At 39.0% G+C, this 57,671-nt stretch carries 57 protein-coding genes, 1 pseudogene and 2 other annotated features (1 of these 60 running past the window's edge); of the genes and pseudogenes, 9 read left to right on the forward strand and 49 right to left on the reverse strand.

Features of this window, described 5'->3' with window-relative positions:
- Positions 1-796 (forward strand): IS630 family transposase gene (locus ADH90_RS10840; RefSeq protein WP_152904481.1). Its coding sequence is split into 2 segments (ribosomal slippage), with 797 coding nucleotides annotated over them: positions 1-267 and positions 267-796; the frame shifts between segments, so codons are not numbered across the junction. This gene is flagged as partial in the annotation.
- 80 nt (positions 797-876) lie between these two features.
- Here the strand turns inward: ADH90_RS10840 and ADH90_RS06230 are convergent.
- The 4 genes from ADH90_RS06230 to mutY form a co-directional block, all read right to left on the reverse strand.
- A complete protein-coding gene (locus ADH90_RS06230; protein WP_049530430.1) occupies positions 877-1,686 on the reverse strand; it encodes an MBL fold metallo-hydrolase in 810 nt (269 codons plus the stop codon).
- 1 nt (position 1,687) lies between these two features.
- A complete protein-coding gene (vicK, locus tag ADH90_RS06235; RefSeq protein ID WP_049530432.1) occupies positions 1,688-3,037 on the reverse strand; it encodes a cell wall metabolism sensor histidine kinase VicK in 1,350 nt (449 codons plus the stop codon).
- Positions 3,030-3,734 carry a response regulator YycF gene (gene yycF / locus ADH90_RS06240; protein WP_049530433.1) on the reverse strand — a complete coding sequence of 235 codons (705 nt, stop codon included), beginning with the start codon at positions 3,732-3,734 and terminating at the stop codon, positions 3,030-3,032. Before yycF ends, vicK begins: the two co-directional genes overlap by 8 nt.
- A gap of 64 nt (positions 3,735-3,798) precedes the next feature.
- Positions 3,799-4,962 carry an A/G-specific adenine glycosylase gene (gene mutY / locus ADH90_RS06245; RefSeq protein WP_049530434.1) on the reverse strand — a complete coding sequence of 388 codons (1,164 nt, stop codon included), beginning with the start codon at positions 4,960-4,962 and terminating at the stop codon, positions 3,799-3,801.
- Positions 4,963-5,139: 177 nt separating this feature from the next.
- Here mutY and ADH90_RS06250 point away from each other — a divergent pair, with 177 nt between their 5' ends.
- Positions 5,140-7,419, forward strand: coding sequence for a Xaa-Pro dipeptidyl-peptidase (locus ADH90_RS06250; RefSeq protein WP_049530436.1), 2,280 nt, complete (start codon positions 5,140-5,142; stop codon positions 7,417-7,419).
- A 45-nt stretch (positions 7,420-7,464) separates the two neighbouring features.
- Here ADH90_RS06250 and ADH90_RS11400 read toward each other — a convergent pair whose 3' ends face one another.
- The 31 genes from ADH90_RS11400 to ybeY all read right to left on the reverse strand — a co-directional run bounded on the left by ADH90_RS11400 (position 7,465) and on the right by ybeY (position 38,019).
- Entirely contained in the window at positions 7,465-7,629 is a 165-nt protein-coding gene (locus tag ADH90_RS11400; protein WP_049502767.1) for a hypothetical protein, read from the reverse strand.
- 9 nt (positions 7,630-7,638) lie between these two features.
- On the reverse strand, positions 7,639-8,949 hold the full coding sequence (gene obgE, locus ADH90_RS06260; RefSeq protein ID WP_049530437.1) for a GTPase ObgE: 1,311 nt from the start codon (positions 8,947-8,949) through the stop codon (positions 7,639-7,641).
- Positions 8,950-9,021: 72 nt separating this feature from the next.
- Positions 9,022-9,156, reverse strand: a complete 135-nt coding sequence (locus ADH90_RS06265) for a DUF4044 domain-containing protein (RefSeq protein ID WP_000863850.1) — start codon at positions 9,154-9,156, stop codon at positions 9,022-9,024.
- 29 nt (positions 9,157-9,185) lie between these two features.
- Positions 9,186-9,377 (reverse strand): PspC domain-containing protein, encoded by a 192-nt coding sequence (locus tag ADH90_RS06270; RefSeq protein ID WP_052689745.1) that lies wholly within the window; start codon positions 9,375-9,377, stop codon positions 9,186-9,188.
- Positions 9,378-9,403: 26 nt separating this feature from the next.
- On the reverse strand, positions 9,404-10,720 hold the full coding sequence (locus ADH90_RS06275) for a glycosyltransferase family 4 protein (protein WP_049530438.1): 1,317 nt from the start codon (positions 10,718-10,720) through the stop codon (positions 9,404-9,406).
- A gap of 8 nt (positions 10,721-10,728) precedes the next feature.
- Positions 10,729-11,781, reverse strand: a complete 1,053-nt coding sequence (locus ADH90_RS06280; RefSeq protein WP_080982634.1) for a glycosyltransferase family 4 protein — start codon at positions 11,779-11,781, stop codon at positions 10,729-10,731.
- 100 nt (positions 11,782-11,881) lie between these two features.
- Positions 11,882-12,211 (reverse strand): metal-sulfur cluster assembly factor, encoded by a 330-nt coding sequence (locus ADH90_RS06285; protein ID WP_000331926.1) that lies wholly within the window; start codon positions 12,209-12,211, stop codon positions 11,882-11,884.
- 17 nt (positions 12,212-12,228) lie between these two features.
- On the reverse strand, positions 12,229-13,338 hold the full coding sequence (gene rpoD, locus ADH90_RS06290; protein ID WP_000201894.1) for an RNA polymerase sigma factor RpoD: 1,110 nt from the start codon (positions 13,336-13,338) through the stop codon (positions 12,229-12,231).
- 2 nt (positions 13,339-13,340) lie between these two features.
- Positions 13,341-15,101, reverse strand: coding sequence for a DNA primase (gene dnaG, locus ADH90_RS06295; protein ID WP_049530439.1), 1,761 nt, complete (start codon positions 15,099-15,101; stop codon positions 13,341-13,343).
- 180 nt (positions 15,102-15,281) lie between these two features.
- Positions 15,282-15,713 (reverse strand): hypothetical protein, encoded by a 432-nt coding sequence (locus ADH90_RS06300; RefSeq protein ID WP_049530441.1) that lies wholly within the window; start codon positions 15,711-15,713, stop codon positions 15,282-15,284.
- A gap of 164 nt (positions 15,714-15,877) precedes the next feature.
- Positions 15,878-16,636, reverse strand: coding sequence for an ABC transporter ATP-binding protein (locus ADH90_RS06305; RefSeq protein WP_049530442.1), 759 nt, complete (start codon positions 16,634-16,636; stop codon positions 15,878-15,880).
- The gene (locus ADH90_RS06310; RefSeq protein ID WP_049530444.1) at positions 16,633-17,499 is read right to left on the reverse strand and encodes an ABC transporter permease; all 867 of its coding nucleotides are present in this window, start codon (positions 17,497-17,499) and stop codon (positions 16,633-16,635) included. The genes ADH90_RS06305 and ADH90_RS06310 overlap by 4 nt, the downstream gene beginning before the upstream one ends.
- A gap of 61 nt (positions 17,500-17,560) precedes the next feature.
- Positions 17,561-18,562, reverse strand: a complete 1,002-nt coding sequence (trpX, locus tag ADH90_RS06315; protein WP_049530445.1) for a tryptophan ABC transporter substrate-binding protein — start codon at positions 18,560-18,562, stop codon at positions 17,561-17,563.
- A gap of 123 nt (positions 18,563-18,685) precedes the next feature.
- Positions 18,686-18,903 (reverse strand) — a binding site (T-box leader).
- 92 nt (positions 18,904-18,995) lie between these two features.
- Positions 18,996-21,821, reverse strand: a complete 2,826-nt coding sequence (gene ppc, locus ADH90_RS06320) for a phosphoenolpyruvate carboxylase (RefSeq protein WP_049530446.1) — start codon at positions 21,819-21,821, stop codon at positions 18,996-18,998.
- Positions 21,822-21,845: 24 nt separating this feature from the next.
- Positions 21,846-23,057, reverse strand: a complete 1,212-nt coding sequence (ftsW, locus tag ADH90_RS06325; protein WP_049530447.1) for a cell division peptidoglycan polymerase FtsW — start codon at positions 23,055-23,057, stop codon at positions 21,846-21,848.
- A 272-nt stretch (positions 23,058-23,329) separates the two neighbouring features.
- Complete coding sequence (gene prsA, locus ADH90_RS06330) at positions 23,330-24,271, reverse strand: peptidylprolyl isomerase PrsA (protein ID WP_049530448.1); 942 nt, start codon at positions 24,269-24,271, stop codon at positions 23,330-23,332.
- A gap of 66 nt (positions 24,272-24,337) precedes the next feature.
- The gene (locus ADH90_RS06335; protein WP_080982635.1) at positions 24,338-25,051 is read right to left on the reverse strand and encodes an O-methyltransferase; all 714 of its coding nucleotides are present in this window, start codon (positions 25,049-25,051) and stop codon (positions 24,338-24,340) included.
- Between the two features lie 5 nt (positions 25,052-25,056).
- Positions 25,057-26,859, reverse strand: a complete 1,803-nt coding sequence (gene pepF / locus ADH90_RS06340; protein ID WP_049530450.1) for an oligoendopeptidase F — start codon at positions 26,857-26,859, stop codon at positions 25,057-25,059.
- A gap of 18 nt (positions 26,860-26,877) precedes the next feature.
- Positions 26,878-27,834 (reverse strand): competence protein CoiA, encoded by a 957-nt coding sequence (locus ADH90_RS06345; protein ID WP_049530451.1) that lies wholly within the window; start codon positions 27,832-27,834, stop codon positions 26,878-26,880.
- Between the two features lie 95 nt (positions 27,835-27,929).
- Entirely contained in the window at positions 27,930-29,078 is a 1,149-nt protein-coding gene (locus ADH90_RS06350; RefSeq protein WP_049530453.1) for a DUF1887 family protein, read from the reverse strand.
- A gap of 201 nt (positions 29,079-29,279) precedes the next feature.
- Complete coding sequence (tehB, locus tag ADH90_RS06355; protein WP_049530455.1) at positions 29,280-30,140, reverse strand: SAM-dependent methyltransferase TehB; 861 nt, start codon at positions 30,138-30,140, stop codon at positions 29,280-29,282.
- A 14-nt stretch (positions 30,141-30,154) separates the two neighbouring features.
- Positions 30,155-30,622, reverse strand: coding sequence for an SsrA-binding protein SmpB (smpB, locus tag ADH90_RS06360; RefSeq protein WP_001051741.1), 468 nt, complete (start codon positions 30,620-30,622; stop codon positions 30,155-30,157).
- Positions 30,585-32,927, reverse strand: a complete 2,343-nt coding sequence (gene rnr, locus ADH90_RS06365) for a ribonuclease R (RefSeq protein ID WP_049530457.1) — start codon at positions 32,925-32,927, stop codon at positions 30,585-30,587. Before rnr ends, smpB begins: the two co-directional genes overlap by 38 nt.
- Positions 32,928-33,143: 216 nt before the next feature.
- A complete protein-coding gene (gene secG, locus ADH90_RS06370) occupies positions 33,144-33,377 on the reverse strand; it encodes a preprotein translocase subunit SecG (protein ID WP_000282514.1) in 234 nt (77 codons plus the stop codon).
- A 39-nt stretch (positions 33,378-33,416) separates the two neighbouring features.
- A complete protein-coding gene (gene rpmG / locus ADH90_RS06375) occupies positions 33,417-33,566 on the reverse strand; it encodes a 50S ribosomal protein L33 (protein ID WP_001809104.1) in 150 nt (49 codons plus the stop codon).
- A complete protein-coding gene (locus ADH90_RS06380; protein ID WP_049530459.1) occupies positions 33,566-34,765 on the reverse strand; it encodes a multidrug efflux MFS transporter in 1,200 nt (399 codons plus the stop codon). Before ADH90_RS06380 ends, rpmG begins: the two co-directional genes overlap by 1 nt.
- Positions 34,752-35,357, reverse strand: a complete 606-nt coding sequence (gene coaE / locus ADH90_RS06385) for a dephospho-CoA kinase (protein WP_049530461.1) — start codon at positions 35,355-35,357, stop codon at positions 34,752-34,754. Before coaE ends, ADH90_RS06380 begins: the two co-directional genes overlap by 14 nt.
- Positions 35,357-36,181, reverse strand: coding sequence for a DNA-formamidopyrimidine glycosylase (gene mutM, locus ADH90_RS06390; protein WP_049530463.1), 825 nt, complete (start codon positions 36,179-36,181; stop codon positions 35,357-35,359). Before mutM ends, coaE begins: the two co-directional genes overlap by 1 nt.
- A gap of 48 nt (positions 36,182-36,229) precedes the next feature.
- On the reverse strand, positions 36,230-37,129 hold the full coding sequence (gene era / locus ADH90_RS06395; RefSeq protein ID WP_049530465.1) for a GTPase Era: 900 nt from the start codon (positions 37,127-37,129) through the stop codon (positions 36,230-36,232).
- 16 nt (positions 37,130-37,145) lie between these two features.
- Complete coding sequence (locus ADH90_RS06400) at positions 37,146-37,541, reverse strand: diacylglycerol kinase family protein (protein WP_000378151.1); 396 nt, start codon at positions 37,539-37,541, stop codon at positions 37,146-37,148.
- A complete protein-coding gene (ybeY, locus tag ADH90_RS06405) occupies positions 37,522-38,019 on the reverse strand; it encodes an rRNA maturation RNase YbeY (protein WP_000275150.1) in 498 nt (165 codons plus the stop codon). Before ybeY ends, ADH90_RS06400 begins: the two co-directional genes overlap by 20 nt.
- A gap of 104 nt (positions 38,020-38,123) precedes the next feature.
- On the opposite strand from ybeY, the gene ADH90_RS06410 reads away from it, so the two are divergent.
- Both ADH90_RS06410 and ADH90_RS06415 read left to right on the forward strand, forming a co-directional pair.
- Positions 38,124-39,779, forward strand: a complete 1,656-nt coding sequence (locus ADH90_RS06410) for an Rqc2 family fibronectin-binding protein (RefSeq protein WP_049530466.1) — start codon at positions 38,124-38,126, stop codon at positions 39,777-39,779.
- Between the two features lie 168 nt (positions 39,780-39,947).
- Complete coding sequence (locus tag ADH90_RS06415) at positions 39,948-40,805, forward strand: YitT family protein (RefSeq protein WP_049530468.1); 858 nt, start codon at positions 39,948-39,950, stop codon at positions 40,803-40,805.
- A gap of 92 nt (positions 40,806-40,897) precedes the next feature.
- On the opposite strand, the gene nox is transcribed toward ADH90_RS06415, so the two are convergent.
- On the reverse strand, positions 40,898-42,277 hold the full coding sequence (gene nox, locus ADH90_RS06420; protein WP_049530470.1) for a H2O-forming NADH oxidase: 1,380 nt from the start codon (positions 42,275-42,277) through the stop codon (positions 40,898-40,900).
- Positions 42,278-42,594: 317 nt separating this feature from the next.
- On the opposite strand from nox, the gene ADH90_RS06425 reads away from it, so the two are divergent.
- Genes ADH90_RS06425 through ADH90_RS06435 form a run of 3 tightly spaced genes read left to right on the forward strand, consistent with a single transcriptional unit; the run spans position 42,595 to position 45,408 of the window.
- Positions 42,595-43,515, forward strand: coding sequence for an FAD:protein FMN transferase (locus ADH90_RS06425; RefSeq protein WP_049530471.1), 921 nt, complete (start codon positions 42,595-42,597; stop codon positions 43,513-43,515).
- 34 nt (positions 43,516-43,549) lie between these two features.
- Positions 43,550-44,155, forward strand: coding sequence for an NADPH-dependent FMN reductase (locus ADH90_RS06430; RefSeq protein ID WP_000915942.1), 606 nt, complete (start codon positions 43,550-43,552; stop codon positions 44,153-44,155).
- Positions 44,156-44,172: 17 nt separating this feature from the next.
- Positions 44,173-45,408, forward strand: coding sequence for an NAD(P)H-dependent oxidoreductase (locus ADH90_RS06435; protein ID WP_049530472.1), 1,236 nt, complete (start codon positions 44,173-44,175; stop codon positions 45,406-45,408).
- An 88-nt stretch (positions 45,409-45,496) separates the two neighbouring features.
- Here ADH90_RS06435 and ADH90_RS06440 read toward each other — a convergent pair whose 3' ends face one another.
- The 5 genes from ADH90_RS06440 to rplJ form a co-directional block, all read right to left on the reverse strand.
- Positions 45,497-45,754, reverse strand: a complete 258-nt coding sequence (locus tag ADH90_RS06440) for a DUF896 family protein (protein WP_000187071.1) — start codon at positions 45,752-45,754, stop codon at positions 45,497-45,499.
- 29 nt (positions 45,755-45,783) lie between these two features.
- The gene (glyS, locus tag ADH90_RS06445) at positions 45,784-47,820 is read right to left on the reverse strand and encodes a glycine--tRNA ligase subunit beta (RefSeq protein ID WP_049530474.1); all 2,037 of its coding nucleotides are present in this window, start codon (positions 47,818-47,820) and stop codon (positions 45,784-45,786) included.
- 273 nt (positions 47,821-48,093) lie between these two features.
- Positions 48,094-49,008: a glycine--tRNA ligase subunit alpha gene (gene glyQ / locus ADH90_RS06450; protein ID WP_000038761.1), complete on the reverse strand. Its 915-nt coding sequence runs from the start codon at positions 49,006-49,008 to the stop codon at positions 48,094-48,096.
- 415 nt (positions 49,009-49,423) lie between these two features.
- Positions 49,424-49,789, reverse strand: a complete 366-nt coding sequence (rplL, locus tag ADH90_RS06455) for a 50S ribosomal protein L7/L12 (RefSeq protein ID WP_001196970.1) — start codon at positions 49,787-49,789, stop codon at positions 49,424-49,426.
- A gap of 73 nt (positions 49,790-49,862) precedes the next feature.
- Complete coding sequence (gene rplJ, locus ADH90_RS06460; RefSeq protein WP_049530475.1) at positions 49,863-50,363, reverse strand: 50S ribosomal protein L10; 501 nt, start codon at positions 50,361-50,363, stop codon at positions 49,863-49,865.
- Positions 50,364-50,401: 38 nt separating this feature from the next.
- Positions 50,402-50,537: a sequence feature (ribosomal protein L10 leader region), on the reverse strand.
- 175 nt (positions 50,538-50,712) lie between these two features.
- Between rplJ and ADH90_RS06465 the strand changes: the two genes are divergently transcribed.
- On the forward strand, positions 50,713-51,240 hold the full coding sequence (locus ADH90_RS06465; RefSeq protein WP_049530477.1) for an ECF transporter S component: 528 nt from the start codon (positions 50,713-50,715) through the stop codon (positions 51,238-51,240).
- Between the two features lie 18 nt (positions 51,241-51,258).
- Complete coding sequence (locus ADH90_RS06470; RefSeq protein ID WP_049530478.1) at positions 51,259-51,774, forward strand: transcription repressor NadR; 516 nt, start codon at positions 51,259-51,261, stop codon at positions 51,772-51,774.
- Here ADH90_RS06470 and ADH90_RS06475 read toward each other — a convergent pair.
- The 8 genes and pseudogenes from ADH90_RS06475 to ADH90_RS06510 all read right to left on the reverse strand — a co-directional run.
- Positions 51,771-52,238, reverse strand: a complete 468-nt coding sequence (locus ADH90_RS06475; RefSeq protein ID WP_049530480.1) for an 8-oxo-dGTP diphosphatase — start codon at positions 52,236-52,238, stop codon at positions 51,771-51,773. The genes ADH90_RS06470 and ADH90_RS06475 overlap by 4 nt on opposite strands.
- Positions 52,239-52,257: 19 nt before the next feature.
- Positions 52,258-52,692 (reverse strand): hypothetical protein, encoded by a 435-nt coding sequence (locus ADH90_RS11595; RefSeq protein ID WP_000589796.1) that lies wholly within the window; start codon positions 52,690-52,692, stop codon positions 52,258-52,260.
- Between the two features lie 2 nt (positions 52,693-52,694).
- Complete coding sequence (locus ADH90_RS11600) at positions 52,695-53,204, reverse strand: hypothetical protein (RefSeq protein ID WP_239681989.1); 510 nt, start codon at positions 53,202-53,204, stop codon at positions 52,695-52,697.
- On the reverse strand, positions 53,182-53,640 hold the full coding sequence (locus ADH90_RS11175) for a hypothetical protein (RefSeq protein WP_134806216.1): 459 nt from the start codon (positions 53,638-53,640) through the stop codon (positions 53,182-53,184). Before ADH90_RS11175 ends, ADH90_RS11600 begins: the two co-directional genes overlap by 23 nt.
- 76 nt (positions 53,641-53,716) lie before the next feature.
- The gene (locus ADH90_RS06495) at positions 53,717-54,355 is read right to left on the reverse strand and encodes an NAD(P)H-dependent oxidoreductase (RefSeq protein ID WP_049530483.1); all 639 of its coding nucleotides are present in this window, start codon (positions 54,353-54,355) and stop codon (positions 53,717-53,719) included.
- Positions 54,356-54,449: 94 nt separating this feature from the next.
- Positions 54,450-54,946: pseudogene (locus ADH90_RS06500) on the reverse strand (GNAT family N-acetyltransferase).
- Between the two features lie 14 nt (positions 54,947-54,960).
- A complete protein-coding gene (uvrB, locus tag ADH90_RS06505) occupies positions 54,961-56,949 on the reverse strand; it encodes an excinuclease ABC subunit UvrB (protein ID WP_049530486.1) in 1,989 nt (662 codons plus the stop codon).
- Between the two features lie 291 nt (positions 56,950-57,240).
- A protein-coding gene (locus ADH90_RS06510) for a hypothetical protein (RefSeq protein ID WP_049530488.1) crosses the window boundary here: on the reverse strand, positions 57,241-57,671 show its 3' portion. Its footprint extends 259 nt past the window's final position; 431 of the gene's 690 nt are visible here — the last part of the coding sequence; its start codon lies beyond the right edge, outside the window; its stop codon occupies positions 57,241-57,243.

Below are 57,671 nucleotides of genomic sequence, written 5' to 3' on the forward strand. Positions count from 1 at the left end.
CAGGTAGTATAACAGATGCATCACACGTTTTCCAAATCTCACGTAATACCATTTATGGCTGGTTAAAACTAAAAGAGAAAACAGGAGATCTAAACCATCAAGTAAAAGGAACAAAACCAAGAAAAGTTGATAGAGATAGGCTTAAAACCTATCTTGCTGACAATCCAGATGCTTATTTGACTGAAATAGCTTCTGGATTTGACTGTCATCCAACTACCATTCACTATGCTCTTAAAGCTATGAGGTTCACTCGAAAAAAAAGAACCACACCTACTATGAACAAGACCCAGAAAAAGTAGCTTTATTTCTTAAACATTTTAATAGTTTAAAGAACCTAGCACCTGTTTATATTGATGAAACAGGATTCGATACTTATTTTTATCGAGAATATGGTCGCTCATTTAAAGATCAGTTAATAAGAGGTAAAGTATCTGGAAGAAGATATCAGAGGATTTCTTTGGTTGTTGGGCTAACAAATGGTGAGTTAATAGCTCCAATGACTTACGAAGAGATGATGACAAGCGAATTTTGGGAAGCTTGGTTTCAGAAGTTTCTCTTACCAACATTAAACAAACCATCGGTTATTAGTATGGATAATGCAAGATTCCATAGAATGGGTAAGATAGAGCTCTTATGTGAAGAGTTTGGGCATAAACTTTTACCACTTCCTCCCTACTCACCTGAGTACAATCCTATTGAGAAGAAATGGGCTCATATCAAAAAGCACCTCAAAAAGGTATTACCAAGTTGCAATACTTTTTACGAGTCTCTGTCGTCTTATTCTTGTTTCAATTGACTATATTTTTGAAAAGAGAAAAAGACAAACGCTAAAAATGACGTTTGTCTTCGTTCTGAAGAAGGCTTTTGCCTTCTTTTTTATATATCAGTTAAAGGTGTCGCAGTATCTGGCGAAGTATCATAAACTTGGAAGTCTACTCCTACTCCCAGATCTGCCTGGGTCAGCTGATTGACCATAGTCATATGAGCGAGTTCTTTGATATTATTTTCCTTAGACAAATGGCCTAGGTAAATCTTCTTGGTACGATTACCTAGTGTACGAATCATGGCGTCTGCACCATCCTCGTTTGAGAGGTGACCAAGGTCAGATAGGATGCGTTGTTTGAGTCGCCATGCGTAAGATCCTGCTCGCAGAATTTCCACATCATGATTTGACTCGATCAGATAGCCATCTGCATTCTCGACAATGCCAGCCATACGGTCACTAACATAGCCCGTATCTGTCAGCATGACAAAGCTCTTGTCATCCTTCATAAAACGATAAAACTGTGGCGCGACTGCATCATGACTCACACCAAAGCTCTCGATATCGATGTCACCAAAGGTTTTTGTTTTACCCATCTCGAAAATATGCTTTTGCGACGAGTCAACCTTACCGAGATACTTACTATTTTCCATAGCCTGCCAGGTTTTCTCATTTGCATAAAGATCCATGCCGTACTTGCGAGCCAGAACGCCCACGCCGTGGATATGATCTGAATGTTCATGCGTAATCAAGATAGCGTCTAAATCCTCTGGTTTACGATTGATTTCACTCAAAAGACTTGTAATTTTTTTGCCAGAGAGTCCCGCATCTACTAAAATTTTCTTTTTGGGTGTTTCCAAGTAGAAAGAATTTCCACTGGAACCCGATGCTAAAATACTGTATTTAAAACCGATATCACTCATTCTAGTCTTCTAATTCATCCTCCCAAATCTCTTCTTTCACGGCATCTTTATCGTATGGAAGTACGATGGTAAAAGTAGAGCCCTTGCCATATTCACTCTTGGCCCAGATAAAACCCTTATGTTGTTTGATGATTTCCTTGGCGATAGCCAATCCTAGTCCGGTTCCCCCTTGGGCACGACTTCTTGCTCGGTCTACTCGATAGAAACGGTCAAAAATTTTCGGCAAATCTTGCTTTGGAATCCCTAGACCTTGGTCGGAGACGGACAAAATCATCTGATCATCCGTAGTCTTCATGCTTACAGTGATTTTTCCACCATCTGGTGAATATTTGATGGCATTATTCAGGATATTGTCAATCACCTGGGTCATCTTGTCTGTATCAATCTCAATCCAAACAGAAGTAATCGGATAATCTCTCACCAACTCGTACTTCTTCTCCTCATCTTGACTTTTCATTTTATCAAAACGATTAAGGATAAAAGTGATAAAGGCCGTAAAGTTTATCAACTCAACATCTAAGTGACTAGTCGCGTTGTCAATCCGTGATAGATGCAAGAGATCTGTTACCATCCGCATCATACGGTTGGTTTCATCAAGAGAAACCTTGATAAAATCTGGAGCAACTGGTTCTGTTAGGGCTCCTTCGTTCAAAGCCTCAAGATAGGATTTTACACTTGTCAAAGGTGTACGCAACTCATGACTAACGTTCGAAACGAAAAGCCTTCTCTCACGTTCTTCCTTCTCTTGTTCAGTCGTATCATGTAGGACTGCTACTATACCAGAGATAAAACCAGACTCTCTACGAATCAAGGCAAAACGCACGCGCAAGCTGATATACTCGCCATTCACATTTTGGGAATAAATCATCAATTCAGGACTTTGGGTAATGAGATCTCTCAGCTCATACTCTTCTTCAATTTTGAGTAACTCCAAGATATTTTGATTAAGAGCATCATCCCTTTCAACTCCAAGTTGTCTCTTAGCCATGTCATTAATCATGATAATCTGACCACGACGATTGGTCGCAAGTACCCCGTCTGTCATGTAGGACAAGATACTATGCAACCTTTTACTCTCTTGTTCCAGATTTTCCTGAGTCAAACGGATTACTTCTGACAAATCATTAAGATTGTTGGTGATATTTGTAATCTCTGAACTTCCCTGCATATCCAAAACCTGAGAATAATCACCAGCAATCAAATCCTTAACCTTCTGGTTTAATTGTCTAAGGCGAATATTATCGCGACGGCTCTCAATAAGAAGAAAAGTCACCAGCATAATAAAGCCAATTAGGATGAGGATAAAGATAAAGTCACTCGTCAAGATTGTTTGTTTAATTACTTCAATCATTATTTCTCATGTAATATCCCACTCCACGACGAGTTAGGATGTATTCAGGTCTACTTGGTGTATCTTCAATCTTCTCACGCAAGCGTCTAATGGTTACGTCTACTGTACGGACATCCCCAAAGTAGTCATAACCCCAAACAGTTTCAAGGAGGTGCTCACGGGTGATCACTTGACCAATATGTGACGCTAAATGATGTAAGAGTTCGAATTCGCGGTGGGTTAGATCTAACTCTTCACCATATTTCTTAGCCACGTAGGCATCTGGTAAAATCTCCAAATCGCCAATCTGCAGACTTTGTAATTTCGTTTCAGGTTCTTGGTTATCGACTGAAACAAGATCTGTACGACGGAGAAGAGCTTTAACACGGGCCTGTAGTTCACGATTTGAAAATGGCTTGGTTACATAGTCATCCGCCCCAAGCTCAAGCCCGATAACCTTATCAAATTCACTATCCTTTGCTGAAAGCATGATAATGGGAACACTACTTGTCTTACGAATAGTTTTTGCGACCTCAAGTCCATCAATCTCTGGAAGCATCAAATCCAAGATAATAATATCTGGTTGCTCAGCTTCAAATTGTTCAAGAGCTTCACGACCATTAAAAGCAGTTACAACTTCATAACCTTCCTTGGTCATATTAAATTTTATAATATCTGAGATGGGTTTTTCATCATCTACAATTAGTATTTTTTTCATTTAGTCACCTTTTTCCTTATCTCATTATACCAAAAAAATGTAAAGAAGACACGAAAGACCGATACTAGCAGCTTCTTTTCAAGTAGGCTTGCCAGATCTTTTGCTGAGGTTTGGCTATGGGATAATTGCTAAATTCTTCTGGACTTAACCAAAGGACTTCTCTATCAACATATTCCTGTGTCTTAGTAACTTGTCCTGCAATTATCTGGATATGCCATTTACGATGGCTAAAAACATGCTTGACCTCTTCAAAACGTAGATCTTGCCAATCAACTTCAAGGTCATAGTCCTGTTCAAAACTCTCCTGTGGAGATGGTCCCAGTTCTAGAATTGGCTCCGCTACTTGACTAAAAAGGTCCAGGTCCTGAGTCTGGTCTGAGAATTCATCAACTTCAATCAAGGGAAAATGCCAAAATCCAGCCAAGAGTTTTTCACTCTCATTCTTCTCTAATAGAAACTGACCCTGACTATTTTGCACTACAAGAGCCTTTAGAAAAATAGGGATTGGCTTTTTCTTTGGAGCCTTAATGGGATAGCGATCCATGGTCCCATGTTGGTAAGCAGCACTGAACTCCTTAACAGGACTCTCCTCCGGTCTTGGATTAACAGGAGCCTCAATATCTGAACCTAAATCCATCAAAGCCTGATTGAAATCACCTGGACGATCAGGATCTATCAGAACTTCCATCATCGCTTGAAATATTTTTCGATTGCTAGGATTTCCAATATCATGATTGACTTCAAATAAACGTGCCAAAACGCGCATGATATTGCCGTCTACTGCAGGCTGCGGAAGGTTAAAGGCAATACTAGAAATTGCACCAGCTGTATAAGGACCAATCCCTTTTAAGCTTGAAATACCTTCATAAGTTGACGGAAACTTGCCTTCAAACTCACTCATAATCTGTTGAGCGGCTGTTTGCATATTGCGGACACGAGAATAATAGCCAAGTCCTTCCCAAGCTTTTAATAAGCGTTCCTCAGCTGCATTTGCTAAGCTTTCAACAGTTGGAAACCAGTCCAAAAAACGTTCATAATAGGGAATGACGGTATCAACTCGAGTCTGCTGCAACATAATTTCAGATACCCAGATATGATAAGGATTCTTGCTTCGTCTCCAGGGTAAATCACGCTTGTTTTCGTCATACCAGGCTAATAATTTTTGACGGAAAGAGAAAATCTTGTCCTCTTCCCACATGGTCACACTATATTTCTCCAAATCTAACATATTTCTAGTATAGCATAAGCTTTAATGATACTCAAAAATTCAAGATAGGGCTTGTTAAATCACTCTCTTATGCTCTGTTAGAATAATAGCAATTTAATCTTTCCAAACCAGCTGATTCTATCATTTTCCCTTCTTTTTTGATATAATAAATTTAATGATTCTTCAAAGGAGGCATCTATGCGTTTTAATCAATTCAGTTACTATCCTGTAAGCCAGCAAGAAGCTTTACAGGAATTATCCAACCTTGGGTTCAAGCTTGATCAATCAAATTCTGATAAAGAACAGTTTGAAGCTTTTGTTAGAACTTATTTTTTCAATTATAAAAATACGGATTATCCCCTCTCAACTTTAGCGGTTGACAAAGAAACTGATCTACTCACTTTCTTCAATTCTGATCGTGAATTAACTTCAGAAATTTTCTATACTGTTGCCTTTCAGTTGCTTGGTTTCAACTACTTAATAGACTTTGAAGATGGTCTAGCTTTTCATAAAGAAACGGCATTCCCTATTGTATACGGAGATTTGATTGACAATCTCTATCAAGTCCTTAACACGCGCACTAAAAAAGGAAATACCTTGATTGATCAGCTAGTTAGTGATGGTCTTATCCCTGAGGACAATGATTACCACTACTTCAATGGAAAGAGTTTGGCTACTTTCTCAACTAACAATGTTATTCGTGAAGTTGTTTATGTGGAAACTCGTATTGATTCTGATAATGATGGTCTACCTGATTTGGTCAAGGTTAGCATCATCCGTCCGACTGACAATGGCAAAATTCCAGCAGTCATGACTGCAAGTCCTTACCATCAAGGAACCAATGACAAAGCAAGCGATAAGGCTCTCTATAAGATGGAAGTCGAACTAGAAGTCAAGGAACCACATGAAATTACGTTAGAAAATCCAAACCTGGACTTGGTTGAACCTGTTGGGGATGCTGAACTTGTTTCTGAAGCTGAAGAAAAACTCACTCATATCAATAGCAGCTACACACTTAACGACTACTTCCTTCCAAGAGGATTTGCCAATATCTACGTATCTGGTCTTGGTACAAAGGATTCTCAAGGTCAGATGACTAATGGTGACTACCGACAAGTTGAAGCCTATAAAAATGTCATTGATTGGCTCAATGGCCGTTGTCGTGCCTTTACAGACCATAGTCGTGAACGTCAAATCAAGGCTGACTGGTCCAACGGTAAGGTAGCAACTACTGGTCTTTCTTATCTAGGAACAATGTCAAATGGTCTTGCTACTACAGGAGTTGATGGTTTAGAGGTCATCATTGCTGAAGCCGGTATTTCTTCTTGGTACAACTATTACCGAGAAAATGGTCTGGTAACAAGCCCTGGTGGCTATCCAGGGGAAGACTTCGATTCATTAGATGAATTAACTTATTCTCGTAATCTCTTAGCCGGTGACTATATCCGAGGAAACGAGGCTCATAAAGATTCTTTAGAAGAACTGAAGAAAAATCTAGACCGTAAAACTGGGGATTATAACCAATTCTGGCATGATAGAAACTACCTTCTTAATGCTGAAAAAGTTAAGGCTGAAGTTGTCTTTACCCACGGTTCACAAGACTGGAATGTAAAACCACTTCACGTCTATCAAATGTTCAATGCTCTTCCAAGTCATATTAATAAACACCTCTTTTACCATAACGGCGCCCATGTTTATATGAACAACTGGCAGTCTATTGATTTCCGTGAATCTATGAATGCCCTTTTGACACAGAAATTATTGGGTCAAAACTCTGACTACCAACTTCCAAGAGTCGTTTGGCAAGACAATACTGCTCCTCAAACCTGGCTGTCACTTGAAGATTTTGGAAGTCAAACTGACCATAAAACTTTCTCTTTAGGTACTGAGGAAGCTGTCATTGAAAATCATTACCAAGATTCTGACTTCGAACGATTTGGAAAGACTTACCAAACCTTTAACAATGAACTTTATCAAGGTAAGGTGAATCAGATTACCATTGATCTGCCAGTGACTGAAGATCTTCATATCAATGGTCGTGTTAAACTAAACCTTCGTCTCAAGTCAAGTACAAATAAAGGCTTACTATCTGCCCAACTTCTCGAACTTGGTCAAAAGAAATACCTACAACTGTATCCAGGAGTCTTGTCTGCTCGTACGATTGATAATGGTCGTTACCACATGCTGGAAAATCTTTGCGAGCTACCATTTAGTCCAAATGCTCAGCGCGTCATCACCAAAGGCTATCTCAACCTTCAGAACCGTCATGATTTGCTGAAAATCGAAGAGATCAATCCAGATGAATGGATGGAGTTCCAATTTGAACTGCAACCAACTATTTACAAACTAAAAGAAGGCGATACAGTACGTCTCGTTCTTTACACAACAGACTTTGAGATTACTGTACGTGACAATACAGACTATCACTTGACTGTAGACCTTGCACAGTCTAGTCTTGAAATTCCATTCCAAAAGTAGTTAGTAAACCAGAAAACCCGTGATGCCTATCATCACGGGTTTATTTTATGATTTGTTATTTTCAGCTTGCTTTTTAGTTCTTGCTAGTCTCAAAGCACGATTTGGATTGAGGCGATTAAATAATTCTTCTAACTTCTTCTCATTCCAGACGTCTGCTGCAGAAACAAAATTTCCATCAGCATCTCGGAAAGATATCGGTTTATCTCCCATCGCTATCTCCTAGTCCACAAATTCAAACTCAAACTTACCGATACGAACCAAATCTCCATCCTTGGCACCACGAGCACGAAGAGCTTCATCAACTCCCATACCACGCAACTGACGAGCAAATTTCATAACAGACTCATCGCGGTCAAAGTTAGTCATGTTAAAGAGTTTGATGAGTTTTTCACCTGAAAGTACCCAAGTTGCATCATCATCACGACTAATTTCAAATGGTTTTTCTTCTTCATCAAAGCCATAATAAACTTCTTCTTCCATTTCTGACTCATCATAAAGAAGAAATTCTGGTGTCTTATCAAGAAGTTCAGCCGTTGCGTCCAATAAAGGTGCTAAACCTTGTTTTGTCAAACCTGATATTGGGAAGATGGCTGGTAATTCCTCGAACTCATCAAAGTTAGCCGCCAATTTTTTCTTGAATTCTTCAAGGTTTTCTTTGCTTTCTGGCATATCCATCTTATTAGCAACAATAATTTGTGGACGCTCCATCAGACGAAGGTTGTAAGATTCTAACTCTTTGTTAATAGCTAGATAATCTTCGTAAGGATCACGTCCTTCACTAGCTGACATATCGATGATGTGAAGGATAACGCGAGTACGCTCAATATGGCGAAGGAATTGAGTTCCCAAGCCCACACCTTGACTTGCTCCTTCAATCAAACCAGGAAGGTCTGCCACTGCAAAGGACTCACCTGATTGGGTACGGACCATACCAAGATTTGGAACGATTGTTGTAAAGTGGTAGGCACCAATTTTAGGTTTTGCAGAGGTAATTACGCTAAGCAGAGTTGATTTACCAACTGAAGGGAAGCCAACCAAACCAACATCCGCAAGGATTTTAAGTTCTAACTGTAATTCGCGCTCCTGACCAGGTTCTCCATTCTCAGAGATCTCTGGAGCAGGATTTTTTGGTGTCGCAAAACGGATATTCCCACGACCACCTCGACCACCGTGAGCAACGATAAACTCTTGGCCGTGCTCGATCAAGTCAGTGATAACTTTTCCAGTTTCTGCATCACGCACAGTTGTACCTTGAGGTACTCGAACAATCAAGTCTTCCGCACCACGTCCGTGCATTCCTTTGGTCATCCCTTTTTCACCCGATTGGGCTTTGAAATGACGATTGTAACGGAAGTCCATCAAGGTACGTAAACCTTCATCTACAACAAAGACAACGTTACCACCACGACCTCCATCACCTCCCCATGGACCGCCATTAGGGACGTATTTTTCACGGCGAAAGGCAACCATCCCATCGCCACCGTTTCCAGCCTTGACCTTGATCTTGGCTGTATCTAAAAACATACTCATATTCTTTTCTCACTCTAAAAAGGGCTGGGAAATCCCAGTCACCAACTATTACTTGCTAGAAAATCTAGCATTTTAAAATCTGCTAAATACACCGATAGCTGTAGCAAAGATACCTGCTAAGGTTACAAATAACATGATTAATACGACAAACATCGTTAGTTTTTCAAAGAAAGTTTTTTTACGTTTCCCATTATCACCAAATGCCATTTTTTCTCCTTTACTATAATACTCTAATCTTAATATTCATCAGATACAGGAGCGATTGCCCACAAAATCAAGTAAGCAATAAGTCCAGCACCATAACAGAAAGCTAGAACTCCCCAAATCACACGTACGATTGTAGGGTCAATATCAAAATAATTAGCTAAACCAGCGCATACACCACCGATTTTTTGATCTCTACCACTTCTCATAAATTTCTTTTTCATTTTTTTATTTCCTTTCTTTGATTCGATTAATCGTTCAAATATTTTCTTAAATGACTCAACTGTTTTCTAGAAGCTTTCAACATACGTCTTGAACCCTTGACCGGCATAGACACTGCTTGTTGTGGTATATAAAATACTGTCTTTAAAATGCGTTTCGTAACAGGTTCATCTGCAGTCAATTTCTTTTCAAAATTATTTGAAATAATAACATCTAGATAGAATTCATGTACTCTCTTAGCAAAATTCTCAGCTGAAATTTCATACAATTTTTCAGCCAAAAGTTTTTCATCCATCTTTGGAGTTGCAATTAAAGCTTCTAAAATAGCCCCTGCTAGATCTCTCTCTTCATAATAAAGAGTTCCAAACATTTTATGATTGATGAGGTTATCAAGATAGGGATTTCCGTGAGCTATTACTGGAGTCTTACTTGCAAGACTTTCAAGATAGGTCAAGCCTTGCGTCTCACTAGTTGAAGCTGAAATGAAGAAGTCAGCAGCCTTATAGTAAAGTGCGGTTTCACTTGGGGCAATCATCCCTGTAAAAATAACAGAATCTTGAATCTGTAAATCTGATGCTTGTTCCTTGAGATTTTCCAGATAAGGACCATCTCCAGCTACGACTAATTTAACATTTTGCTCTTCTTTTAGAACATCTGGAAGTGCTGCCAGAACAGCTTGAATGTTCTTCTCGTAAGAAACACGTGAAAGGCTAAGAAGCATCTTTTCATCTTTCTTAATGCCTAATTTATCACGTAAGTCTACGATATGTTCTGGTCCAATCTCAGGTCGTTCAAACTTGGCTAGCTCAATCCCTGTAGGAATAACTCGTTTTTCTACTTTGACCTTATAATCTGATAGAAGGTCTCGCACAATTTCACTTGGACAAATCACTCCATCAACATCATGAAGGAAGCCTCTCACAAGGTACTTTACCATACCTGGACGAATCAACATCCCTTTAGCGATATAGTGAACATAATCCTCGTACTGGGTATGATAGGTATGAATGACTGGAATTTTCAATTCACGCGCTATCCAAATCCCTAATAAACCAAGAGAAAACTCAGTCTGCGTATGAATAATATCCAGCTTGTATTGCTTAGCAATCTCAAGAGCTTTTGTAAATCCACGATAGGCGAAACGTCGATCCTTAAAGGCAAAGAAAGGAACACTAGGGATACGGATAATCTGCCAGTCTTCATAACGATTAACATCCTTATCTGTTGTTGTAAAGATAAAGACGGCATGTCCTTGCTTTTCAAGTTCTGTTTTTAAGGTTCGAATACTGGTCGCAACACCCGAGACCTGCGGGAAATAAGTATCTGTAAATAAACCAATTCGCATATACTACCTCATTTTTTTCCTAAAGCTGCTTGCTCCCGATAGAATTTTAGCCAGATTTCAAGAAGATGCCCTTCTGAATATTCTCTTGAAATGGCCTTAGCCTTTTCTTTCAACGCTTTCAACGCTTCTGGATGCTCTCGATATTCCAAGATAGCTTCTTTCATCTCTTCTACATCACTTGTTGGTCTGTAATTTCCTTCAAGAATGACCTTGTAAAGATCTAGATCACGAAGCATAATGGGTGCTTCACAACTCGCAGCTTCTAGAATCGTCATTGGAAAGAGCTCGTTATAACTTGGAAGCAAGAAAAGATCAGCCAAGGTATAGAGTTCTCTCATCCGTTCTGGCTCAACAATTCCAGGGAAAATTAGATTTTTAGGAGGATTATCCATAATCTTTTTATAGCGTTCATAACCATCGGTTATTCCCCCAAAAGAGAAGCCACCAGCCCAAATAAAAGTGATATCAGGTAATTCCTCAGCTAGAGTGATAAAGTCATCTATTCCTTTACGCTTCTGAACCTGACCTGCACCAACGACTACAAACTGATTCTCATCAATTCCCATATCTTTACGAAGTTGTTCAACTTGCTCTATAGGAAGCGGATGCCATTTTTCTTTGTTGACAAAGTTAGGAATATAGGTCACTTTTTCACGTGGAATTCCAGCAGCCACCAAATCCTCAATGAAGGTAGGATTGACCACAACCAGATGCTCCATACGGTCATAAAAAGAAAATACATAGCGTTTGACAATCCCCTTTAAGAAGAATGGAATCTTCAAACTACCTTCCAAGGTATCAGGTAAGAAGTGAACATAGCCAATCTTACGTCCAGAACGTTTTTTATGAAAGGTCGAGAGATAATAAGGAAAATCAATCGTATGAAAATGAGTAACATCCGCTTCGATTGGAAGATTTTCTGTTACGATCAGTTGGTCTTTCGCATCTCGTTTTAAAAGCTGTACCAGTTCACGGTAAGCACCAGACACACCTTGGCCCGCCACTTTTTCACTTGAACTTAGCATATTGATGCGTAATTTCTCTTTTTCCATAGTAACCATTATACCATTTTCTTCAAATAAAATCAGCAAATAAAAAGAGAGATAGCATAAAAGCTGGGAATTTCCTGGCGTCTACACTATTTCTCTTTTTATAATTTACTTACTTGATGCCTAAAGCGATACGAGCGTAACGGCTCATTTTCTCAACTGTCCAAGCTGGATACCAAACTAATTTGACTTCAACGTTAGTAACCTCTGGAACATCCGTCATAGCATCATAGATTTGGTCGGTTAAAAGATCTGCCAAGGGACAACCCATGGTTGTCAAGGTCATATCAATTTCAGTCTCACCTGTATCGCCATCAAAACGAATCTCGTAGATCAAGCCTAGATTGACAATATCAATCCCTAATTCAGGGTCAATCACTTCTTCTAGTGCTGTCAAAATACGTGTTTTGATATTTTCAATCTGTTCTTCTGTGTAAGCCATCTTCACTCTCCCTTAACTTAATCTTCAATGAAATCACGAAGTGGTTTGCTTCGACTTGGCTGGCGAAGTTTTCTCAAAGCTTTGGCCTCAATCTGACGGATACGTTCACGCGTTACGTTAAAGACTTTACCAACATCCTCCAAGGTACGCATTTTCCCATCATCAAGACCAAAGCGGAGACGCAAGACATTCTCTTCACGGTCAGTCAATGTATCTAACACTTCATCCAACTGCTCACGTAAAACGATACGAGTTGTATAGTCCACTGGATTTTCAATCACTTCATCCTCGATAAAATCACCAAGATGGCTGTCATCCTCTTCACCAATTGGCGTTTCAAGAGAAACCGGCTCTTGGGCAATCTTGAGGATTTCACGAACCTTGTCAGGTGTCATATCCATGCGTTCAGCGATTTGTTCAGGAGTTGGATCTTGTCCCAACTCTTGAAGAAGATTACGTTGTTCACGAACAAGCTTGTTAATGGTTTCCACCATGTGAACTGGGATACGGATGGTACGAGCTTGGTCAGCAATGGCACGAGTAATAGCCTGACGAATCCACCAAGTCGCATAAGTTGAGAATTTGAACCCTTTAGAGTAGTCAAATTTATCAACGGCCTTCATCAAGCCCATGTTTCCTTCTTGGATCAAGTCAAGGAACTGCATTCCACGTCCAACATAACGTTTAGCGATAGATACTACCAAACGAAGGTTAGCTTCTGCAAGGCGTTGTTTCGCTTCGATATCACCCGCTTCAACAGCAAGGGCCAACTCTTTTTCCTCTTCATTTGTAAGCAGAGGCACAACCCCGATTTCTTTCAAATACATACGGACAGGGTCATTGACCTTAGCAGAGGTTGAACCAATCAAATCTTCATCAGTCAACTCTGGTTCTTCCTCAGTGCTCAAAACACGCGCACTTGGATTTCCTTCGTTGTCCGTAATTGAGATACCAGCATCTTGTATGCGTTGCAAAAGATTCTCAATACCTTCCACATCTAAAGTGAAGGGAATTACGAGGGCGTTATTGATTTCATCATCAGTTGCTGTACCAGTTTTTTTATGATTGCGAATAAATTCCGCTACTTGGACGTCAAAGGTTGTTACTTCTTTTTGTTTTGTTGCCATTCTTACTCCATTCTTCTTTTTTGGGCAATTAAGCGTTCTAGCTCTTCTAATGCGGTGTATGTATCACCGACATGGCTAGCTTCCTGAACTTTCTTTTTAATTTGCAGATTTTCCTGATTCAAAAGAGCTCTTTTTCTAGACTCTTCCACTTCGGCTAACTCGTGAGGGGACATCTCAGGTGGCAAATCTAAGGCTAGGACTTGATACCACGCACTCTCCACTTCTCTGGTCTGATGAGCCAAATCCTCAGATGAGATACTTCCATTATCAATCAAGAGTCCATACAAGGTCTGAAACTCTGGAGTTTCAAAGATAAAATCCTCTCTTAAGCGATAGTCGTTAAGCACCAAGGGATGTTCCATCATTCGGTAGAGGATATGAGCTTCTGCTCTCATCACTGCTGTCAGCTGCTTGGTAACAGACATAGTGACAGGACTCGGACTATAGGTCTCCTTGACCTTCTCCTTTCTCTGTCTGACACGACTTTCATTGACAATATGTTCGACTTGCTGATAGTCAAAAGATGGCAAGTGATCCGTCAAAATGTGAATGTAGGAATTCTGAGCTGTGATAGAGGGTTCCTTGGCGATTAAGGGGGCAATTTTCTCTATAAATTCAATCTGGGCTTGTAGATTTTCACTATTTTCAGGTCTGAAATGATGAATGTAAAACTCAACAGGACTGATGCGTGTATTGGTTAATAGATAAGCCAAGTCTTGAGGAGAGTTTTTCTGCAAATATTCATCTGGATCCATTGCGTCAGGAATCTGGACGACTTGGACAGGTAAATCTTTAAGCTCATCCAAGGCTTTCGCTGTGGCAGCTTGCCCAGCCTTATCTCCGTCATAAGTGACGATAACCTTTTTAGTAAAGCGTTTCAGATGCTCCACATGTTCACTCGTCAGAGCGGTTCCCATAGAAGCAACTGCATTTTCAATACCAGCACGATAAGCAGCAATGACATCCATAAATCCTTCCATCAGGTAGATTTCAGGAGCCTTGCCCGATCCTTTTTTTACCCTCTCCAAATGATATAATTCGTAACTTTTGTTAAAAATTGCCGTCGCTCGACTATTTTTATACTTTCCAGTTTGAGCATCGGCCTCCTGCCATACTCGACCAGAAAAGGCAATCACCTTTCCTTGATCATTTGAGATCGGAAACATAATACGATTATGAAAGGTATCAAAAAATTGATTACTCTCAGATAGATAAAACAAACCTGAATCCAGCAAGTCATTTTCGCTATAATCATCTGCTAAACGTTGATAGAGATAAGAGCGTTCTGCTGGAGCCAAACCAATCATAAAATGCTTTAGAACATCATCTGTTAAGCCACGTTTACAGAGGTAGTTCCTCGCTTCCTCACCCATCTTCGTCGTCATGAGGATGGCATGATAAAACCGTGCAGCCTTGTCATGCATATCGTAGAGATTTTGATGGGGTGACCTAGGCTGTACAGAACTTTGAACAGGCGCTGCCATCTGAATCCCAAGTCTCTCAGCTAATATTCTCACCGCATCCGCAAAGGTTACTTGCTGATACTCCTCGATAAACTTAAAAACATCTCCAGAACGACCACATCCAAAGCAATGGTAAAATTGCTTATCTTCGACCACGTTAAAGGAAGGGGTCTTTTCACCATGAAAAGGACAGAGCCCTAAAAAGTTCCGTCCAGATTTTTGTAAAGAAATCACTTCTCCTATGATTTCGACAATATTGGTATTGTTTTTGATCTCTTCGATGAGTCTCTTGTCAACCATAGACAATACCTCCATTTTATCACAGTTTACTCTAACTAGTATAGCTTATTTCTGAAAAAAAGTAAACCATTTCATACACTTTACATGAGACTATTTCATAAGTTTCCAGCTATCATGAAAAACTGAATCTTCTAAGTAAATCATTCTAATATTTGAAAGAAAAATAAAAGAAATAAAATCCTATTTCACTTGATCTTCGAGGTTATTTTTTAATATTCTGCTAATATACTGACCATCTTTTCTACTGATACAAGCCGTTGCAAAAGTCATTGGTGCTATATAAACTTCTCCTCTATAGGATGGATCAGTCAATACAGGCATAGAATAATAGGCGTTCTTTTTATTTTTAAGGTCAATAAACCATTTACCTCCTAGGTGTTTGCGAAAGGTTTCACCGATATAAACGGTCAAATAATCCAACATCTTTCGGTCTGCTATCAAAGCATGGTGGTCTTCGTAGTGAGCCAAGATCCAAGCCTCCAAATCATCCAAGGACTGCATACTATAGTCTAAATGAAGGCCTTGTTCCTCAGCAAACTCCCTAGTAAAATAGTCCATCTTAAATCCAATTTGAAAAATCCATTCTTGAAAATCTTCTTGTGTGTAAGCCATGTTTTTATCTCCTTACTTTTATCAAAGTTTAAGATTCTTATACTGATTATACTCCAAAGTAAAACTGACGAATAGGAAAAAACAGTAATATTTAAAATTCACCAAAAAACTTAGAAGCAAAAGCCTACTTCTAAGTTTTTAAGGATACTTGATTTAAAAATTTTCTACTCAAAAAGTTGATAGTAATCTGAAATCTTCATTTTAGCTTTTTCATCCTTGTTTAAATCTTGAATGATTCGTCCTTCTTTCATAACAATGAGGCGATTTCCATACTTGAGAGCATCTTCCATATGGTGGGTAATCATCAGAGCAGTCAGATGGTCCTTACTGACAAAGTCATCTGTCAATTCCATCAAGGCTACACTTGTTTTAGGGTCAAGGGCTGCCGTATGTTCATCCAACAAAAGGAGTTCTGGACGCTTCAAGGTCGCCATCAAGAGGCTCAAGGCCTGCCTTTGTCCACCTGACAAAAATTCAATCGGAGTATCCAAGTGCTTCTCTAGGCCATTTCCAACCTTCTCAATAGTCGCTTGAAATTCTTCCTTGTAAGCTGAGAGTCTTCTTGGAAAGAGTCCACGTTTTTCTCCACGGAACTTGGCAATCAAAAGATTTTCCGCAACCGTCATACGTGGAGCAGTTCCCATCTTGGGATCTTGGAAGACACGAGAAAGGTATTTGGCACGCTTTTCTGGGCTAAAATGAGTCACATCCTCACCCATGATGCGAATACTCCCGCTAGTCAAGGGCAGAGTTCCTGCAATGCTATTAAAGAGAGTTGACTTGCCTGCACCATTTCCACCCAAAATTGTGATGAAGTCATGTTCATAAATATCAAGTGAAACATCGTTTAGGATAATCTTTTCTTCGTCAAAGCCATTTGTCACAATTTTTGTGGCATTTCTTAATTCTACAATCGCTGTCATTTGCTTAACTTGACTCCTTTCAAGTATTTATCCTTAAGGGTTGGAATAACTAGACAAGTTGCTAGGATAAGAGCACTGTATAAACGGAGGTAACTAGTATTAAAGCCAAGAGCAATGACTCCCCATACCAAGAATTGGTAACTAATAGAGCCAACAACAATAGTAACCAAGCGTTCTGCTAATGTGAGGCTCTTAAAGAGTACTTCACCGATAATCAAACTTGCAAGACCAACAACGATAACACCGATACCACGAGAGACATCCGCGTAGCCTTCTTGTTGAGCAATAAGGGCGCCAGCAAGGGCGATAACACCATTTGACAAGACCAAACCCATAAGCTCCATACGGCCTGTATTGATACCAAAACTACGAGCCATATCTGGATTATCCCCTGTAGCGATATAAGCTTGTCCAAGTTTGGTATCTAGGAAGAAAAGCATGAGAAGGATAACCAAAGTCACAAAGATTAAACCTGTCAGTAATTGATTAACCTCTAATGAAAATGGAAGAACATCTTGGATTTGCTTGGTGTTTAAAAGTCCAAGGTTAGCCCGTCCCATAATCATGAGCATGATAGAATGACAGGAAGTCATGACTAAAATTCCTGATAGAAGAGTTGGAATTTTCCCTTTGGTATACAATAGTCCAGCTGCTAAACCAGCAAGACAACCGGCTCCTATGGCTGCTAAAGTAGCAAGAAAAGGATTGACTCCTTGTGTAATCAGAGTCACTGCTACTGCTCCTCCCAATGGGAAGGAACCTTCAGTTGTCATATCTGGAAAGTTCAGGATTCGAAAGGTCATAAAGATTCCCAAACCCAGGATAGCCCAGACCAATCCCTGTGAAATAATAGATATTAGCATATTTGTTTCGTTTCCTTTATTTTAAAAATTGGAGGAGATGTCTCCAACTCCTCCTACATTCTTATTCAATTACTTGACCAGCGTCTTTGAGAACTGATTCAGGAATTGTGATTCCAAGTTCTTGAGCGACTTTTTTGTTGATAACCGATTTACCAGTTGAGAAGACATTGACTGGTGTATCAGCAGGTTTTTCACCCTTCAAGACTTTGGCAATCATTTTACCAGTAGCAACACCAAGATCGTGTTGGTCAACAACCACTGATGCTAAACCACCTGCTTCTACCATGGCACTCGCACTTGGGTAGATTGGTTTTTTAGCTGTTTGGTTACTTGATACTACAGTTGAGAATGCAGATGCGATTGTGTTATCGATTGGAATCCAGATTGCATCTACTTTACCAGTCATAACATTAACTGTTGAAGCAATTTCGTTAGTTGATGGAACTGCAAATGTTTCTACTTTCAAACCAGCTTTTTCAGCATAAGTTTTAAATTCTTCAACTTGTGATTTTGAGTTATCTTCACTACTTGAGTAAAGAGCTCCAACCGTCTTGACATCAGGAGTCAATGTCTTGATCAATTCAACCTGTTGTTGAGCAGGGTTGTGGTCAGATACCCCTGTGATGTTCCCACCTGGTTTTTCCAAGTTTTGTACAAGGTTAGCACCAATTGGATCTGTAACTGCTGACATAATAACAGGAAGGTCTTTTGTTGCACTTGCAAGACCTTGCGCTGCTGGTGTTGCGATTCCGACAACTACATCGTTTCCGTTTGCGACTAATTGCTTACTCATTGTCGCAACCTTACTTTGGTCACCTTCTGAGTTCATAAAGTCGATTTTAACTTGATCACCTTTATAGCCTTCTTCAGCAAGTCCATCTTGGATACCTTGGTAAATCAAATCGAGTGACGGATGGCTGACAAACTGAAGAACACCAACCTTAGCAGTTTTATTTGCTGTCTCAGTTTTAGTTTCTTGTTTCGTTAAGCTAGAATATACCAAGCTTCCACCAACTACAAGTGCTAATGCTACGATAATACCGAGTAGACGTTTGTTTTTCATAATTTTCTCCTTATTTCTTCTTAACTTATTATTTTTTTATTCAATCACTTATTCAAGCGTCGCCATCGTTTGAATTCCATTATTTATCCTCCTCATAGAAAAAGTCCTCACACAAAAAACTTGTGTGAGGACGTCGATACGCGGTGCCACCTCAATTATAGGGAATATCCCTATCTCTCAATCTCGCTTCACGAGTTGCACTATAAGGTGTGCGTACCGAATTCTTATGATTTCAAATTCTTTATAACATTCAGCCCAATTTTCATCACTTTCATCTATCCGTTTCCACCAACCACAGACTCTCTAAAAAATTTCAATGACTACTTTCTGAATGCTTAAATTATATCATTTTACTAAAACTTGTCAAGGGTTTTCATAAAATATTTTAAATATTAACAAAAATTTCTACGGTTTTTATAAAAACTAACTTGTATCAACCTGAATTACGTAATCCTGTAGCAATTCCGTTGATAGTTGTATGGATTAATCTTTCTTCATCTGAAGATAGCTCACCACGACGTTGACGCTTAATCAATTCTAACTGAATATAGTTAAGGATATTGAAATAAGGCATGCGGTAGTTGAGACTGTCTTTCAAATAGGTATTTTCTGCCAAGAGCTCCTCATGACCTTCAATAGCCAAGATAACATCCTTAGTCAACTGCCATTCATCTAAAATGGTATAGTAAATTGCTTGTACTTCTTCACTTTCACAAAGTTTAGCGTATTCAAAGGCAATGTTCATATTTGATTTTGACAAGACCATATCGACGTTGGATAGGAGTGATTGGAAGAATGGCCAATTTTGATACATATCACGAAGATATTCAATATTTTTTGGATCTTGGTCGATAAATTCCTTAAAGCTTGAACCAACTCCATACCAACCTGGGAACATAACACGACTTTGTGACCATGAGAATACCCAAGGAATAGCACGTAAACCACCGATTTCAGTGATCGTTTTACGAGCTGCTGGACGAGAACCAATATTGAAACTTGAGATAGCCTTGATTGGACTAGATTCAAAGAAATAATCATAGAAATGTTCATTTCCAAATACGAGTTCACGATAAATATCGTAGCTACGTTCTACTACTTGATCCATGATGGCTTCATAGCGATTTGACGTATTGGTATCACTCTTCTTCTTGGTAATCATACGGTTGATAGCTGCTGAAACCAACATTTCGAGGTTATAGTAGGCTGCATCCTTGTTTCCGTATTTGTTTCCGATAACTTCTCCTTGCTCAGTCAAACGGATACGATCTTTGATGGACTTGAGTGGTTGAGAAGCAATGGCATCATAAGTAGGGCCACCACCACGGCCAACGGTACCACCACGACCATGGAAGAAGGTTACTTTGACTCCAAATTCATCACCAATAGCAGTCAATTGTTGTTGGGCCTTATAGAGTGTCCAACAAGATGACAGGTAACCACCATCCTTGTTACTATCAGAGTAGCCGAGCATGATTTCTTGGTAATTGTTTTTAGATGCAATCCATTTCTTAGCAAGTGGTAGAGAGAAATACTTTCTCATAGTTTCTTCAGAATGATCCAAGTCTTCAATAGTCTCAAAGAGTGGTACAATCTGAACACGCGCTTTTTCAGCATCTACCAGACCAACTTCTTTAAGCATGATAGCCAACTCAAGCATATCAGACACGCTGGTTGCATGAGAGATAATCGTTTGACGAATAACATCTTCTCCTAAACGATCTTTTAATTCACGAGCAGTTTGGAAAATAGCCAATTCTTTTTCGAGCAGTTCAGACTTCTCAGCATGAGTCGCAGACAAAATTCGAGGATCTTCTAACAATTCATGTAAAAGTAAGTCACACTTTTCATCTTCTGACAAATCACTATAGTGGTCATTGATGCCAGCAGATGCCAACAATTCTGCTACACAGGCCTCGTGAACACTTGAGTCTTGACGCATGTCGATGGAAGCCAAGAAGAAACCAAAGACTTCTACAGCTTCTAAAAGTTCTGCAAATTCACCTGTAAGCAAGGACTCTGCCTTGTTTTCAAGTAATGAATCCTTAATAGTATATAGATCTTTTTTGAACTCTTCAACTGTTTCGTAAAATGGTGGACGATCTTCAGCCAGCTCTTGAATTGCTCCTGAAAGACGATTACCAATGTAATCTGTAATCACTCCTTGCTGATGGCTATTAGAACCGAGCAAATGTTCAACAGGATGACGTTCATCAGATGTCGAACCAACGATTGACCATTCTTTCAAATTCAAAAGAGTTTGAATCAATTTGGACTGAATCAAGTGAAAGGCACGACGATAAGGTTCTTTTTCACGGAAGACAGATGTATCACTAGATTGTGCGGCCATTTCTTCAACAGCCTTGCTTGTTTTGGATAGATTAGTAGAAAGAGAGAAAGTACGATAGAGACTTGAAATCTTGCTGATATAGTAGTTGAAGATGACTTCGCTTTGAATGGTTGCTGAACGCAAGAGAGTTTCAGCAGTTACAAATGGATTTCCATCTCGGTCTCCACCAATCCACATTCCCATAGTAATAGGTTTGGCTTGTTTAAGATCAATTCCTTGCTCTTTTGCTAGACGTTTGTACTCTAGCATTAGATTAGGAACAGCTTGTAAGAAGGAGCTATTGTAGTACTCCATGACATTGGTGATTTCGTTGGTTACTTTTAGTTTCTTCTCACGAATCATATCTGTCTGCATGATGATTTCAATATAGCGACGAAGATCATTATGCCATTTTTCCTTGTTAATGAGCCCCATTCTCACATCACGATATTTACGCAAAAGGGTATGGATGTGAGTGGTCAAATCCAACATACTTTTACGTTGAACCTGAGTTGGATGGGCTGTCAAAACTGGTACCACGTTCAAGTGTTCAAGAATCTCAGCAGCGTTTTCTTTTTCAGCCACCATTTTGATTGTTGTAGACAATTTACCCAGATAGTCTTGATCGACATTATTTAGGTGGTTAATCTCATAAGCCAAGTCAACATCTTCTGAGATGTTAATTAAAAGTGGCAAGATAGAGAAGTATCTAGAAATGTAGACCATCTCATCATTTGAAAGGCCTGTTACTACTTTATCTAGCCCTTGATAGTCAAGTTTTGAAGAAAGTTCCTTCAAGTGCATGATCTTATCAAAGGTTTCAGCAGGAAGCATATTTTTCGTGATATCTTCCAGCATATCCGTCAAGATTTGAACTTCCTCTTGTACGACCGTTTTGTTACTATAATTTTCTAACTTTTGAAGAGACATTTTTTTCTCCTTGTTATCTATGTCTTAAAGCTGTGCTTCGTATTCACTAAAAAGTCGCGCACGCTTTTCACTGGCATCAATATTTAATACAAATGCTATGGCTACAGAAAGAACCAAGAGACTATTCCCCCCTTGCGAAAGGAAAGGGAAGGTTACTCCTGTTGAAGGAATCAAGCCTGATATACCTCCAATGTTAACAAAAACCTGTATTAGAATCATACCACCAATACCGATTGCTACCATTGAGTTGAAAGGATCCCTTGCGCGAATTCCTACCAAAATGATACGGAGAATTAAGAAGAATAGGAGAGCGAGAATAAGACTTGCTCCTACAAATCCAAACTCTTCAATGACAATCGAAAAGACAAAGTCTGTATGGGCTTCTGGTAGATAACCACGTTTTTCAATAGAATTTCCTAATCCCAGACCAAACCATCCTCCATTAACCATGGCATAGTAGGAATTGGCCAACTGGTGTCCAGCTCCAGCCAGGTCATTAAAGGGGTTGAAAAAAGCACTGAACCGCTTGGCAACATAACCAAATACAGGAATTTTAGAGAATTTCTCAACACCGATTATCCGAATGGCTGTTAAGGAAATCATAGAGACACCAGCTAGTAAGCCCAGAATGGTTGTGAACCACCGATAAGCTATGCCACTGATGGTATACATGAGCAAGGATACTAAAATCAAGATAGTAGCATTTCCTAGGTCTGGGAAAATCGCCAAACTACCAATCATAACCAGTAGAACAAAACGCCAATCATTAAATGCTCGAGGAATCCACTGATTAAGGGTTAAAACTTGGAAGTCGTAAACAGCTATCTCATCCTGTTGTTTTGAAAAACGCTGTGCTAGATACCAGACAATGATAATTTTTAAATACTCTGCTGGTTGAATCGTTATTGGACCAACCTTGATCCAGCCATAGGCCCCATTGACAGGAATCCCAATTAAACGCGCTAGAGCTAGCAGTATCAGCTCAACAAACATGACGATGAAGATTAATCTCTCATTTCGCAGAAATCCTAATTTCAATTTATAAATCAAGGCAATTAAAAACAAACTGGCTATCCAGAAAATTCCTTGATTTCGAACCAGTTGCAGGGTACTTTTTCCCTCTTGGATAAGAGTTGCACTAGTTGTCGAATAAACTACTATCAATCCTAGAACGGATAACAGTAAATAAGGAATCAAAATGGAATAATTCAGCAGGTGCCTTTTACTTATTTTCATATGTCACCTATCTATCGGAAAAATTATCTTATTTTCCCATATTATTTCTAGTTTTATAAGCTATTATACCATTTTTTAGCCTAGAAAAAAACTCTAACAGTATAAACATTCGAATTTTACCCAAGACAGGCTCATGATTAAAAATTCTTGAGTGACATCTTTACTCAATCTACAAATAGTTGAAAGTTACTTGAATTCGTTAAATTTTAATGTTCTTATTTCAGAAAATCAAAAACTACCTCCCAGACAAAGGAAGGTAGTTCATTACTATCTTAGTTTGAGGCGCTACTACTGCTGTCAGAAGTTGTTTCGCCTTTGATATATTGTGTAAAGATATTTTGGAAGGCTTGATCTTTAACTTTAATATTGGCATCCTGTAATTCTTTACTAATGACACCTTGAACAAAGGTTGCATCATTTTGTTTTTGAGTCAAAATGATTGTTTTAAGTTTTTCTTTGTAGTCATCCAAGTTTGAAGATTTTTCAGACTTCTTAGTTAGTTTCACAATGTAGAAACTACTTGTATAAGCTTGAGTTCCTGGAGCAGTGATAACATCTGAAATTCCGTTAACATCAAGCGCAAAAGCAGCTTTTTTAACCACGTCTGGCAATTCTGTTGATGCAGAGTCAAAGGTAATTTCTCCACCATTTTCTTTAGTCTTTTCATCTGTAGAATTGTCTTTTGCAAGTTGTGCAAAATCAGCTCCAGATTCTTTTGCTTTGGCAAGAACTTCCTTAGCCTTATCTTCACTGTCAAGTTTAATAATTTGAGCCGTTACTTCTGGAGTATATTCTTCAAATGCTTTTTTGTAGTTTTCATCTGTTAATTCAGATTCAGCGGCTTTCTTAACAGCATACTCAACTAATTTACTTGTACGAATTTGAGCTTTACGGCTTTCTGCAGTCATACCTGAACGGGCGAGAATCGTTTGATAGCTATCACCGTATTTCTTTTGTTCTTCTGCAACGGCATCCTCTACTTCTTTATCGCTAACTTCTGAACCATATTGTTTTTCAAAAACTTTTTGAATGGTCATATTCAGCAAGACTTGTTGAGCAGTCGCATTGTTTTTAACTTCTTCAAAGAATTGATGTTCAGTGATAACATCTCCTTTCATGCTGATAAGATCTGCTCCTTCTGAACCTTTCGAACAAGCTGCTAAAGTTGCTACTGATAATAGTGTAATGGCACCTGCCAATAGTTTTTTCTTCATGTCTACTCCTTTAAGATAAGTGTTACCCTATCTATTTTACTATATTTTCTTAAATTTTTCTGAAAATTATTCGCTGTCAGGCAATTGAACATCTGCTACATTTTTACGAAGCATGAGGATGCCGTCACCCAGAGGTACTAATGTTGCGGTGAGTCCTGGATTGTCTAAGGTTGCATCAAAGAGTCTTTGAAGGCCTCTGTATATAGTTCGCTGGCCACGTCGGACTTCCATGATATCCCTAGCAATATCTCCTCCTTGGAAAATATCATCTAAGACAACCACTCCACCAACTTCAAGATGTTTAAGGATTTCTGGTAAAAAGACGATGTATTTAGATTTTGCAGAATCCATAAAAACAAAATCATAGGTCTCTGTCAATGTTGACAAAACGTCTACCGCATCGCCTTCCAAAAGAGTGATTTGTTGGCGATTATCAAACTTGACAAAATTTTCCTTGGCAAAACCAATCATCTCAGGATTTCGGTCAATAGTGGTGATTTTTGACTTGGGTGAATGCTCTGCCATCAAAAGTGCTGAAAATCCAATCGCCGTACCAATCTCTAAAATATTTTTTGGTTGAATTGTTTCCATAAGGAAACGAAAGTAAGCGACAGTTTCATGAGGAATGATAGGAATATTCTCCTTGCGAGCAAAGTTTTCTAGTTCTTTTAGGGAACCTGTCACCTGCTTTTGTCTGTGGCGCATGAACTCGACAATCTCATGCTTGACAACAGGACGTCGCATGTTATGATTGGCATTTTTACTATAAGACTTTACCATCTGCCTTATGCCAATCCTAATTTTTCAACAAGGGCTTCAAACTCATCCAAACGGCGCTCAAAGACTGCAAAGGCATCGTTGAGGTAATCTTCTTTTTCCATATCAACACCCGCTTTACGCATGATATTGAGTGGATAGTCTGACTTCCCTGCTTTGAGGTAGTCAATATAGCGATCACGATCCTCTTGGCTACCATGAACAATCTTTTCAGCCAAAGCTGAAGCTGCTGCAAAGCCTGTTGAATATTGATATACATAGTAATTATAGTAGAAATGAGGGATACGAGCCCACTCGTACTGAATTTGAGGATTGTCTTCCTTGCTCAAGCCATAATATTCTTGGTTCAAGTCAGCATAGAGTTTGTTTAAGAACTCGCTTGTCAAAACTTCACCATTTTGATCGGCTTGGTGAATAGCATGTTCAAATTCAGCAAATTGAGTTTGGCGGAACACTGTCCCACGGAAACCATCCAAGAAGTTGTTGAGAATAGCAAAGCGTGTTGCGTCATCTTGAACTTCTTGCAATAATTTTTCAGTTAAGATATTTTCATTGGTTGTTGAAGCAATTTCTGCCAAGAAGATTGAGTAATCTCCGTATACATAAGGCTGAGTTTCACGCGTATAGCTAGAATGCATACTATGACCTGTCTCATGTACAAGGGTAAAGAGATTATCCAGGTTATCTTGCCAGTTAAGAAGCATAAAGGCGTTGGTATCATAAGAACCGCCAGAATATGCACCTGAACGCTTGCCTTGATTTTCATACACATCAATCCAGCGTTCGCTGAAGGCACGTTTAACACGGCTCAAGTAATCCTCACCAAGAACTGCCAAAGCATCTTCTGCTTTCTTCAAGGCTTCTTCATAAGTAAAGCTGTATTCCACTGAAGACAATGGTGTATAGACATCGTACATTTTGAGGTCTGGAATACCAAGGATTTTTGAGCGAAGAGCCAGATAACGATGCAATAATGGTAAGTGCTTACGAACAGCAGATACTAGATTGTCATAAACACTTTCTGGCACAAAGTTTGCCGCAAGAGCAGCTTCACGCGCACTCTTGTAATTACGAACCTTAGCACGATAGTTTTGCACTTTAACATTGGTCTGCAAGGTTTTAGCGTAAGTGTGCTGGTATTGCTCATAGGTAGAGTAAAGGGCTTCATAAGCTTCACGACGAACCTCACGATTCTTAGATTCTACCAAGCGCATATAAACGCCGTGTGATAATTGAACTTCATTTCCATCTTCATCTTGAACAAATGGAAAGACGATATCTGCATTATCTAAGATAGCGAAGGTTTCACTAGCTGCCCCGAAAATTTCACCAGCACCTGCAAGCAACTCTTCTTCACGTTGTGAAAGGACATGTTCCTTATTTTGCAAGAGTTTATCAAAGAAGTGTTTATAAGGCTGAAGTTTTGGTTCTTCTGCTAAAAAGTTTTGATACTGCTCTTCTGTTATAGCCATAAATTCTGGCTCATAGAAAGAGAACACCTGGTCGAGTTGACTATAAAGAGTCATTGCTTTTGCATAGTATTCTTGATATTTAGCAACTCGTGTATCTTGGTCGTTTTTCATATGAGCATAGACATAGAGTTTTTCAAGACGACGACTCAAGTCCAGATAACGCTCTGTAATTTCAAGAAGGCTTTCTGGACTGTCCAAGAGATGACCCTCAAGACTAGCTGCTTGTTTTGTATCTTCCGTTAAAAGGGCGAGTTCTTCTTCCCATTTTTGGTCTGTTTCAAAGATCGTTGATAGATCCCATGTATCTTTTTCATTGATTTCATTTCGTTGTAATACCATAAGTTTCCTCCATCCTTTCTATTTTACCATATTTTTCGAGAAATAATGCTGATAAAAGGCAGGTGGATAGAGCTTTTGTTGCTGATTATGTGGATTCAGTTCATAATAAGCCTGAAAGTTGCGGTAATAATCATATAGATTTTGACTTATCTGACAAAAATGACCATGTTCTATCGGCCTTACTTGGGGATACCAGTCCTGAGTCTTCCAATTTAATAGGTTTTCTCCTCTCAAGTAAGCTTGGGCTTGTTGTTTCATCCAATAGGGGTTTTGATAATAGAGCTGTTTTTGAATGTAATGACAAATATCTATGTCTTGCTCAACTGAAAAAATGGTAAGATTTTGTTGATGATAAGGAGTCCGTAATATTTCTAGAAGATTTCCTTTGTCATAAGAAAATTCCTTGACCTGATAATGGAGTTTCCCTTTCAAATCTTGGTGAAGGAGGTACTTAAGTCTTAAAACTTGTTTTTTATGGTCTAACTCCCAAATATGAAAGCCCATATTATTACTGAAGTAAAGAAAATCTCTCTGAAGTTTAGTTAGTCGCTCTTTTAGCCAGAGCTTTTCTCCCAGTAGCCAAAGAACTTGAATTCCCAAACTTCGATAACCATTGCTTCTCTCCCGTAAAAGTTCACAAGAAATGGGACTGCACTGAATTTCTAGAGCTAGTTGTTTATTGATAAAGATATCTGCAATTTGCTTCAGTTCAGGTATCAGGCATTCCATCTCTACCTTAGCATTCTTCTTAGCCCAATAAAAAAGACTTTTTTTATTTTCTAGGTGTTCTGGTCCTTCATTTTCATGAAAAAAATCACATTTTTTGAGACTTTCATGAGCGAAATGTGCACGCACGTTTTTTCCTTTTCTCAAGCGGACACTCGTTCCACAAGCCGGACAATAATAAACTTGCTTCTTTACTTCATCCTCTAAAGCGCTGATTAAATCCCCATTTTCATCTCTAGCTAAAAACATAAAACCTCCTTTTCTACTTTATTCGAAAAGGATAAGAAAAAGGCTGAGAAAACCAGCCTTTCCATTATATTTTTAGAATAATCCTTTAATCCAGCTCATATTTTATGCTTTTTGATATATTTTTGTAACATGGGAATCAGATTTGAAATTTGATCTTGTTTAATCACCAACACACCGTACTCTTGACAACGATGGTTATATACGGGATTGATTTTTCCAGAGCAAACAATTAATTTCAAACAAGTTTCACCAGCAAAATGATTGGCATATACCTCTAGTTCATTAATAGCTTCTACAGACAAGTCTGTCATTTTACAAGATATAAAAATAATGGATTGACCTTTACGGAGGACAACATCAATTTCATTTTGTACATTATCAACTTCAGGGAAAATACCATTCCAGTCAATTTCTGCCCCTATCATACATTCATCAAAATACTCTGACTCTATCGCTAAAAGATAGAGATATAATTCTAAAATATGACCTTTAGTGCGACAGAGCAATTGTGCCTCAGAGCTAGAAAAAGTGTAACTAATATGTTCGGAACTTTCCTCATCAATATGAATCAAGTTAGCTTCTGTTAGTAGAGGAATCATTGATTCTGGATAAGAGTACCTTTTTCCGTTACTTTCCAAAACTTTTACTGTTTCAGCATGAAAATCAATTGTTTTAGCTAATGCAAAGAATTGAGTAATCTGATACCATTGCTCTGGGTTTAAAATTGCATAGTTTGCTAGTTTTTTGATGGCAGTAATTTGTTTCGGACTGTATTTAGGTTGTTTCGATTTGATGAGTTTACCACCCCTTAAGGCCATCAACTGTTCAATGGTCAGACTAGGAATCACTAACTCTTCCTTTTCCACCTTCCCCATCTTCCATTTAAATTGTTTTCCTTGCTCAATATCTATTGCAATAATCGGTAATTGCTTTTCCAAACCATACTGATAAAGAAAAATAGCTAATATCGAATCTCCTCCAAAAACATCTAAGGTCACTGAATCATAGTTAGTCAAGAAAAGATTCAAATCATCCGTAATCTTATCTAGACTTATTTGCCGAAAATGCACTTGCTTTACATGGGAAACTTGATCCAGTAAAAAATGTTTCAAGGCCAATCTTTCATCTTCTGCAATTTTTTTCAGGGAGAGAAATAAAACCTCATCACAATCACAAATAAAAGTCTGATAAACATTTTTCTCGATAGTGTGATGATCAAAAAGTTCGACTAAAAGACTTGGCATGTCGCTACCTCCCTATTAAAGACTTATTAGTAGTATGGAAAATTTAAAATTTCTTATTGTAAACTTCATAGAAATACGGGTTAAGAGATTGTCTTTAGCATTTTCTACACATCTAGTATAGCATAATTCAGTTGATTGGCCCTCAAGTCTTTATATAAAAAAAGAATAGAAATTGATAGCTTTTCTATTCGTTTTAAGATTTTATTTTATCTTTTTAGCCAACATAGTAGCAAAGCGTAGTTGGATTCGATTGCCATTTTCATCACGACGGTGCAAATGACCAGGATTTTCATTATACTTAACCAATTCCCAGTCCTGGTAGTAATTTGCTAATTCCCCCTCTTTAAAGGTAAAGGGAAAATTAACTGAACATGGATAATCTTCCGTATCCATGGCACAAACAATCAAATTGTAGCCACCGATAGAGGTTTGTTCCTGCATATTTTTGATAATAGCTGGAATACGATCTGCTTGTAGAAACATGAGAACAACAGTCGATACGATAAAATCGTAAGTTTGGCCTATGCTAGCTGAATTGATATCGTAGAGACCTACAGGCATTTCTAAATCTTCTTGCTCCACGATGCTTTGTAACATTTCAAGGGACAGCTCATTTTGGTCCACTGCTGTGACATCAAATCCATGTTGAGCGAGAAAGAGTGCATTTCTTCCTTGACCACAACCCAAATCTAGTGCCTTACACGGTTTTACCGTCTGCATAGCTTCTAAGACTTCCGAATGGACTGGATTAGTATTGTATTTCTTAGGGAAATAATCCTCAGGTTTACAATAAAATTCCAGGTACCATTCTACATCATCTGTAGCAGCTTCTACACGGTGCCAGGCTTGAGGCTGAGCCATGGGATTATCAGCACCTGCTTCAAAGAGATGTTCAGCTAAAACTTCCCCGTCTTCAGTCAACTCAATAAACTTAAGAGTCCCTTTTAATAAGGTAATCTTGCCCCAGGATCCGACCTTAGTATTGTGTTTTCTTTGAACAGCTTCTGGCATAGTGTCTTTATTCCAGACAGGCATGCGTTTGTAGGCAACTAGTTTTTCCATATTCTTCACTCTTTCTATCGATGGTTAACAGCTTTCATAACACGCGCAATATCACGATCTTGCTCACGACGTTTGATAGACTCCCGTTTATCGTAATCGTGTTTCCCTTTTGCAAGTCCTAAGAGTAGCTTGGCGTAGCCATCTTTGATGTAGACTTTAAGTGGAACCAGAGTCATTCCGGTCCCTTTGGTTTCTTGCTCCAACTTTTGGATTTGTTTTTTATGAAGGAGAAGTTTACGACGACGTTCTGGCTCCTGGTTCCAGATGTTGCCTTCCTCATAAGGAGCGATATGGACATTACTAAGCCAAACTTCCCCATTCTTAACCTGGGCAAACCCATCTTTCAGATTGATGCGGGCTGCTCGAACACTCTTGATTTCTGTTCCTGTCAGGACCATTCCTGCTTCTAGCGTATCAACGATTGTATAGTCGTGGTGCGCCTTTTTATTTTGCGCGACGACCTTTCCCTCGCCCTTTGCCATGCTTAGCTCCTTTCTTTGCTACTTCCTTATAAAAAGGTTTCTTGCTCTTTTTCTTTTTATCTTTTGGAGAATGCTTGCGCTTATCACTTGAGCGACTAGCTTTTCTCTTGTCTTCTTTCTTATCTGAACGACGACTTCTATCCTTACGACCAGACTGTTTCAAACCTTTCTCAATGACATCAAATTCGCTTGGAATAAAGGAGAAATCAATCTCACCAGTCATCTTATCTGCTCTTTCAACGCGAATGCGAATCTGCTGTCCCACACGGAAAGTAATTCCTGATTTCTCCCCACGAAGGGTTAAATCACGTTCGTTAAAATGATAGAATTCAGGTAAATTAGTAATGTGTATCAAACCTTCGACTGTATTTGGCAATTCAACAAAAAGACCAAATTTAACAATACTTGAAACAACTGCATCGTACTCTTCACCAACATACTCTTCCATGTATTCAGCTTTTTTCATAGCTTCGACTTCACGCTCTGCCTCGATGGCACGGCGCTCACGGTTTGAAGATTGAGTCGCAATCTCTGGAATGACCTGTTCAAAATGCTCCGCCACTTCCTTAGAACGTCCATAGTCGCGAATCATTCGGTGAACCAAGAGGTCCGGATAACGACGAATTGGACTAGTAAAGTGAGTGTAATAGTCCGCAGCAAGTCCATAGTGACCATGATTATGCTCAGAATATCGAGCCTGCTGCATGGAGCGGAGAAGCATCATTGATAATACATCTGCATAAGGCTCTCCTTCAACAGCACGCATGATATCTTGGAGAGCTTCCTGACTAATCTCACTCGCAGTCCCATAAATTCTCAAACCAAAACTAGAAGCGTAATCAATAAATTTTTGAACTTTTTCAGCTTTAGGTTCCTCATGGATACGATAGATAAAAGGTAAATCAAGCTTGCTAAAGTGTTCCGCAACTGTTTCGTTGGCAATCAGCATAAAGGACTCAATCATACGTTCAGCAACACCACGCTGACGAAGAACAATATCAACTGGCTTCCCTTTTTTATCTACTAAAATCTTAGCTTCATTGGTATCAAAATTAAGAGCTCCACGCTTAATCCGCATACCTTCAAGAATTTCATGAAGCTTGGCCATAAGTTCGATACTAGGAACAATTTTCTTAAACTCTTGTCTCTTCTCCCCATCACCCGCTAGGATGTCATTGACATCGCTATAGGTCATACGGAAACTTGTCTTGATAACAGTCTGCGTAATCGTATAATTCACAACACGACCCTGCTTATTAATTTCCATAATCGCAGACTGAGTCAAGCGGTCTACTTGAGGATTAAGGGAACAGATACCATTTGAAAGGCGTTCTGGTAGCATTGGAACTACACGGTCTGTCACATATACAGAGGTCGCACGATTGAGGGCTTCTTTGTCAAGAGCAGAACCCTCTGTCACATAGTATGAGACATCAGCGATATGAACTCCAAGTTCAAAATTTCCATTCTTCAATGGCTTGATGTGAACAGCATCGTCTAAGTCCTTAGCATCGGCTCCATCTATGGTAAATGTAATTTCATCTCTCAGGTCCAGACGGCCTTCCATATCCTTCTCTGATGGAGCATCTGGCACACTTTCAGCTTCTTTGAGAACTGCCTCTGGAAACTCTGATACAATATCCATAGATTCCAAGACCTCAAGGACATCAATCCCTGCATCCGTTGAATGTCCGACAACATCTAAGACACTAGCGACAAAGAAATCGTGTTTCTTACTTGGATACTTATCAATAAAGACCTTGAGAACTTCTGTGCCTTCCAATTGAATAGCTGGCTTTTTAACATAGATTGGTTGACTAATTTTTTGATTTTTTGAACGGATATAGCCCGCATACTTGGGCTTTTCCTCATCAAGAACGATTTGCCCAACAACTGTCGTTAGACTGTGCTCTAGGATGTCGATAATCTTTGCTTCTGCAGCAGTTCCTTTGTTACGGTCAGCAACTTTCTTAATGACAACTTCAACAGTATCGCCATCAATGGCATAGTTAACATCACTTTTTCCAACAAAAAGATCGTCTTCTTCGCCTTCAAGACTTACAAAACCGAACCCATTTTTATGGGCATGGAAAATTCCTTTCAGGGTAATCTCATGTTTTTTCTTCTGTTCTAGGGTTAAACTACCATCTTCTTCAAAGCGAATCTGGTGCTTACGTTCCATCAAGGAAAGAGTTTTGATTAACTCACGGAAGTCCTTTGAACCATCCTTCCCTAGAGCTTGAGCCAAGTCATTTACAGTGACTCGTCCCTTTTCTTGTATATATTCTTTTATTCTATCTTTCATGTTTTCTTTCTAGATTTTTTAAATTCCTTTTACTGTAAAACCTTCTCAAACATCATTTAATACTCAATAAAAATCAAAGAGCAAACTAGAAAGCTAGGCGCAGGTTGCTCAAAACACCGTTTTGAGGTTGCAGATGGAAGCTGACGTGGTTTGAAGAGATTTTTGAAGAGTATAAAAATAAAAATAGGCAAAGAACTAGTCCCGCCCATTATTTTCTTATCTACTTGATAATACCGTCAATGCTAAGGCAATGGCTAGCCAGAAAAAGACTAAAATTCCTGTCAAACGTTGCATCACAGCTTCAAAACCGCGCGCTTTGCTACGTTCAAACAAATCACCTGCACTGGCATCAAATACATTGCTAGATTGGTTTTTAGTTGGTTGCATGAAAATTGCAATCACAATCACAACAGATAATACTAATAGAATGGTTAATAATAGGTTATACATATCAAACTCCTTAAAATCCCTATTATTCTACCATAATTTCTACTTAGATTCAAGATGTAGAGTCACTTTTCTTTCTTTTGGGCAATACTTTAAGACCTCAATCTTGTCTGGATGGGTTTTGGAGTTTTTACTGGTTAGATAATTGATGCTGCCACAAGAGGAGCATTTGAGATTGATTTTTACTCGCACTAGATTTCCTTCACTTTTAATAATGTTTTAAATTGGATAAGGTTAAATAAACAACTGAGAGCTACACAAAGAGCTGTTGCATAAAATACTGAGTGATAGCCAAATTGTCCCGCTACTGCTGATCCTGCTAAGGGACCTATCACTCCTCCTAGATAAAAAAAGACTTGATTAAAGGCAAATACCCTTGAAATGCCAACTTTAGGGGTCATTTTGCTTAGAAGTGCATTGACACCAGGTATCAGAGCTCCCGTCCCCAGACCAAATAGAAAACGATAGAAGCCTAATTGGAATGGGCTAGTCGCATTTGCACATAATAGATATATGAAAACTGAATATACCTGAGCTACGACAAGTAGTCGATGATTGCCCACTTTATCACCTAATTTACCCATGATGCCTGCGCTCATCATACTTGAAAATCCCATGCTGGATACAATCAAACCAGAGACAAAGAGAAGATTCTCTTTCTGTCCCAGATCTCGTACATAGAGGGCAAGGATGGGACCAATAGATTGGGCAGCAAATTGAATCACAAAGCTAGTTAGAAATAGATTTATCAGGAGAAAAGGGTATTTAACAGAAGTAAAGAGCTCTTTTGTAGGCAGTGCTTTTTCTTTTGGCACTGGTTGAAAGTTTTCTTTGATAAAAAGAATGGTTAAGATAGCTGCCAAGAACAGGAAACTACCAACCAATAAAAAGACATTTCGAATTCCAAAAATTTCGGCAATGAAACCACCTACAAATGGACCGGTCAAAGTTCCAGCGACAACACCAGTTGATAGAGTCCCTAGAGCGTATCCTGACCTATCTTTGGGAACTTGACTTGCAATTAAAGCTGTCGCATTAGGTACAAATCCTGTAAAAACTCCATTAAGAAACCGTAAGAACAAGAGCCAGAAAACATTTGGAACAAAGGCCAGACCACCCATAGTGATGGTCATGGCTAGACCTGCTCGTATCATCATAGGTTTTCGACCATACTTGTCTGCCAATATTCCCCAAATTGGTGATACAAAGGCTGCAGAAATGGCTGAGACTGATATAGCTAAACCTGAATAAAAGGCAACTTGATCCCCTTTAACTCCTAACTGTTCCACAAAAATAGGCATGAAAGGGACAACAAGAGAAATGCTGGCTCCCGTTAAAAAGCAACCAAACCAAGCAATACGAAGATTATCCTTCCAACTAATCTCTTGCATGGACATCGCCTCCTTCAAGTAAAGTCACTACTTGACTCAAAAGCTGCTCTCGACTGCCATTATTGTCTAGTATATAAGTAGCAAATTTCTTCTTTTCTTCTAAAGGCCACTGTGAAGCTAAACGAGTTTTAGCTGACTCTTGGGATAACTGATCACGGTTCATTAAGCGATCCAGCTGGGTATCTCGCCTTACATAAACTAGCCAAGTTTCATCGAACCATGAAGCATAGTCCTGTTCAAAAAGCAATGGAATATCCATGAAAAATATGTTCTCAGTCTGAGCTAACTTGTCTCTCAAAAAGCCCAATTCTTCACGGATGATTTGTCCTTGAGTCTGTTTAGACCATTCTCTCTCCTCATAGTTAGAAAAGATAAGACTGGCAAGTAATGAACGATTCAGTTCCCCATCTTCTAGAAGGACTTTTTCACCGAAATGCGCTACTAAAATCTGATAAAGGCGACCACCAGGTTTTTGAAGTTGGTGAACAAGAGCATCCGCATCTACCACTTCAAACCCTTTTTGTCTTAGAAAATTTGTGACAGTGGACTTACCTGACGCAATACCACCAGTGATTCCGATTATTTTTCCCATCACTTTCTCCTTTGACATTTTGGACAAAAATGGGTTCCACGACCACCGAGTTGAATTTTTTCGATAATGGATCCACAACGAGAACATGCCTCTCCAGTCTTATCATAGACCTGATGAAACTCTTGCATGGTCCCATCCTCACCAAAAGCATTGGTATAGGTGCGAATGGTTGAACCGCCTTTTTCAACAGCCTGCCCCAATACTTCAATAGTTTGATCATGGAGTTTTCTAGCCTCTTGGGCGCTTAAACTATTAGAAGTTCTAGCTGGATGAACCTTTGCCCTCCAGAGAACTTCATCCACGTAGATATTTCCCAATCCAGCAACCAAAGTCTGGTCGAGAAGATGCGATTTGATAGGTTTTTTAGATTTCTTCAAGGCACCTCTAAAAATCTCTAAGTCAAAGTCCTGTTCAGTAGGTTCTGGTCCAAGCTTCTTAGATAGAAAGTAAGCTTCTAGAAGTTCAGGAGCAAGTAACTCCATAGTTCCAAACTTACGGACATCCTCGTAAACCAGAGTCCCACCATCTTCAAAATGGATAAAAATATGGGCATGCTTGCGTTCAGGGACTTGGTCTGGATAGTAAAAATACTTGCCTTCCATTCTCAGATGCGAAATCAAGACCTTGTCTGTTAGATAAAAAAGCAAATATTTTCCACGACGTCCCATTGATTTAACAACTTGACCAGGCAATTCTTTCTGAAACTGATCCAAATCTGTCTTAATCATCTTGGGATAACGAATATCAAGACTAGCAATCTTCTTCTCTAAAATCAGTTTTTCAAGACCTCGTCGAACCGTTTCGACTTCGGGTAATTCAGGCATAACTCCTCCTTCTCTAAAAACAAGAAGCAGGCTACCGCCCACCTCTTCTTAATATTCTTTTTCGTTATAGCCAAAGTCAGCCAAATCTAGCTTCTTATCTCGCCAGTTTTTCTTAACCTTGACCCAAGTTTCTAGGAAGACCTTGTCTCCTAGCATGAGCTCGATATCACGACGGGCCATAGTCCCAATTTTCTTGAGCATGGCACCACCTTTACCGATGACAATCCCTTTTTGGCTATCACGTTCGACCATGATAGTTGCTCGAATATGAACCTTGTCTGTATCCTCGTCTCGTTTCATAGAGTCCACCACTACTGCAACTGAGTGTGGAATTTCTTCACGAGTTAAGTGTAAGACCTTTTCACGAATCATCTCAGAAACCAAGAAACGCTCTGGATGGTCTGTGATTTGATCGGCTGGGAAATATTGGAAACCTTCTTCAAGATTTTCACTGAGAATATCTACTAAACGTGAAACATTATTCCCCTGAAGGGCTGAAATAGGAACAATTTCCTTAAAGTCCATCTGATTACGGAAATCATCGATTTGAGCCAAGAGCTGGTCTGGATGAACCTTGTCAATTTTATTGACCACCAAAATTACAGGAACCTTAGCAGCCTTGAGTCGTTCGATAATCATATCGTCGCCCTTACCACGCGCCTCATCTGCTGGCACCATGAAAATTACGGTGTCCACTTCACGAAGGGTGCTATAGGCAGACTCTACCATGAAATCTCCGAGTGCTGTTTTAGGCTTGTGAATGCCTGGTGTATCAATAAAGACGATTTGCTCCTTATCAGTGGTGTAAATCCCCATGATTTTATTGCGCGTTGTCTGCGCCTTATCACTCATAATAGCAATCTTTTGCCCCATAACGTGATTTAAAAAAGTTGACTTCCCTACATTTGGACGTCCTAAAATGGCTACAAAGCCTGATTTAAATGTCATAATTTCCTCTTACTGTTTAAAATAATAAATCCCAAATCCGTGGGAGAAAGATGAGCGCACCTGTCAAAGCGGCAAAAAGTGAGACCACAAGCACGGCACCAGCCGCCATGTCTTTAGCTTTTTTTGCCAACATAGAAAAGTGATAGTGACTTGCCAAATCTACTACATTTTCAATAGCTGAATTAATAATCTCAAAAGCTACTACCATGAAAATGCTCAAAAGCAGAAATAACCATTCGATTCGTGACACCTGAAAAACAAAACCTGCAAGGACAACTATTAGAGCCGTCACTGCATGCTTTCTCATATTACGTTCTTCCTTAATCGCAGTAAAAATCCCTGTAATGGCAAATTCTAAACTGGATATTAGGTCACGATTTTTCCATTTTCGTTTATTGTCTTGTGAGTCCATAGGCTGTCAAAATTTCTTCTTGTAAACCGAACATCTCCGCTTCTTCCTCGGGAGTGTAGTGATCATAGCCGTTAATGTGTAAAAAGCCGTGCACTGCCAAGAAGCCCATTTCACGCTCAAAACTATGACCGTACTCCTCAGCTTGCTCATGAGCCTTATCAATGGAAATGAAAAGCTCACCGATATAAGCATCAAATTCTGACATCATATCTGCCAAGTCGGGATCATTTTCCAGATCTTCCTCATCAAAGGCAATCTCTAACTCCGGCTTATATTCAAGACTGATGACATCTGTTGGACGATCGGTATCACGAAACTCTAGATTGAGTTCATGGCTTCGTTCGTTGGTCACAAATGTGACCGCCATTTCCTTGTCTTCTTTTCCAATTTTTTTTGCAGCAAATTCTAAAATTTCCTGTGTTTGTTCTAGTATTTCTTTTGAAACTTGTCCAGTTTCATCTACCATTTCAATATACATGTGCTTCTCGATTCTCTTTACTTGGCTTTATTATATCACATTTCTATGATTTTATTCTACCTTTTTGATATAATACTATGGAATACATTCACGAGGAGAGAACCATGTCATTTGATGGATTTTTTTTACACCACATGGTTGAGGAATTGCGATCTGAACTACTAAATGGTCGCATCCAAAAGATTAATCAACCCTTTGAACAAGAACTGGTCTTGCAAATCCGTAGCAATCGTCAAAGTCATCGTTTGCTCCTTTCTGCGCATCCAGTTTTTGGGCGCATCCAGTTAACAGAGTCCACCTTTGAAAACCCTGCTCAGCCATCTACTTTTATTATGGTATTGAGAAAGTACCTTCAAGGAGCAGTTATTGAGTCTATCGAGCAGATCGAAAATGATCGTATCGTGGAAATCACGGTTTCCAATAAAAACGAGATTGGGGACCATATCCAGGCCACACTCATCATCGAGATTATGGGGAAACACAGTAATATTTTACTTGTAGATAAGTCTAGTCACAAAATCCTTGAAGTTATCAAGCATATCGGTTTCTCTCAAAATAGCTACCGTACCTTATTACCTGGCGCTACTTATATTGCTCCTCCAAGTACAGAGGCTCTCAATCCTTTTACCATCAAGGATGAAAAATTGTTTGAAATCCTACAAACTAAAGAATTGACAGCTAAAAACCTTCAAAACCTCTTTCAAGGTTTGGGAAGAGATACAGCAACCGAGTTAGAAAAACAACTGCTTAATGATAAACTAGCCACTTTCCGGAACTTCTTTGGACAAGAAACCAAACCTTGCCTAACAGATAAATCCTTTTCTTGTGTGCCTTTTTCAACTAAAATTGAGGGACATTTTTCAAGCTTATCTCAACTTCTTGATGTCTATTACAAGGATAAAGCCGAACGTGACCGTGTGAAACAACAGGCTAGCGAACTCATTCGACGTGTTGAAAACGAACTACAAAAAAATCGTCAAAAACTAAAGAAACAAGAAAAAGAACTTCTGGCCACTGAAAACGCAGAAGAATTTCGGCAAAAAGGAGAGTTACTAACCACTTTCCTTCATCAAGTTCCCAATGACCAAGATCAGGTCATTTTGGAAAACTACTACACCAACCAGCCTATCACGATTGCACTTGATAAGGCACTAACGCCAAACCAAAATGCTCAACGCTACTTCAAACGCTATCAGAAATTAAAAGAGGCTGTTAAATACTTGACTGACCTGATTGAAGAAACTAAGGCAACCATTCTCTATCTGGAAAGTGTAGAGACAGTTCTCAATCAAGCCGGACTCGATGAAATTGCTGAAATTCGTGAAGAATTGATCCAAACAGGATTTATCCGCAGAAGACAAAGGGAAAAAATCCAGAAACGACAGAAACCTGAGCAGTATCTAGCTAGTGATGGAAAAACAATCATCTATGTGGGGCGCAATAACTTACAAAACGAGGAATTGACCTTTAAAATGGCCCGTAAAGAAGAACTCTGGTTCCACGCTAAGGATATTCCTGGAAGTCACGTTGTTATTTCAGGCAATCTCAATCCTACTGATGAGGTTAAAACAGACGCTGCAGAACTTGCAGCCTACTTCTCTAAGGGACGTCTCTCCAACCTCGTTCAGGTGGATATGATTGAAGTTAAAAAACTCAACAAACCAACTGGTGGAAAACCTGGTTTTGTCACCTATACTGGGCAAAAGACCCTCCGTGTTACACCCGACCCTGAAAAAATTCAGTCCATGAAAATCAAATAATACTCAATGAAAATCAAAGAGCAAACTAGGAAACTAGCCGCAGGCTGTACTTGAGTACGGCAAGGCGACGTTGACGCGGTTTGAATTTGATTTTCGAAGAGTATAAAGTCTTGTATACTTGTGGGTTCTTACTGCTATAGACTCAATTAAAAATGGGAGGTGCGTTCAATGCTACGGCATATCAAATCTATTTTAACCATTATATTCGGAGCTGCCATTTATGCCTTCGGACTCACGTATTTTGTTGTGCCCCACCACTTATTCGAGGGTGGAGCAACGGGAATCACCTTGATTACCTATTATCTCTTTAACATCCCTATCTCCGTGATGAACCTCATCATCAATATCCCATTATTCATTTTAGCCTGGAAAATATTTGGTGCAAAGACCCTATACAGCAGCCTGCTGGGTACTATTTCCTTATCTATTTGGCTAGCAATCTTTGAAAAGATTCCTCTCAGCTTTAATCTTGAGGGAGATCTGGTCATCGTGGCTTTAGTTGCGGGTGTTCTTTTGGGACTTGGTCTAGGTATTATCTTCAATGCTGGTGGTACCACTGGTGGAACAGATATCGTCGCTCGAATTCTGAACAAGTACACCAATATCTCCGTGGGGAAATTACTCTTTGCACTAGACTTCCTCATCTTAATGCTCATTTTAATTATCTTCCAAGACCTTCGTCTCGTTACTTATACACTTCTATTTGACTTCATCGTCTCAAGAGTTATTGACTTGATTGGTGAAGGCGGATATGCTGGAAAAGGTTTTATGATTATCACTCAAAAGCCTATGGAAGTGGCAGATAAAATCAATGAAGAGTTAGGTCGAGGTGTCACCTTCATATCTGGACAAGGTTACTACAGTCAAAAAGATTTAAAAATTATCTACTGTATCGTAGCAAGAAATGAAATGGTTAAGATGAAAGAATTGATTCATACGATCGATCCTAAAGCCTTTATTACCATCACTGAAGCTCACGAAATTCTAGGAGAAGGCTTCACCTTTGTAAAAGAAGAAACTTCCTAACACATAGACAACAAAAATAGTAACTTCGAATTTGAAGTTACTATTTTTTGATAATAAAAACGGAAGAAGCAAATCTTCCGTTTTACAAATCATTATTTTTCAGCTGTAAGTGCAGCCATTGTGATGTAGTTGTATGGTTTGTTGAAGTGTGGCAAGAAGAATAGGTCAGTCAATGCCAACTTGTCGATTGTAACATGTTCTTGGATAGCAAGTGAGAACATGTGGATAGCCATTGAGATTGCAGAATCACGAGATACCATTTGTGCACCAAGGATTTCACGACTATCTTTATCAAAGACAATCTTAATTGCAACTTCATAGTTGTCATGTTTCATAAATTCTGGTTTTTGAAGATCGTTGAAGCCTGTTTCAACAGCATTGTATCCTGCTGCTTTAGCTTTTTCAAGAGTCAAACCAGTTGAAACCATGTGAAGACCATAGATAGAGATACCGTTTGATCCTTGAACACCGATTCCTTCAAGTTCATGTCCACAAGCATTGTAAGCACCTACGATACCAGTACGAACAGCATTCGATGCAAGAGCGATGTAGCTAGTGTCTTTACGAGCGTTGTCATAAACAGTCGCACAGTCACCCACAGCGAATACTCCTGGAAGTGATGTTTCTTGTTTCTTGTCTACAAGGAAGGCACCGTTGCGGAAAAGTTCAATCTTGCCATCAGCAAGAGCTGTGTTAGGACGGAAACCAACTGCAAGAACAACCATGTCAACATCGAATGTTTCTTTGTCAGTGATCAAGCGTTCAACTTTACCGTCACCTTCGATAGCTTTAACAGTTTGTCCAAGTGCCAAACGGATGTTGTGGTCTTCCAAGTTCTTAGCCATCAATTGAGTGAAGTCTTTGTCGTAGTATCCGTTCAAGACTGTGTCTACGATGTCAACAAGAACAACTTCTTTTCCAAGACGTTCGAATGCTTCAGCAAGTTCAACACCGATATATCCACCACCGACAACAGCGATACGCTCAAGGTGTTTGCTCTTGTCAGCAAGTTTATTAATCACTTCTTCAGCGTTTTGGTACAATTTAACGAATTGTACATTTTCAAGAGTTGCTTTGAATTCGCGGTTACCCTTAACAATTTCAACACCTTCGATTGGTGGCAAGATTGGAGTTGAACCTGTAGCAAAGATCAATTTTTCGTATGATTCTTTGTGTTCTTTTCCATCAACTTCAGCAGTTACAACTTTATTATCATAGTCAATTGAAAGAACTGGTGAGTTCATATAAACTTTAGCACCTTTTGCTTCCAATTTTTCTTTATCTGAGTAGAAGAGACCTTCTGGACCATCGATTTGCTCACCAATCCAAAGAGCCATTCCACATCCTAGGAATGAAATGTTTGAGTTTTGGTCAAAGACAACGATTTCATTTTCACTTTCAAAATTGTCCAACATAGTGTTGATACAAGCAGTTCCAGCGTGGTTCGCACCCACGACTACGATTTTACTCATAAGATAATTCCTACCTTTAATTTTTTATTTACCTTTCTAGTATATCATTATCTGTGAGCGTTTACAAGTTTTTTGACTAGTTTACTGTTTTTGTGAAATTTTTTTGAAATATATATCAATTTATTTTCAACCTTTTCAAAGTTTTTTGCACATTTTTTATTTATTCAAGCATATTTCTTGACTTTTTGTAAAAAATAATTTGTGAAAACGCTGACTTTATGATATTCTATTTGTATGGAAATGAAATATAAATCTTCAGATTGCTTTCATATCTGGATTTACAACTATTTCCAATTGATTTGAAGGGAGTTGATTTTTTGCCTCTCAGTTCATTATCTGAACGGTTAATGGGAACTACGATTACTATTTCCTTGGTACATGAACAAGCGGATAATCTTCTCCGTCAAGCTTTTGATTTGCTCAAGGAACTTGAATTTCGATTTAATGCGAATAGCACCGAATCGGAATTGATGGAAATTAACTATCAGGCGGGAATTGCTCCAGTTAAGGTCCATCCTGATTTGTTTGAACTGATTTCTTTAGGATTAGAACACAGTCTAGCTCCTGGAAGTCATCTCAACATTAGTATTGGTCCCTTGGTACAAACCTGGCGTATTGGTTTTTCCGATGCAAAAGTTGCTAGTCCTGAAGAAATTTCTTCGGTTTTACCATTGATAGATCCCCGTTTTATCAAGCTTGATTCAATTGATTCTACTGTTTTTTTAGAAAAAAAAAGGATGAAAATTGACTTAGGTTGTTTAGCAAAGGGCTATAGCGCAGATAAGGTTGCAACTTTCTTAAAAGAAAATGGCGTCACTTCTGCTCTTATCAATCTAGGAGGAAACATCCTCACAATTGGAAACAACCAATCAAAAGATGATCGACCGTGGCAAATCGGTATTCAAGACCCTAATCACCCACGCGGTAATCACCTGATGACCTTGTCTATTACTGGAAAGTCAGTTGTTACATCTGGAATTTATGAACGGCATCTTGAAATTGATGGAAAGGATTATCATCACATTTTTGATAGTGAAACTGGCTATCCTGTTGAAACGGATTTGGCTAGTTTAACGATTATATCTGACCGCTCAGTTGATGGTGAGATATGGACCACACGATTGTTTGGTGAGCGCAGCGCTTCTATCATGTGGCAAATCGAAAATATCGATGGAATCGAAGCCATCCTTATTGATAAAGATGGACATATCGCTTGTTCATCCGGTATCCAAAGATAATTAATAAATAATGCAAAAAGAGAAAGGAAAGCTCATGCTAAAACTTATTGCTATTGTAGGAACTAACTCTAAACGTTCCACAAACCGCCAACTGCTTCAATATATGCAAAAACACTTTGCTGATAAAGCAGAAATCGAATTGGTAGAAATTAAAGACCTACCAGTCTTCAACAAACCTGCAGATAAACTTATTCCTGCAGAAGCCTTAGAAATTGTTGCAAAAATTGAAGCAGCTGATGGTGTGATTATCGGCACTCCTGAATATGATCACTCAATTCCTGCCGTTCTTATGAGCGCTCTTGCTTGGATTTCTTATGGAGTATTTCCACTCCTTAACAAACCAGTGATGATCACAGGTGCTTCATACGGTACACTCGGTTCATCACGTGCTCAATTGCAACTTCGTCAAATCTTGAATGCACCAGAAATTAAAGCAAATGTTCTCCCAGATGAATTCTTGCTCTCTCATTCTCTTCAAGCATTCGATAAGAATGGTGACTTGGTAGATCTTGATGTAATCAAGAAATTGGATGCCATCTTTGATGACTTCCGTATCTTTGTCAAGATTACTGAAAAATTGCGTAATGCACAAGAACTTCTTCGTAAAGATGCAGAAGAATTTGACTGGGAAAATTTGTAAGATAGGAGATCGAAAGAATGAAATTTGTTGGACTTGTTGGATCAAACTACGACCAATCATATAACCGCAAACTCTTGGAATTCATCCGTCGTAACTTCAAACTGAAATTTGAATTAGAAGTTCTTGAAATCGATGAAGTTCCAATGTTTAACCAAGACGAAAAATGGGACGATAGTTTCCAATTGCGCCTTCTTTACAATAAAATTACTCGTGCTGATGGTGTGATTATTGCCACTCCTGAGCACAACCATACAATTTCTGCTTCACTCAAGTCAGTTCTTGAATGGCTTTCATATGAAGTACATCCATTTGAAAACAAACCAGTGATGATCGTGGGTGCTTCTTACTACGACCAAGGTACTTCACGTGCTCAAGTTCACCTTCGTAAAATCCTTGACGCACCAGGGGTGAATGCCTACACATTACCAGGTAATGAATTTCTTCTTGGAAAAGCTAAAGAAGCTTTTGATGCTAACGGAAATATTATCAACGAAGGAACTGTTAAATTCCTTGAAACTTGCTTAGATAACTTTGTCAAATATGTAGGAGTCGTTTCTAAATTGAAAAAACCAAAACCAATTGAACCAGAAGACTTGGATTGTGGAAAACCAATCGCTACAACTATTACAGAAGTTGATCCTGACGATCCAAACTGGGTAGAAAAAGTTGCAGAAATCACAGGTGCTGTTTCAGGTGATACATATGTTAAACTTGACCATGGTATCTTGACTGTTAACCAAATCGATATGTTCTTGAAAGCTATGCCTTTTGAATTGACATACGCTGACGATAACAACCAATTCCTCTACTACAACAACGCTCACCAAGATCCTGACACAATGTTTGCAAAACGTGTACCATCTCAATCTGGTAGCCGTATGTCTACAGTTCACGGATCACTTCCACCAGCACGTATGAAAAACGTTGAGTGGGTAATTGGTACTCTTCGTAACGGAAACCAAGACTACGTTCGTACCATTGTTCCAGGTTCACCTGCAGGAGTTATCAATACTCATAACTACCAAGCTATGTACTATCCTGATGGATCATATGCTGGTATCAATGAAATTGTCTTTAACTTCCAACCATGGCTTGACTGGTACTTGAAAGAAACAGGTCAACGTTTGGTAGGTGGTTGCGGACCTTTTGCTCCCGCTGCAGGTCATGGTGATGCAGATGCTACTTCTGGAGCTTCTGACTCAGCCGATGGTGGCCATGGAGCTGCTGATGCTACTTCTGGAGCAAGCAACTAAAAACTACTGATAAAGGAACCATTTTAGGTTCCTTTTTTAAGAAACAACAAACCTCGGTTAGCAGACACTAACCGAGGTTTTATTTAGCTTATGAATTTGGATCGTCAAGACTTCGACCATGCAAACCTTTTTCACGTTGTACCTGACGAAGTTTCTCAGGAGTCACATCATTTCCATCTTCATCTACGATTTTGATTCCTTCAATGTGGTGACGAACAGAACGACGGTAGCCTTCGATATATTCCTCACGAAGTTTAGCTTGTTCTACTTTTTCTTCTGCAGTCAAGCCTTCTGTTTTTTTCTTTTTCGCAAGCTCATTAATACGAGCGATTTTTTCTGGTGTCATATTTGAACCTCCAATCTACTTTTTAATTTCTATTTTGTATTAAGAAGATTAAAAGCAGCGACAGTTTTTGCTTTATTCACAAGTTCAGTTAGAATAGCTAGGCGATTATTCTTAACATCAACATCCTCTGCCATAACCATTGTATTGTCAAAGAATGCATCAATAACAGGACTAAGAGCAAATAACTGCGTTAATTTATCACTAGCTGAACCTTTCAATTCTAGATTTTCTACTGCTTGAGCTAGTTCTTTTTCCTGTTCATTTTCAAAGAGACTAGTATCAACTTTGACTGAACCTTCTGCTTTTTCCGCTAGGTTAAAGGCACGAGATAAGGATTCAACAGCTGGTTTGTAGTCACTATTTAGAGATGCTTCTTTTAGTGCTTCTGCTGCTTCAATCATATCTGCAACAACAAAGTTTGAGCTTGCTAGAACAGCTTCCTTAATATCTTTTGCAGTAGACCCCATCATCTTATCAACACGAGCTTTGATGAAGTTAAGCACTTCTTCTTGATTATCGTAAGTTAGGCTATCAAATGATAAAGCATAAAGGCTAGCAATCAATCCGTCCATTGGAATATTCCAGCCAAAGTCTTCCAAGATACGGACAATCCCTTGTGTTGCTCGACGAAGAGCATAAGGGTCATTTGAACCAGATGGAATCAAACCAACAGAGAAGAAGGACAAGAGAGTATCCAATTTATCAGCTAGTGCAAGGATAGCTCCGACTTTAGACTCAGGAAGAGCACCATCTGCAGAATCTGGAAGGTAGTGTTCACGAATAGCTTGTGCTACTGCCGCATTTTCACCAGCGAGAAGAGCATATTTCTCACCCATGATTCCTTGAAGCTCATCAAATTCACCAACCATACCAGTCAAGAGGTCAAACTTATAAATGGCTGCAGCACGAGCAAGGTCAACAGTTTCATCAACTGATAAACCTGCTTTTTCTGCCAAAAGGATAGCAATTTGCCCTGTACGAATCATGTGCTCACGAAGTGAACCAATCTTTTCATGGAAGGTTACGTGTGATAATTTAGCTACAAGATCTTCAATCTTGAGTTTTTGGTCTTCACGCCAGAAGAATTCACCATCTTCCAGACGTGCCACCAAGACTTTCTCATTTCCTCGGATGACATTATCCAGATACTCTGCATTTCCGTTACGAACAGAAATAAAGTTTGGTTTTAGATTTCCGTCAAGGTCACGTACTACAAAGTAGCGTTGGTGAGTTTCCATTGAAGTGACCAAGACTTCTTCTGGAACCTCTAGGTACTTAGGATCAAAATTCCCCATAAAGGCAGTTGGGTATTCAACCAAATTCAGAACTTCATTCAAGAGTCCTTCATCAATTTGAACCTGAACACCTTCTGCAGCTTCGATAGCCTTAATTTGCTCACGAATCATATTTTCGCGTTCAATGCTATCTGCAATAACATAAACTTTGCGCAGGTCTTCTTCATAGCTGTCAGCATGCTGAATTTCTACTTCGTGACCAAGGAAACGATGTCCACGGCTAACTCTTCCTGAGTGAATATCTAGGAAATCCATATCGAGTGTCACATCATCCAAAAGAACTGTCAACGTATGGACTGGACGGATATATTCAAAGGTATTGTTTGCCCAATGCATACTTACTGGGAAGCTTAAGCTAGCCAATACTTCTGGAATTCCAGTCAAAACTTCCTCAGCTGGTTTTCCAGCTTCATGCTTAGTTACGTAGACATATTCTTCACCTTTGATTTCACGGAATTCGATATCATCTACAGTCAAGCCTTTACCACGGACAAACCCTTGCGCTGCTTTAGAGAAATTTCCTTCTGCATCCAAAGCAATTTTTTTAGAAGGTCCTTTAAAATCTTCAGTCAAATCTGTTTGTTGGTCTGCCAAGCCAAGTACGCGAACAGCCAAACGACGTGGAGTTGAAAAAGTTTGAATTCCTTCGTATGAAAGGCGGTTATTATCCAAAAAGGCTGCCATTTTTTCACCTAGTTGTTTTTCACTTGGTGTGACAACGTAGGCTGGTAACTCTTCGAGTCCTAGTTCTACTAATAAATTTTTTGCCATGTTTTTTCCTTTACAAAATTTCTTTTTTTGATAGGCACCTTAGGTACTGGGGACGTTGCTAACTAACTTTGTGAGTCTGTGGGAAAATCTTCTGTCTTCTTGACAAAGATTTCCAACAGTCTCATCAAAGTGGATTTAGCCAACTAATTTTTGAACCTAAAGTTTCAAAAATCCCCAGATATCAGTACAGCGGTGCCTATCCCTTTAGCAAGTCTTCGACTTGCCTCTGAGTGCCATACGGGCTCCCTTTTTCTATTCTTGTAACTCTTTTTATTATTCCTCTTCTGCTAGGAGTTGAGCGCGTGTAGCTTCGTCAAGAAGTGGGTAACCAAGTTTCTTGCGTTCAGCTACGAATGTTTTAGCTACGACACGGGCTAAGTTACGAATACGAGCGATATAACCAGCACGTTCTGTTACGGATACTGCTCCACGAGCATCAAGCAAGTTGAAAGTGTGTGAACATTTCAAAACGTAGTCATAGGCAGGGTGAACTAGGCCCAATTCCAAAGCACGTCCTGCTTCTTTTTCAAACTTTTCAAAGTTTTCAAGAAGCATATCTTGGTCAGAAACTTCAAAGCTGTATTTTGAATGCTCGTATTCTGGTTGAAGGAAGATTTCTCCGTATTTAACACCTGGAGCCCACTCAATATCATAAACTGAGTCTACTTCTTGGATGTAAGAAGCCAAACGTTCCAATCCGTAAGTAACCTCGGCTGTAACAGGACCAGTTGCCAAGCCACCGACTTGTTGGAAGTAAGTGAATTGAGTGATTTCCATACCGTCAAGCCAAACTTCCCAACCAAGACCTGCTGATCCAGTTGATGGGTTTTCCCAGTTATCTTCAACGAAACGAATATCGTGTTCCAAAGGATTGATTCCCAACTTTTCCAATGACTCTAGGTAGAGCTCTTGAATGTTTGATGGTGATGGTTTCATCACCACTTGGAATTGATGGTGTTGGTAAAGACGGTTTGGATTTTCCCCGTAACGACCGTCTGCTGGACGACGTGATGGCTCTACATAAGCTGCATTCCATGGCTCAGGACCAATAGCACGAAGGAAAGTATAAGGACTCATGGTTCCCGCACCCTTTTCATTATCATAAGCCTGCATCAGCATACAACCCTGGTCATTCCAGTATTGTTGCAAAGTAAGGATAATTTCTTGAAAGGTTAATTTTTTAGACATTATTAACTCCTTTTTTATAATTTCTTGCGACCTAGAATACAAAAAGAACCGTGTCTTTGCTCCTAAGTCAAGTGACCTAGGGGCGTCAGAAACGCGGTTCCACCCTAATTTATTACTTCATTATTTATAAAAAATATACCAAAAGCGCCACACTTATCTCTCAATCACCTGACTCTCACTACCACAGGCTCGCTTAGGATTTACTGATAAGATATTCTTTCTTGTCGTCTATTATATCAAAAAGGAATAAAAAAGTAAAATTATTTTATTAGGAATCTTACAAAATAAATTAAATATAGATACACAAAATAATGATCTGTTCCCTTTTTTGCCCCTTCTCGAACAAAAAGAAAAACCGCTACTCCTAAGAATAGCGGTTTAATCATGTTTTTAAACTACTAAAGTAGTCGCTCTATTATTTAAGAGTAACTGAAGCTCCTGCTTCTTCCAATTTAGCTTTAAGTTCTTCAGCTTCTGCTGCTGCAACACCTTCTTTAACAAGTGCTGGTGCACCATCAACAAGTTCTTTAGCTTCTTTAAGGCCAAGACCAGTGATTTCACGTACAACTTTGATAACGCCGACTTTTTTGTCGCCTACAGCTGTCAATTCAACGTCAAATGAATCTTTAGCAGCTTCTTCAGCACCACCAGCAGCAGCTACAGCTACAGGAGCAGCTGCAGTTACACCAAATTCTTCTTCGATAGCTTTTACAAGGTCGTTCAATTCAAGGATTGAAGCTTCTTTAATTTCAGCAATAATGTTTTCAATGTTCAATGCCATTGTTATTTCCTCCAAATAAGTTTATATTTTATGTTTATATTTTTGTAGCTAGGCTACGCTGCGTAGCTTAAGATTAAGCTGCGTCTTCTTTGTTGTCTGCAACCGCTTTGACTGCAAGAGCAACGTTGCGCACTGGCGCTTGAAGTACAGAAAGGAGCATAGAAAGAAGTCCTTCGCGGTTTGGAAGAGTTGCAAGAGCAACGATTTCTTCTTTTGATGCGACAGCGCCTTCGATTGCACCACCTTTGATTTCAAGTGCGTCAGCGTTTTTAGCAAAGTCGTTCAAGATTTTCGCTGGTGCGATAACATCTTCGTTAGAAAATGCTACAGCAGATGGTCCAACAAAAACAGATGCAAGATCTTCAAGACCAGCTTTTTCAGCTGCACGACGTAAGATTGAGTTTTTGATAACTTTATACTCAACTTCGCTTCCACGAAGCTCACGACGAAGAACTGTATCTTGTTCAACTGTCAAACCACGAGCGTCTACAACGACGATTGATGCAGCAGCTTTCATTTTCTCAGCTACTACGTCAACTAGTTCCGCTTTCTTAGCAATAATTGCTTCACTCATTAGTGTGTTCACCTCCGTAATTATTTTGCTTGGGGAATTTTTCCAAAAGAAAAACGCGCCCAAACCTAGACACGAAAGTACAATACGCTTCTTTTTACATGATACGTTTTGTCCTCGGTAGGATATTTATGAGTCGAACTCCCCTACTGTCTTAGGCAGTTTTTTCAAACCGTTTATAAGTATACCACACTACTTTGATTAGTGCAATAGTTTTTGCTTTTTTTTAAAAATTTTTATTTATTTTTTAACCTTATTAAAAGATAATTTCATCAAAAATCAATTTTACTTCTTGACTTGTTTGATTTTTTATTGTACTATACAACTGTATATACAGATAAAAGGAGTTATTATGAATACACAAAAGAAAACACAATTCATGACTTTGACCGCATTGCTAACAGCTATCGCTATTTTGATTCCTTTGGTGATGCCCTTTAAAATTGTCATTCCTCCCGCTTCCTACACTTTAGGAAGTCACGTTGCTATTTTTATCGCTATGTTTCTCTCGCCATGGATGGCTATCTTTGTTATTATAGCTTCTAGTTTAGGATTTCTCATGGCTGGGTATCCGATTGTCATTGTACTTCGCGCCTTTTCCCACATATTCTTTGGAAGTCTGGGTGCTTTCTATCTTCAAAAACATCCTCAAACCTTGGACAATAAGAAATCTTCATTGATTTTTAACTTTGTACTTGGTTTGGTTCATGCTATTGCTGAAGTCTTAGCTTGTGTGATTTTTTATGCTAGTACTGGAACTGACTTAAAAAATATGTTCTATGTCTTGTTTGTATTAGTTGGATTTGGTACTATTATCCATAGTATGGTAGACTATTACTTAGCCTTGGCTGTTTATAAAGCATTGAAAAAACGCCGTTAAGCGTTAAAATAGAAGAATATGACAAAAAATCGAAAAGAAGCACTTTTACAACTGTTAAAGGAGTCTCAAAAACCTCTAAATGGCCAAACTTTAGCAGACCGTTTTCATGTAACCCGCCAGATTATCGTTCAGGATATTGCTGTTCTACGTGCTGATGGTGCTCCGATCTTATCAACCAATCGTGGCTATATTTATAAAGAAAATAAAACCAATCCTTATGCTCACAAACTGTTTAAAGTCAAGCACGAAATGGAAGAAATAGGTCAAGAACTTCTAGCTATCGTCGATAATGGGGGACGTGTTCAGAATACCTTGATTGATCATCCTGTCTACGGAGAAATTGAAACCTTGCTCAAACTCTCTTGTCGCCGGGACGTTCAGCATTTTTTAGAGCAAGTCGAAAGGTCTGACTTTAGACCACTTTCTGAATTAACAGATGGCGTCCATTATCACCTAGTCGAAGCTGAAAACGAACAAGACCTTCTCTATATCGAGAAGGCCTTAGATAAGTTAGGTTATTTAGTAAAGGATTAGAAGGTTTTCTTATCCCATCCATCTTCTGTACGGTGACGATAGAAAAATTCTGATTTATCAGGAGCTTCCATCATCTCCATCAAAGGTAACATATCATAGGCCAGATCCAAGTTTGGAATCTGGTTTTTTTGCACCCAAGAAACTTCTCCTTCATCTGAAGAACGAAGGGTACCAGAGAACTCAGTCGCCTTATAACAAACGACAATATAGCGGCCACCTGTATCTAGTGGCCAATTTTTAATGCCGACAAGTTGAGGATTTTGAATCGTTAGACCTGTTTCCTCATAAATTTCACGAATAACAGATTCTGCAAAAGCCTCTCCATCTTCAACATGGCCTCCTGGAAAAGCATAGCCAGACCAGCGATTGCTTTCGGGTGAACGATACTGCATGACCACGCGCTGATTTTCAAGGTCTTCAATCAGGCAAATATTAGTTAAAATGGTTAATTGTGCTCGAGACATAGGACTCACTTTCTAATGTTTAATTTTTTTCTACATACTTAACTTTAGATTTCATAATCAAAGGATTAACTAAGTCATGATATTCATGAATTTCATGGAGTAAGAATCCTCTGATGATTCTGATTTCATTTTTTTCCCTAATCACATAGTAGTCTAAATTGATAGGCATAGATGAATCTGGAACCGTGGAGAAAAAGAAAAATATCATAAACCAGATTATGAGAGCAACGAATCCGCTGAGAGCTTGAAAAATCAGATGATGCCATTGAAAGATTCTAGATTTATAAAAGATAGTCCACGGATGGATAAATAGGGTTAAACAAAGACCAAAGAACCAGAAATTCCACAAGACTGGCGTAAAGGCTAAGCCAAACAATCCTAAGATAAAATGAATAAGGGCGAATAACAGGAACAGAAGGTAAATTACCCTAAATATAGTTAGATGTTTTATCATGATTAACTCCTTTTCTTTTCAATATAATTCATTACTAGAGTTATAATAGATGCCAAACTGAAAAAGATCATATAAGTTGCAATAGGAAACCAGATGTAGCGGTGATCTAGGGATAAGAGAGAAGGCAAAATTCCTTTACTATTTTTCCCACCAATCCCAATAAAGAGATGAACTATTAAACCGATACTATTAAGATAGATAAATAAATCTGCATATCTTTTTATCGTCATTCTTGTCCTAGTCAAGTCTAGGAACCAATAGTCAAATAATCGATACACCAGACAAAAAATATTTATATATATTGGAAAACTATAGTTGATATCTCTGTAGGGCAACGGAATAGGAAGGAGTTTAAAAACAAGGGTAACACCTAGCCCTATTCCTAAGATTAGACCAAATACCAAGAAGAAACCTAATAATTTATGAGAATCCATCCAAAGCCGAAAACTTTCGTTCCTTGGGCGATTCTTTTTTGTATTTGAGTTACTTTTATTTGAATGTATTTTCCCCATTATTTTCTTCCTCCTTTTTCTTTTCAATATGCTTGGAAATTATAATTGTCACAATAGGCAATAGAAAGAAAATAAAATAAGTAACGAGGGGAAACCAGATATAGCGATAGTCTAATGCCCATATCGGAAGTAATCTTCTTCCTCTTTTAGAGGTCATCCCAATCGTTAACTGTAATACACAAGCAATTCCGTTAAGATATAATAACATTTTTGCAAAATTTTGCAAGGAAATCCAGTCTTTCCTAAAGGTACGAAGGAAAGAATGATAAGATGCATTCACCAAAAAAACGATATTTAAATAAAGTGGAAAACTATAATCCAGTTCCCGATAGGGACTTGAAATAATGGTTGTTCCGTACAATAGATATAATATTCCTAGAGCAGAAAAGAACAGAACGCTTGCATCAAGGATCCAGGCAATTGTTGAATGTTGCACAAATCACAGATTCATGCGGTCTAGTAGACCAAGCTTTCGCTTTGATTTCTGGTGTTTTTTTAATGTTTTCTGTCTCTTATTTTTTTGTTTCATGATAGTTTTTAACTTCTTCTGCTACTTTTTGGAGATGCTCTTCACGCATACTTGCTGTATTCACATCCCGGCCGACTTCTCCCAAAATGCTGACACGCTTGGTTTTAATCCCACAATGGTTCAAGACGGCATTTTTCAAAACAGAGATACCATAGCTGTCTGGAATGTTGAAAGGACCCGAAAAGATTTTGTACCACCAAGTGGGCGCCATGGAAGTTGCGTAAATACTGGCTGTTTTCCCTTTTAATAACTTTTTAAACTGCTTGCCTCTGAGGTAATTCCAGATAAAACTCCCCTGATCGTTAGCAGAGTAAGCAATCCCCGGTGTAAAGACCCGGTCAATCCAGCCCTTCATAAGGCTCGGCATACTACTCCACCAGATGGGATAAACAAAGATCAGGTGATCCGCCCACTGGATTAATTCTTGGGAACGAAGGATAAAAGAATCTTCTTCCATACGTTTTCGATAGCCATAACGTAAAACAGGATCAAAGTCCTCTTCATTAAGGTTGATGACTTCAAGTTCATGGCGACCTGAGTCAATATTTTCTACAATGGTTTGAAAAATAGCCTGACAGTAACTTTCCTTATCAGGGTGTCCATTGATGACTAGAATTTTCATTCGTCTTCTCCTTCATCTCTTTGTTTCATTCTATCTATTTCACTTTTTATACTTGATTAATTGATAATGGTTCAAAGATTGATAGATACTTACTTTAGGAATTTTTATTTGAAGAACACATCATCCGCAATTCCTTAACAGGTTTTCCAAGTTTAAGTATTTTTTCTTGGCCATCGAAAGTAAAACCTATTTTTGATAGAAAGCAATGGCTCGCTTATTATCTTTCAATACCCATAAATAAATTTCAGAGAAATGATCGAGAGCAACAAATGCAGCATGCATTAGCTGTTCACTCACACCTTTTCCATAGTAATCTTTTAAAACATATAAGGCTATGATTTCACCAGCTTGAATGGCTTCATCACGAAAATTTCCATAGCTGATAAATCCAATGACCTGCTTTCCATCCATAGCAATCAAGGTATTTTCTGGATATTTTTGACTAAAGAATCGACATCTTTCTAATGTCATCGTCTCCTGAAATTCCGCAGGTAAAAGATCGTCATAAGCCTCTCTCCACGTTTGCCAATGAACGAGGGATTTCCCTTCTACCTCTTCAGGAGTCTCCATTGTTTTAATGATAATCTTCATTCGCTTTATCCTATCTAATCCAACGCCTTGACTTCCAACATCATATCACGAATCTGAGCAGCCAGTTCAAAGTCAAGCACTTCGACGGCTTCTTGCATTTGTTTTTCCAGTTTCTTGACCAATTCTTTGCGTTCTTGTTTGTTAAGGCTATTGATATCGACTTCCTTGTCCTCTTCTTTAGCCACAGTTTTGGTAACAGAAATAAGATCACGGATTTCCTTCTTAATAGTTTGTGGCACGATACCGTGTTCTTCATTATAAGCCATCTGAATCTGACGACGGCGGGCCGTTTCATCGATGGCTTTTTGCATAGATTGAGTCATAGTATCAGCATACATGATCACATGCCCTTCGCTATTACGAGCAGCACGACCAATGGTCTGAATGAGTCCACGCTCATTACGAAGGAAGCCTTCCTTGTCAGCATCGAGAATGGCAACTAAACTTACTTCAGGTACGTCAATCCCTTCACGAAGGAGATTAATCCCGACCAAGACATCAAATACTCCCAATCGCAGGTCACGGATAATCTCCGTACGCTCTAAAGTCTTGATATCCGAGTGCATGTATTTGACCTTGATGCCCATTTCTTTGAAGTAGTCAGTCAAGTCTTCTGCCATTTTCTTGGTCAAGGTTGTAATAAAGGTCCGTTCGTTCTTTTCAACACGGGCATTGATTTCACCCAAAAGATCATCAATTTGTCCCATAGTCGGACGGACTTCCACTTCTGGATCCAAAAGACCAGTCGGACGAATGATTTGCTCAATAACGGTGTCCGTTTGTTCCATCTCATAATCACCAGGTGTCGCTGAAACATAGACAATCTGATGAACATGACTTTCAAACTCTTCACGACGAAGAGGACGATTATCCAAGGCAGATGGCAAACGGAAACCATAATTAACCAACATTTCCTTACGCGAACGGTCACCATTGTACATGCCCTTGATTTGCCCCATAGTCATGTGACTCTCATCTATCATAATCAGGAAATCATCTGGGAAGAAATCAAGAAGCGTATAAGGTGGTTCTCCTTCACTTCGTCCATCCATGTGACGTGAGTAGTTTTCGACACCATTTGTATAGCCCATCTCACGCAACATCTCGATATCGTACTCTGTCCGTTGTTTCAAGCGTTGCGCTTCAAGGAGTTTACCTTCTTTTTCAAAGATAGCTAACTGCTCCTCCAATTCAGCCTGAATCTTAGCAATAGCTACTTCCATGTGGTCATCATTGGTCACAAAGTGAGTCGCTGGGAAAATCGCCAAATGATCCACTTCGCCGAGAACTTGACCAGTTAAAGCTTCGACTTCACGAATACGATCAATTTCATCTCCAAAAAACTCTACACGAAAGGCATGCTCATCACGAGAGGCTGGGAAAATCTCCACCACATCCCCACGAACACGGAATCTTCCACGCTGAAAATCAATGTCATTGCGTTCGAACTGAATATCAACCAAGTCATTGAGCAGTTTATCTCGAGAAATCTCAAGACCCGGACGCAGACTTACGACGCTATCAGCGTATTCCTTAGGCGAACCCAAACCGTAGATACAAGATACAGATGCTACAACGATGACATCGTTACGCTCTAAGAGTGCTGAAGTCGCGGAGTGACGAAGCTTATCAATTTCATCATTGACCGAGCTATCTTTTTCGATGTAGGTATCGCTCGATGGCACATAGGCTTCTGGCTGGTAGTAATCATAGTAAGATACGAAGTACTCGACGGCATTTTCAGGGAAAAATTCCTTAAACTCCCCGTAGAGCTGGCCTGCAAGAGTTTTATTGTGGGCGATGACTAGGGTTGGTTTATTAACTTGAGCAATGACCTGGCTCATGGTATAGGTCTTCCCCGTACCAGTCGCTCCCATCAGGATTTGCGCCTTCTCACCACCCTCGATATTATCTACTAACTGTTCAATAGCTTGCGGTTGATCCCCAGAAGGTTGGTACTTGGATACGAGTTTAAATTTGTTGTCTGTAATTCTATTGATCATCTCTTTGTCCTCACATATATAGACCTTATTTTACCATAAATCACCAGAATTCTCTGAGTTGGGGAATATACAAGATGTAACAAAATAATCCAGTAAATAAGTACATCTTTAAATTACAAAATAATTAAATGAACTCATATTAGAAGTGAAAACTAAACAAGACTCTCGATATTACTTCGAAAGTCTTGTCTTTTATTCTAAAACAATACAATACGCAATAAACGTCAACGTCAATGACTTACAGAATTAGTAAAGCTTGTTCATCAGCATCATTTTTATGAGACCACTTTACTACTTAACTTCTTGATTCTTTATCAAAAGGTAAAGAGTTGCTCCAAGTGAAAACACCAATTCAAGAGTATAAACACATAGTTGCAGGTAGGAAGCTCTCCCTAGTATTGTATCCGCAACAATATTATAAAATAGATAACTAGTCATTGGTTCCACTACTCTTTCTATGAAAGGTTGTAACAAAATAGGAAATAGCAACAAAATAGCTAAACTCCCCATTGGACTTTTGAAAAAATAACTTAAAAAGTAAGAAATTAAAAAGTATAGGATGGAACCAATCAAATAGAAACTGAAAATTTCTAAACCGACACCATTTTCGCTACTTAAAAAATGAAACCATATATGTAGTATAATGAAATATAAAGTTGATTGTAGTAACACATCAAATAACTCTACGAACAGGATACTCATTGAACTTAAGATCCTTTTTC

Source organism: Streptococcus pseudopneumoniae (genome assembly GCF_001073085.1).
GTDB lineage: Bacteria > Bacillota > Bacilli > Lactobacillales > Streptococcaceae > Streptococcus > Streptococcus pseudopneumoniae_M.

Coding starts and splice junctions, on each gene's coding strand:
- ADH90_RS06230 (WP_049530430.1), bottom strand. CDS start 1,686: ATGAGTGATATCGGTTTTAAATACAGTATTTTAGCATCGGGTTCCAGT.
- vicK (WP_049530432.1), bottom strand. CDS start 3,037: ATGATTGAAGTAATTAAACAAACAATCTTGACGAGTGACTTTATCTTT.
- yycF (WP_049530433.1), bottom strand. CDS start 3,734: ATGAAAAAAATACTAATTGTAGATGATGAAAAACCCATCTCAGATATT.
- mutY (WP_049530434.1), bottom strand. CDS start 4,962: ATGTTAGATTTGGAGAAATATAGTGTGACCATGTGGGAAGAGGACAAG.
- ADH90_RS06250 (WP_049530436.1), top strand. CDS start 5,140: ATGCGTTTTAATCAATTCAGTTACTATCCTGTAAGCCAGCAAGAAGCT.
- ADH90_RS11400 (WP_049502767.1), bottom strand. CDS start 7,629: ATGGGAGATAAACCGATATCTTTCCGAGATGCTGATGGAAATTTTGTT.
- obgE (WP_049530437.1), bottom strand. CDS start 8,949: ATGAGTATGTTTTTAGATACAGCCAAGATCAAGGTCAAGGCTGGAAAC.
- ADH90_RS06265 (WP_000863850.1), bottom strand. CDS start 9,156: ATGGCATTTGGTGATAATGGGAAACGTAAAAAAACTTTCTTTGAAAAA.
- ADH90_RS06270 (WP_052689745.1), bottom strand. CDS start 9,377: ATGAAAAAGAAATTTATGAGAAGTGGTAGAGATCAAAAAATCGGTGGT.
- ADH90_RS06275 (WP_049530438.1), bottom strand. CDS start 10,720: ATGCGAATTGGTTTATTTACAGATACTTATTTCCCGCAGGTCTCGGGT.
- ADH90_RS06280 (WP_080982634.1), bottom strand. CDS start 11,781: ATGGTTACTATGGAAAAAGAGAAATTACGCATCAATATGCTAAGTTCA.
- ADH90_RS06285 (WP_000331926.1), bottom strand. CDS start 12,211: ATGGCTTACACAGAAGAACAGATTGAAAATATCAAAACACGTATTTTG.
- rpoD (WP_000201894.1), bottom strand. CDS start 13,338: ATGGCAACAAAACAAAAAGAAGTAACAACCTTTGACGTCCAAGTAGCG.
- dnaG (WP_049530439.1), bottom strand. CDS start 15,101: ATGGTTGACAAGAGACTCATCGAAGAGATCAAAAACAATACCAATATT.
- ADH90_RS06300 (WP_049530441.1), bottom strand. CDS start 15,713: ATGGCTTACACACAAGAAGATTTTCAAGAATGGATTTTTCAAATTGGA.
- ADH90_RS06305 (WP_049530442.1), bottom strand. CDS start 16,636: ATGACAGCGATTGTAGAATTAAGAAATGCCACAAAAATTGTGACAAAT.
- ADH90_RS06310 (WP_049530444.1), bottom strand. CDS start 17,499: ATGCTAATATCTATTATTTCACAGGGATTGGTCTGGGCTATCCTGGGT.
- trpX (WP_049530445.1), bottom strand. CDS start 18,562: ATGAAAAACAAACGTCTACTCGGTATTATCGTAGCATTAGCACTTGTA.
- ppc (WP_049530446.1), bottom strand. CDS start 21,821: ATGTCTCTTCAAAAGTTAGAAAATTATAGTAACAAAACGGTCGTACAA.
- ftsW (WP_049530447.1), bottom strand. CDS start 23,057: ATGAAAATAAGTAAAAGGCACCTGCTGAATTATTCCATTTTGATTCCT.
- prsA (WP_049530448.1), bottom strand. CDS start 24,271: ATGAAGAAAAAACTATTGGCAGGTGCCATTACACTATTATCAGTAGCA.
- ADH90_RS06335 (WP_080982635.1), bottom strand. CDS start 25,051: ATGGTAAAGTCTTATAGTAAAAATGCCAATCATAACATGCGACGTCCT.
- pepF (WP_049530450.1), bottom strand. CDS start 26,859: ATGGTATTACAACGAAATGAAATCAATGAAAAAGATACATGGGATCTA.
- ADH90_RS06345 (WP_049530451.1), bottom strand. CDS start 27,834: ATGTTTTTAGCTAGAGATGAAAATGGGGATTTAATCAGCGCTTTAGAG.
- ADH90_RS06350 (WP_049530453.1), bottom strand. CDS start 29,078: ATGCCAAGTCTTTTAGTCGAACTTTTTGATCATCACACTATCGAGAAA.
- tehB (WP_049530455.1), bottom strand. CDS start 30,140: ATGGAAAAACTAGTTGCCTACAAACGCATGCCTGTCTGGAATAAAGAC.
- smpB (WP_001051741.1), bottom strand. CDS start 30,622: ATGGCAAAGGGCGAGGGAAAGGTCGTCGCGCAAAATAAAAAGGCGCAC.
- rnr (WP_049530457.1), bottom strand. CDS start 32,927: ATGAAAGATAGAATAAAAGAATATATACAAGAAAAGGGACGAGTCACT.
- secG (WP_000282514.1), bottom strand. CDS start 33,377: ATGTATAACCTATTATTAACCATTCTATTAGTATTATCTGTTGTGATT.
- ADH90_RS06380 (WP_049530459.1), bottom strand. CDS start 34,765: ATGCAAGAGATTAGTTGGAAGGATAATCTTCGTATTGCTTGGTTTGGT.
- coaE (WP_049530461.1), bottom strand. CDS start 35,357: ATGGGAAAAATAATCGGAATCACTGGTGGTATTGCGTCAGGTAAGTCC.
- mutM (WP_049530463.1), bottom strand. CDS start 36,181: ATGCCTGAATTACCCGAAGTCGAAACGGTTCGACGAGGTCTTGAAAAA.
- era (WP_049530465.1), bottom strand. CDS start 37,129: ATGACATTTAAATCAGGCTTTGTAGCCATTTTAGGACGTCCAAATGTA.
- ADH90_RS06400 (WP_000378151.1), bottom strand. CDS start 37,541: ATGGACTCACAAGACAATAAACGAAAATGGAAAAATCGTGACCTAATA.
- ybeY (WP_000275150.1), bottom strand. CDS start 38,019: ATGTATATTGAAATGGTAGATGAAACTGGACAAGTTTCAAAAGAAATA.
- ADH90_RS06410 (WP_049530466.1), top strand. CDS start 38,124: ATGTCATTTGATGGATTTTTTTTACACCACATGGTTGAGGAATTGCGA.
- ADH90_RS06415 (WP_049530468.1), top strand. CDS start 39,948: ATGCTACGGCATATCAAATCTATTTTAACCATTATATTCGGAGCTGCC.
- nox (WP_049530470.1), bottom strand. CDS start 42,277: ATGAGTAAAATCGTAGTCGTGGGTGCGAACCACGCTGGAACTGCTTGT.
- ADH90_RS06430 (WP_000915942.1), top strand. CDS start 43,550: ATGCTAAAACTTATTGCTATTGTAGGAACTAACTCTAAACGTTCCACA.
- ADH90_RS06435 (WP_049530472.1), top strand. CDS start 44,173: ATGAAATTTGTTGGACTTGTTGGATCAAACTACGACCAATCATATAAC.
- ADH90_RS06440 (WP_000187071.1), bottom strand. CDS start 45,754: ATGACACCAGAAAAAATCGCTCGTATTAATGAGCTTGCGAAAAAGAAA.
- glyS (WP_049530474.1), bottom strand. CDS start 47,820: ATGGCAAAAAATTTATTAGTAGAACTAGGACTCGAAGAGTTACCAGCC.
- glyQ (WP_000038761.1), bottom strand. CDS start 49,008: ATGTCTAAAAAATTAACCTTTCAAGAAATTATCCTTACTTTGCAACAA.
- rplL (WP_001196970.1), bottom strand. CDS start 49,789: ATGGCATTGAACATTGAAAACATTATTGCTGAAATTAAAGAAGCTTCA.
- rplJ (WP_049530475.1), bottom strand. CDS start 50,363: ATGAGTGAAGCAATTATTGCTAAGAAAGCGGAACTAGTTGACGTAGTA.
- ADH90_RS06465 (WP_049530477.1), top strand. CDS start 50,713: ATGAATACACAAAAGAAAACACAATTCATGACTTTGACCGCATTGCTA.
- ADH90_RS06470 (WP_049530478.1), top strand. CDS start 51,259: ATGACAAAAAATCGAAAAGAAGCACTTTTACAACTGTTAAAGGAGTCT.
- ADH90_RS06475 (WP_049530480.1), bottom strand. CDS start 52,238: ATGTCTCGAGCACAATTAACCATTTTAACTAATATTTGCCTGATTGAA.
- ADH90_RS11595 (WP_000589796.1), bottom strand. CDS start 52,692: ATGATAAAACATCTAACTATATTTAGGGTAATTTACCTTCTGTTCCTG.
- ADH90_RS11600 (WP_239681989.1), bottom strand. CDS start 53,204: ATGGGGAAAATACATTCAAATAAAAGTAACTCAAATACAAAAAAGAAT.
- ADH90_RS06495 (WP_049530483.1), bottom strand. CDS start 54,355: ATGAAAATTCTAGTCATCAATGGACACCCTGATAAGGAAAGTTACTGT.
- uvrB (WP_049530486.1), bottom strand. CDS start 56,949: ATGATCAATAGAATTACAGACAACAAATTTAAACTCGTATCCAAGTAC.